The 57,671-nt window shown below is 34.2% G+C and carries 44 protein-coding genes, 3 tRNA genes and 1 rRNA gene (1 of these 48 running past the window's edge); 24 read left to right on the top strand and 24 right to left on the bottom strand.

All coding sequences use genetic code 11. From position 1 onward, the window contains the following. Nucleotides 1-30, bottom strand: partial view of a hypothetical protein gene (locus GWR14_RS02830; RefSeq protein WP_163407537.1) — the start only. It extends 153 nt beyond the left edge of the window; the window shows 30 of its 183 coding nt (coding positions 1-30); it begins with the start codon at nt 28-30; the stop codon falls past the left edge of the window. Nucleotides 31-87: 57 nt separating this feature from the next. Next, nucleotides 88-246: a hypothetical protein gene (locus tag GWR14_RS23705; protein ID WP_187356521.1), complete on the bottom strand. Its 159-nt coding sequence runs from the start codon at nt 244-246 to the stop codon at nt 88-90. A gap of 367 nt (nt 247-613) precedes the next feature. Between GWR14_RS23705 and GWR14_RS02825 the strand changes: the two genes are divergently transcribed. Genes GWR14_RS02825 through GWR14_RS02815 form a run of 3 tightly spaced genes read left to right on the top strand, consistent with a single transcriptional unit; the run spans nt 614 to nt 2,902 of the window. Next, nucleotides 614-1,708, top strand: coding sequence for a hypothetical protein (locus GWR14_RS02825; protein WP_163407536.1), 1,095 nt, complete (start codon nt 614-616; stop codon nt 1,706-1,708). After that, nucleotides 1,698-2,447 (top strand): helix-turn-helix transcriptional regulator, encoded by a 750-nt coding sequence (locus tag GWR14_RS02820; RefSeq protein ID WP_163407534.1) that lies wholly within the window; start codon nt 1,698-1,700, stop codon nt 2,445-2,447. Before GWR14_RS02825 ends, GWR14_RS02820 begins: the two co-directional genes overlap by 11 nt. Nucleotides 2,448-2,491: 44 nt before the next feature. Next, nucleotides 2,492-2,902 (top strand): VOC family protein, encoded by a 411-nt coding sequence (locus GWR14_RS02815; protein ID WP_163407533.1) that lies wholly within the window; start codon nt 2,492-2,494, stop codon nt 2,900-2,902. Nucleotides 2,903-3,010: 108 nt separating this feature from the next. On the opposite strand, the gene GWR14_RS02810 is transcribed toward GWR14_RS02815, so the two are convergent. Together GWR14_RS02810 and GWR14_RS24060 are read right to left on the bottom strand one after the other, a co-directional pair. After that, complete coding sequence (locus GWR14_RS02810) at nt 3,011-4,012, bottom strand: PorP/SprF family type IX secretion system membrane protein (RefSeq protein ID WP_163407531.1); 1,002 nt, start codon at nt 4,010-4,012, stop codon at nt 3,011-3,013. A gap of 17 nt (nt 4,013-4,029) precedes the next feature. Continuing rightward, nucleotides 4,030-8,397 (bottom strand): PKD domain-containing protein, encoded by a 4,368-nt coding sequence (locus tag GWR14_RS24060; RefSeq protein WP_163407529.1) that lies wholly within the window; start codon nt 8,395-8,397, stop codon nt 4,030-4,032. Between the two features lie 243 nt (nt 8,398-8,640). Between GWR14_RS24060 and GWR14_RS02800 the strand changes: the two genes are divergently transcribed. The 6 genes from GWR14_RS02800 (at nt 8,641) to GWR14_RS02775 (ending at nt 18,349) form a co-directional block, all read left to right on the top strand. Further along, the gene (locus tag GWR14_RS02800) at nt 8,641-10,572 is read left to right on the top strand and encodes a tetratricopeptide repeat-containing sensor histidine kinase (protein WP_163407528.1); all 1,932 of its coding nucleotides are present in this window, start codon (nt 8,641-8,643) and stop codon (nt 10,570-10,572) included. 12 nt (nt 10,573-10,584) lie between these two features. Continuing rightward, nucleotides 10,585-11,346 (top strand): LytR/AlgR family response regulator transcription factor, encoded by a 762-nt coding sequence (locus GWR14_RS02795; RefSeq protein WP_163407526.1) that lies wholly within the window; start codon nt 10,585-10,587, stop codon nt 11,344-11,346. 46 nt (nt 11,347-11,392) lie between these two features. Next, on the top strand, nt 11,393-15,379 hold the full coding sequence (locus GWR14_RS02790; protein ID WP_163407525.1) for a T9SS type A sorting domain-containing protein: 3,987 nt from the start codon (nt 11,393-11,395) through the stop codon (nt 15,377-15,379). Nucleotides 15,380-15,633: 254 nt separating this feature from the next. Continuing rightward, complete coding sequence (locus GWR14_RS02785) at nt 15,634-16,260, top strand: hypothetical protein (protein WP_163407523.1); 627 nt, start codon at nt 15,634-15,636, stop codon at nt 16,258-16,260. 118 nt (nt 16,261-16,378) lie between these two features. Beyond that, the gene (locus GWR14_RS02780; protein ID WP_163407521.1) at nt 16,379-16,831 is read left to right on the top strand and encodes an alpha-protein kinase family protein; all 453 of its coding nucleotides are present in this window, start codon (nt 16,379-16,381) and stop codon (nt 16,829-16,831) included. A gap of 75 nt (nt 16,832-16,906) precedes the next feature. Beyond that, complete coding sequence (locus GWR14_RS02775) at nt 16,907-18,349, top strand: Dyp-type peroxidase (protein WP_163407520.1); 1,443 nt, start codon at nt 16,907-16,909, stop codon at nt 18,347-18,349. Between the two features lie 231 nt (nt 18,350-18,580). On the opposite strand, the gene GWR14_RS02770 is transcribed toward GWR14_RS02775, so the two are convergent. The 5 genes from GWR14_RS02770 to GWR14_RS02750 all read right to left on the bottom strand — a co-directional run bounded on the left by GWR14_RS02770 (nt 18,581) and on the right by GWR14_RS02750 (nt 20,480). Beyond that, nucleotides 18,581-19,318 carry a hypothetical protein gene (locus GWR14_RS02770; RefSeq protein ID WP_163407519.1) on the bottom strand — a complete coding sequence of 246 codons (738 nt, stop codon included), beginning with the start codon at nt 19,316-19,318 and terminating at the stop codon, nt 18,581-18,583. A gap of 37 nt (nt 19,319-19,355) precedes the next feature. Next, nucleotides 19,356-19,913, bottom strand: coding sequence for a suppressor of fused domain protein (locus GWR14_RS02765; protein WP_163407518.1), 558 nt, complete (start codon nt 19,911-19,913; stop codon nt 19,356-19,358). 255 nt (nt 19,914-20,168) lie between these two features. Beyond that, nucleotides 20,169-20,251 (bottom strand) — tRNA-Leu (locus GWR14_RS02760). Between the two features lie 43 nt (nt 20,252-20,294). Further along, a tRNA-Lys gene (locus tag GWR14_RS02755) sits at nt 20,295-20,367 on the bottom strand. A 40-nt stretch (nt 20,368-20,407) separates the two neighbouring features. Further along, nucleotides 20,408-20,480, bottom strand: a tRNA-Lys gene (locus tag GWR14_RS02750). 126 nt (nt 20,481-20,606) lie between these two features. On the opposite strand from GWR14_RS02750, the gene GWR14_RS02745 reads away from it, so the two are divergent. Continuing rightward, entirely contained in the window at nt 20,607-21,125 is a 519-nt protein-coding gene (locus tag GWR14_RS02745; RefSeq protein ID WP_163407516.1) for a shikimate kinase, read from the top strand. Here the strand turns inward: GWR14_RS02745 and GWR14_RS02740 are convergent. Continuing rightward, complete coding sequence (locus GWR14_RS02740; protein ID WP_163407513.1) at nt 21,117-21,617, bottom strand: phosphoribosyltransferase domain-containing protein; 501 nt, start codon at nt 21,615-21,617, stop codon at nt 21,117-21,119. The genes GWR14_RS02745 and GWR14_RS02740 overlap by 9 nt on opposite strands. 187 nt (nt 21,618-21,804) lie before the next feature. Continuing rightward, entirely contained in the window at nt 21,805-22,194 is a 390-nt protein-coding gene (locus GWR14_RS02735; RefSeq protein ID WP_163407511.1) for an RNA-binding S4 domain-containing protein, read from the bottom strand. Between the two features lie 79 nt (nt 22,195-22,273). Here GWR14_RS02735 and GWR14_RS02730 point away from each other — a divergent pair, with 79 nt between their 5' ends. Further along, entirely contained in the window at nt 22,274-23,407 is a 1,134-nt protein-coding gene (locus GWR14_RS02730; protein WP_163407509.1) for an FKBP-type peptidyl-prolyl cis-trans isomerase, read from the top strand. A 152-nt stretch (nt 23,408-23,559) separates the two neighbouring features. Next, complete coding sequence (locus tag GWR14_RS02725) at nt 23,560-24,498, top strand: hypothetical protein (protein WP_163407507.1); 939 nt, start codon at nt 23,560-23,562, stop codon at nt 24,496-24,498. Between the two features lie 65 nt (nt 24,499-24,563). Here GWR14_RS02725 and GWR14_RS02720 read toward each other — a convergent pair whose 3' ends face one another. Together GWR14_RS02720 and GWR14_RS02715 are read right to left on the bottom strand one after the other, a co-directional pair. Beyond that, the gene (locus GWR14_RS02720) at nt 24,564-25,517 is read right to left on the bottom strand and encodes a transketolase family protein (protein ID WP_163407506.1); all 954 of its coding nucleotides are present in this window, start codon (nt 25,515-25,517) and stop codon (nt 24,564-24,566) included. Between the two features lie 73 nt (nt 25,518-25,590). Then, a complete protein-coding gene (locus tag GWR14_RS02715; protein WP_163407504.1) occupies nt 25,591-26,445 on the bottom strand; it encodes a transketolase in 855 nt (284 codons plus the stop codon). Nucleotides 26,446-26,874: 429 nt separating this feature from the next. Between GWR14_RS02715 and tgt the strand changes: the two genes are divergently transcribed. From tgt to dnaB, 5 genes are all read left to right on the top strand, one after another. Further along, nucleotides 26,875-28,005, top strand: coding sequence for a tRNA guanosine(34) transglycosylase Tgt (tgt, locus tag GWR14_RS02710; protein WP_163407502.1), 1,131 nt, complete (start codon nt 26,875-26,877; stop codon nt 28,003-28,005). Between the two features lie 98 nt (nt 28,006-28,103). Further along, the gene (locus tag GWR14_RS02705) at nt 28,104-29,192 is read left to right on the top strand and encodes an LptF/LptG family permease (protein WP_163407500.1); all 1,089 of its coding nucleotides are present in this window, start codon (nt 28,104-28,106) and stop codon (nt 29,190-29,192) included. Beyond that, a complete protein-coding gene (locus GWR14_RS02700) occupies nt 29,179-30,060 on the top strand; it encodes a DMT family transporter (RefSeq protein ID WP_163407498.1) in 882 nt (293 codons plus the stop codon). The genes GWR14_RS02705 and GWR14_RS02700 overlap by 14 nt, the downstream gene beginning before the upstream one ends. 120 nt (nt 30,061-30,180) lie before the next feature. After that, a complete protein-coding gene (locus GWR14_RS02695; protein WP_163407497.1) occupies nt 30,181-31,134 on the top strand; it encodes an acetyl-CoA carboxylase carboxyltransferase subunit alpha in 954 nt (317 codons plus the stop codon). Between the two features lie 141 nt (nt 31,135-31,275). Then, nucleotides 31,276-32,820 (top strand): replicative DNA helicase, encoded by a 1,545-nt coding sequence (dnaB, locus tag GWR14_RS02690; protein WP_163407495.1) that lies wholly within the window; start codon nt 31,276-31,278, stop codon nt 32,818-32,820. 94 nt (nt 32,821-32,914) lie between these two features. Here the strand turns inward: dnaB and GWR14_RS02685 are convergent, their stop codons facing one another. Genes GWR14_RS02685 through GWR14_RS02665 form a run of 5 tightly spaced genes read right to left on the bottom strand, consistent with a single transcriptional unit; the run spans nt 32,915 to nt 40,037 of the window. Further along, entirely contained in the window at nt 32,915-36,724 is a 3,810-nt protein-coding gene (locus tag GWR14_RS02685) for a T9SS type A sorting domain-containing protein (protein WP_163407494.1), read from the bottom strand. Between the two features lie 37 nt (nt 36,725-36,761). Continuing rightward, the gene (locus GWR14_RS02680; protein WP_163407492.1) at nt 36,762-37,688 is read right to left on the bottom strand and encodes a methionyl-tRNA formyltransferase; all 927 of its coding nucleotides are present in this window, start codon (nt 37,686-37,688) and stop codon (nt 36,762-36,764) included. A gap of 2 nt (nt 37,689-37,690) precedes the next feature. Then, complete coding sequence (locus tag GWR14_RS02675; RefSeq protein ID WP_246236267.1) at nt 37,691-38,872, bottom strand: ABC transporter substrate-binding protein; 1,182 nt, start codon at nt 38,870-38,872, stop codon at nt 37,691-37,693. 28 nt (nt 38,873-38,900) lie between these two features. Further along, complete coding sequence (locus tag GWR14_RS02670) at nt 38,901-39,458, bottom strand: phage tail protein (RefSeq protein WP_163407490.1); 558 nt, start codon at nt 39,456-39,458, stop codon at nt 38,901-38,903. A gap of 21 nt (nt 39,459-39,479) precedes the next feature. After that, complete coding sequence (locus GWR14_RS02665; RefSeq protein WP_163407487.1) at nt 39,480-40,037, bottom strand: phage tail protein; 558 nt, start codon at nt 40,035-40,037, stop codon at nt 39,480-39,482. A 573-nt stretch (nt 40,038-40,610) separates the two neighbouring features. Between GWR14_RS02665 and GWR14_RS02660 the strand changes: the two genes are divergently transcribed. The 5 genes from GWR14_RS02660 (at nt 40,611) to GWR14_RS02640 (ending at nt 44,949) form a co-directional block, all read left to right on the top strand. Continuing rightward, nucleotides 40,611-40,976, top strand: a complete 366-nt coding sequence (locus tag GWR14_RS02660; RefSeq protein ID WP_163407485.1) for a hypothetical protein — start codon at nt 40,611-40,613, stop codon at nt 40,974-40,976. A gap of 2 nt (nt 40,977-40,978) precedes the next feature. Beyond that, the gene (locus tag GWR14_RS02655; RefSeq protein ID WP_163407484.1) at nt 40,979-41,605 is read left to right on the top strand and encodes a hypothetical protein; all 627 of its coding nucleotides are present in this window, start codon (nt 40,979-40,981) and stop codon (nt 41,603-41,605) included. Nucleotides 41,606-41,781: 176 nt separating this feature from the next. Next, nucleotides 41,782-42,573: a sensor histidine kinase gene (locus tag GWR14_RS02650; RefSeq protein ID WP_163407482.1), complete on the top strand. Its 792-nt coding sequence runs from the start codon at nt 41,782-41,784 to the stop codon at nt 42,571-42,573. A 112-nt stretch (nt 42,574-42,685) separates the two neighbouring features. Then, the gene (locus GWR14_RS02645; protein WP_163407481.1) at nt 42,686-43,354 is read left to right on the top strand and encodes a response regulator transcription factor; all 669 of its coding nucleotides are present in this window, start codon (nt 42,686-42,688) and stop codon (nt 43,352-43,354) included. Nucleotides 43,355-43,689: 335 nt separating this feature from the next. Further along, on the top strand, nt 43,690-44,949 hold the full coding sequence (locus GWR14_RS02640; protein WP_163407479.1) for an asparagine synthetase B: 1,260 nt from the start codon (nt 43,690-43,692) through the stop codon (nt 44,947-44,949). 80 nt (nt 44,950-45,029) lie between these two features. On the opposite strand, the gene GWR14_RS02635 is transcribed toward GWR14_RS02640, so the two are convergent. From GWR14_RS02635 to thrS, 6 genes are all read right to left on the bottom strand, one after another. Beyond that, a complete protein-coding gene (locus GWR14_RS02635; protein ID WP_163407477.1) occupies nt 45,030-45,464 on the bottom strand; it encodes a carboxymuconolactone decarboxylase family protein in 435 nt (144 codons plus the stop codon). Between the two features lie 78 nt (nt 45,465-45,542). Then, entirely contained in the window at nt 45,543-46,115 is a 573-nt protein-coding gene (locus GWR14_RS02630) for a Crp/Fnr family transcriptional regulator (protein ID WP_163407475.1), read from the bottom strand. Nucleotides 46,116-46,240: 125 nt separating this feature from the next. Next, nucleotides 46,241-46,585 (bottom strand): 50S ribosomal protein L20, encoded by a 345-nt coding sequence (rplT, locus tag GWR14_RS02625; RefSeq protein ID WP_008464948.1) that lies wholly within the window; start codon nt 46,583-46,585, stop codon nt 46,241-46,243. Between the two features lie 101 nt (nt 46,586-46,686). Further along, nucleotides 46,687-46,884: a 50S ribosomal protein L35 gene (gene rpmI / locus GWR14_RS02620; protein ID WP_007810722.1), complete on the bottom strand. Its 198-nt coding sequence runs from the start codon at nt 46,882-46,884 to the stop codon at nt 46,687-46,689. 101 nt (nt 46,885-46,985) lie between these two features. After that, nucleotides 46,986-47,537: a translation initiation factor IF-3 gene (infC, locus tag GWR14_RS02615; RefSeq protein WP_163408044.1), complete on the bottom strand. Its 552-nt coding sequence runs from the start codon at nt 47,535-47,537 to the stop codon at nt 46,986-46,988. A 22-nt stretch (nt 47,538-47,559) separates the two neighbouring features. Continuing rightward, complete coding sequence (gene thrS, locus GWR14_RS02610) at nt 47,560-49,506, bottom strand: threonine--tRNA ligase (RefSeq protein WP_163407473.1); 1,947 nt, start codon at nt 49,504-49,506, stop codon at nt 47,560-47,562. Between the two features lie 274 nt (nt 49,507-49,780). Between thrS and GWR14_RS02605 the strand changes: the two genes are divergently transcribed. Together GWR14_RS02605 and GWR14_RS02600 are read left to right on the top strand one after the other, a co-directional pair. Then, nucleotides 49,781-56,668: a S8 family serine peptidase gene (locus GWR14_RS02605; protein ID WP_163407471.1), complete on the top strand. Its 6,888-nt coding sequence runs from the start codon at nt 49,781-49,783 to the stop codon at nt 56,666-56,668. A 933-nt stretch (nt 56,669-57,601) separates the two neighbouring features. Next, nucleotides 57,602-57,671: ribosomal RNA gene (locus GWR14_RS02600) — 16S ribosomal RNA — on the top strand; the annotation flags it as partial.

Here is a 57,671-nt window from a genome sequence, read left to right as displayed (position 1 = left end):
AAACGCTCCCAATAAAAATAAATTTTTCATGTTTTTTGGATTTAAAAATTATACACTGAAAATAATAATTAATTTTCATGCACACCATTATTTTGTAGGAGGTGGCGGAACTTTTATTGGCAAGTCTCCAGGGCCGTCTGCATATGTAGGTGTGTCTTTAGCCTCAGTTTCATATTCATCAGCTGTACAAGAAAATAATGTAGTTGTCAATAGCGCAAACGCTCCCAGTAAAAAAATCTTTTTCATTTTATTAATTTTTTTAAGATTAGAAATGGGTATTGCTGTCCGGATTCTGTCCAGATCTTGTTTGGCAATACCTAATTTTGGTTGGGAAGTGAAGTGCGCAGAACAGTAAAATTTTATTTATACTTCCCGGATAAAGTCCGTCTTACGGTTTTCCGCACTTTTAATTGAACTAGTTTTGTACTTTTGTTTTAACCTGCAGATCAAAGTATTAACTCGTTTTGTTGAAGCAAAGTAACAACCATTGTAAACCTGAATTGATACGGAATTCCCGGACGTCCTGAAAAGTCGATTTAAATCCGATAAAGGTTTGAGATGTCCGGAAAAATCCGATGATGTCCTGAAAAAAATAGTATAAAAAGTGATGCCTATGTATAACAATACTTTAAATGAAGATGATTATAAAGAAGCAGTTAGAAGTAAATTTGAAAAAGAAAAAGATGGGATTTATTCTAATTATTTGAATAATCCGTCTCAAGCTAACCTGAGAGATTTGTGTTGGAAGATTTTTAAATCAAATGAAAACACAGATGATTTAAATGCATATAGTGATTTTTTTAAATTTAAATTTGATTCAAATAATGAAGATACTTCAACTACTTATACCGATAAGTTTAAAAAAGTTGGAAGATTTTTTAAAGGAGAAACGAAACCAGCAAAAATTGATACTATAAATTTTGCTGCAGTTTTAGTTGATTTTGAATTTAGACCTTTTGGGAAGTTTAAAAAGCATTATACCAATGATCAGAAAAATGCAGAAGAGGAAAATGATTTGAAGGATGAAATAGAAACAGTTCAAGAGTCTGAAATTGAAAGCGAAGTTAAAAAAGAAGATTCGATTCAAAGAGAAAAATTAAATGAGGAGGAGAATTCATGGAAGAAAGAAAATTTAGACAAAACGGCGCTATTCAATGAAGAAGACAAATTAATCGGAGATAATAGAATTCCTAAAGAAGAAGGTGTTTTAAAAGAATTTGAAACAACACAAGTTCTTAAACCAGTAGAATTATTTTTAGGTTTTAAAGATGAGTCAAAAGAAAGGAACGGTGAGATAAAATGGAATAAATGGTTTGGAATAGGAATACTTTCTTTTCTGGGTCTTTTAGTTTATTATTACTTTGCACAAAAGAACGAATGCATGCAATGGTCGGGCGATCATTATGAAGAAGTAAGCTGTGATTTAAAAATTCAGGGAATAGGAACCTACAATGTTGTCAAACCCTTTGATGAAAGAATAATTAATCTTAGAAAAATTCAGGTGTGTGATACCACTACTTTTTTTAAAAACGGAGAAGCAATTATTTGGTATGCAAAAATAGGAGATAGTGTAGAGTTCTTTAATACACATGGTATGCATCCCGAACAGAATAAAAAGTCATTAAAGCCCGTAACACAGTATATTATTGATAAGTATGTCAAAGACAGATCTTGTAAACTAACAGATAAAAAAATAAATGATTTATAAAGAATTTCAGCCGGATATAGCTTTAAATGATTTTGTTAAGAACTATTGGTGGTTCGATAATTCGACAGATGAGAAACTTGACTTTACAATTCTGCCTGACGGCTGTTTTGATCTGATTGTGTCATTTAACAATCATAAGCAGGAAGAAATTTCATTAACAGGTTTGTGGACAAAACAAGTAGAAATATCCATTGACCCCAATATCTGGCTTTTTGGAATTCGTTTTAAGCTATTGGCAGCCGATTATATTGTCCAGCAAAGTATTGCATCATTTTGTGATAGTGAAGAAATAAAAGAAAGCAGTTTTTGGGAATTAGATAAAACTTCATTTGAAGATTTAGAAAGTGTAACAGATAAACTGAATAAAAGGATGCTTTCGATTTTGGATAGTCAAAAAGAAGTTGACAATAGAAAGCAAAAGCTTTTCTCCTTGTTGTATCAAACAAATGGAGAACTAACAGTTGAAAATTATTCAAAACAGGTCTTTTGGACAAGCCGGCAAATTAACCGCTATTTTAAAGGCCGATTTGGTGTTTCTCTAAAATCATATTGTAAGATTTTAAAATGTTACGCTTCGTATACACATATTAAGAATGGGAAGGTTTATCCCGAACATAATTATTTTGACCAGTCCCATTTTATAAAAGACCTGAAAAAAGTAACAGGAAACAATCCAACGGAATTATTTGAAAATAAAAACGACCGATTTTTACAATTGGCAACGATAATCGAAAAGTAGTTTTGCATTTATAATTAAATATTAAATTAATAAAAAACAGCAAAATGAAATTTAACAACATTAGACTTTTAGTAAATGATTTTGATAAGTGTTTTACTTTTTACAACGATATCCTTGGATTAGAATGTACGTGGGGAAAATCGGGAGATAATTTTGCCAGTTTTAATATTGGTATTTCCTCAGGACTTGCATTATTTAAAGCAGAATTAATGAACCTTGCTATCAATGAAAAAGTGGAAAAAAATGAAACTTTTCAGGACAAAATGGCTATCATCATAGAAGTAGACAGTGTTGATACGACTTATAATTTATTACAAAGTAGAGGGGTGAAGTTTTTAACCGAGCCAAAAGACATGACAGCATGGGGGATTAGAGTGGTACATTTTAGAGATCCTGAGCATAATTTAATCGAATTGTTCTCAGAATTGTCAAAAGAAAACGGGACAATAGTTTAATTGAAGAAGAAAAGACTTTTTCCGGAAAATAAACGACTCATAATAAAAAACTCTCAGATTTTCATTCTGAGAGTTTTTGTTCAAATAGATTAGCTAATGTACTTTGATTTAGTTATCTCCATAATTTGGGCATCCAAAACACTTACGAGCCAAATCAAACTGATACGTCAATGAAAGTTCATAAACACCTCCTGTTCTTCCTATTTTGGTTGTATTCAGATCATATGAAAGTCCTAATCGTAAATGTTCGTATTGCAATCCGGTAAAAAAGTTAACAGAAGTTAGCAATTCATTATTCATTCCGTTTTTAGCAGGATTGGTAACGAAGGTTGTTCCAAAAAACATTTTTTCGAATAAAATGGAAGCCCCTAAATCAAATCGGTTGTAGCGTCCCTGCTGCATGTAATTTGATGTAAAAAACATTTTGGTTTCATACGGAAAAAACAATACATCAATATAATCTGCAACGAGAAACTCATATCCACTGCTTAGCGAGAAAAATGTGTTTAAAGGCAGGTTCCCATTTGCACTCAGAGCAATATTTGGTCTGTTGAGGTGCTTCATCGAAAGGCCAATCCAAAGATCATCGGTATTAAAAACCATACCGGCAGATACATCAAAAAAAGTAACCTTGTCATTGGCCAGTAAAGGATCAATCGAACTTCCATTATTTGGTCCGTTTATGTTAATCTGGTCTTCCAGCAATAAATTGCCAAAAGCAAATGATTTTAAACCAAATCCTGCTTCGATACCCGGCCTGAATGTCCAGGTGTCATTTATCCTTACCCTGTAGGCATAATTGGCATTGATTTGTGTGTAATTATATTTGGAAGCATTTTCTCTTTGGTTTAAAATATTTAAGCCAATTCCGCTATTAAGTTTATCGCTCCAGGTATTTACAAATGCATAATCTGTATCGACGCTTAAATCTAATTCAGGCCATTGCTCACGATGAATGATTCCGGCATAAGTAGTTTCCATAAAACCGGTAAAACCTGGGTTTAAGGTTTCGGGAACTAAAAAATATTGTGTAAAAATTGGATCCTGTGCTCTTGTTTTGGTATAAAAACAACATGTTATCAGTATAACAACTAGTAATTTTAATCTCATTTTTAAATCTGTTGCTTTTATTTAATTAATGTTAATGATCCTTTTTCGGTTATGGTATGGTTATAGAAAGTTTTGGCCGTTATTCTATAATAGTAGTTTCCGTTTTCAGCATCCAGATCTTTAATTTTTCCTCGCCATCCATGAATGTTTACGCCGGTTTCTGTATAAATGATACCTCCCCATGTGTCATAAATATCTAGAGTCACATTGTTCAGTCCCTGAAATACAGGTGCAAATGAATCGTTGATACCGTCATTATTCGGTGTAAAAGCGTTTGGCATAACCAGTTTGTATCCTTTTTCAACTAGTATTGTAGCCTCATAAGAATATTGGCATCCAAAAGGATAATTAACGACTTGTTTTATAGTATAACTACCTTCTCTGGTATAAATGTGTTCCGGATTTGTATCTGTAGAAAAATTGCCGTCTCCAAAATCCCATGATGTGCTTATAAAATCTCCGGTGGCTAAATTTGTAAATTTAACAGGGTCATAAATAGCATACAGGTCGAACATCTCTTTTCCGTAAGAACTGGTAGAAAAGTTTGCTACGCCTAACACAGGTTTATTGACATTATGATTTACATCAGCTGTACAGCCAAAACTATCGGTCACGGTAAAAATGATTAATCCTTTATTATCGGTTTTCATTATTTCACCATTAGCACCGGAAACAACTCCGTCTGACCATTTTAAAGTATATGGAGGAATTCCTCCTTTAACATGTCCTACGAATGTCTGATCTACAAATCTGGTATCGCAATTAAAATCCGTTAAAACTTCGATTGTAGGTGTAAGCTGTTCAAATCGGATAATTTTAAAGGTATCTGATTTTTTACAGCCTCTTGAATCTGTTACTGTAACAGTATAGTTATCGGGGGTAAGCTGGCTCAAATCTTCAGTTCGTGCGCCATTAGACCAAACATAAGTATAAGGAGCAGTACCGCCTGTTACGATAAGGTCTATAACACCCGTATTTGCTTTAACACAATCAAGTGGGTTTGACACATCTCCTCTTATTTCTAATTCAAGGGGATCAACAACGATATATTCTGCCTCTATTACACATAGTTTGGCATCGGTGATTTTTACTTTATAACTTCCCGGACCAAGATTGTTTCTTTCAATTCCGGCTGTAGAGCCGTCGCTCCATTCCAGTTTAAGCGGTGCCTGTCCACCCTCAAGATTAAGGCGGATGTGGGCGTCATTTGCTCCATGACACGAAATATTTTGAAAATCAGGATTGATTCTAAAAACCGGGGCATTGTTAACTGTTATCGGAAATACTTTCGGACAGCCTAACGCATCAGTAATGGTAATTGAATAGTTTCCTGCTGACAAATTAGATTGTTCCATTCCTGTTCCTAAATTGCTCCATTTTATAATATACGGATCGCCGGTTGCAAAAGGAACACCGCCTGTTATATTATTAATTTTGATTACACCATCTCTAACGCTGTAACAGGTTAAATGTGTAACATCATAGTTTAATTTTATTTCAGGGTTTTGAAGTATTTCAACCTTCAGTTGTACAGCACATCCGGAATTATCGGTAACGGTTAAATTATATGTACCGGCATAAAGGTTCTTTAAATTCTGGAGATTACTCCTAAAACCGTTTGGTCCTGTCCAACTGTAACGATGAGCAGGTCTTCCTCCTGATGAACTTACATTGATTTCACCGGTATTATATCCGTAGCATAAAACATCCACTTGGCTTTCCCATTTTACTTCCAGTAATGGTGGTTCGATAATGGTATAGGTTCCGGTAAGAATGTTACAATTGTTAGCTTCTGTAACGGTTACGGCATAAACTCCCGGTCCCAGATTACTTAAGCTTCCTGAATTAACCGGATAAGGATTTCCGTCTTTTGTCCATACAAAATTATAAGGTTGTGTTCCTCCCGTGGTTGATAGATTGATGGATCCGTTATTTAGTCCAAAACAAGTTATATCATTTTTGCCTGGGAAAAATTGAAATAATCCCGGTTCAGGAACATAATAACTTTTCACAAAAGGACAATTTCCATTATCAATAACCCTTAAATTGTAATAACCTGATTTTAAATTAGAAAGATCTTCACTTGTACTTGTAAAATTATTAGGGCCAGTCCATGAGAATTGGTATGGATTTCCGGTTGTAAAAGGAATACCACCGGTTACATTTATAGAAATAGAACCGTCGCCAGATCCAAAACAAGTAGCACCTTTAATACTATCTACTACATTTATCAAAGGGTCTACCGTAACCGTAACGGTAAAATCAGGACCAGGACACTGAGTAGATATTGGTGATACCGTATAGGTTACCGTTGCAGGGCTGGCTGTATTATTTATTAATGTCTGACCAATACTTGTTCTTGGGCTCGATTGTGCACTTGCACCACTTATGGCACCCGGCGGAGAAACTACCGGAGCAGACCATACATAAGTAGTTCCTGATGGCACATTATCTGTTGTTCCGTTACTGACAGGCGTAATCTGAAAAGAATTTCCACTACATATTTTTGCTGTTTTAGGAGTTATAACAGGTGAAAGAACCATGTCTACAGAGAAGTTTCGGGATACTTCTGTTGTACCACAGCTATTAGTAACTCTAAAAGTAGCAACATAATTACCGGTTGTAGTATAATTAATGGCTCCAGGGTTAAGTGATGTAGAAGTTGAAGGTGTTCCTCCGGGAAAACTCCATGAATAACTTATTTCTGAAGACGGAGAACACGTTTCTTCTACTAGGCCTTCAGGGTAAATTGTTGCCGATTTACAAAAATCTGAGATTGGCTTTAGAGAAATAACAGGTCTCTTTTTTACCTGAATTTGCTGTGAATTATAATTATAAATTCCACAAGAATTAATTGTTCTTAATCGAACAGTGTAAACTCCCGGAGTTGTAAAATTAAAAGCCGGATCCTTAGAGGAAGAATTTGTTCCGTTTGCAAAATTCCAGGATCCTCTTCCTGATCCTGGAGATGTTTCTTTACCGCAAAAAGCTTCATAATAATTCGTAACTTCCCAATAAAAACTTGAGACGCCACAGCTTAAGTTTGTATCGGTAGTATTGGTTATCTGAACTGTTTCTGAAGCACAGGCATTACCAAAGGTAAATTGTGGTTGTAACACAGGTTCAACACATATATATTGTGCAGCAGGAGTAATTCCGACACCACATGGTGTTGTTGCATTCAATGTAACCTTATATCTTCCTGGTGTTGCATACGCATGATAGGGATTAACTTCTCTCGAAGTTGTTCCATCTCCAAAATCCCAGGTATAAACATTTTGAGTACTACAACCATTAGTGTAGCCTGCGTACGTTGAATTGCTAAAATAAACAGATGAATTTACACATGCAACAGACGGAACGCTAAAATTGATTACCGGTACATCTAAAATAATAATGGGGCCAGCAGTAAGATAGGTACTTCCGCAGGAGGTTGTAATGGTTAAAGTAACAGTATTTCCTGATGGACAGTTGGCTCTTGTAAACTTATGAGGAATAGGAAAATTTTGTGAAGCCTGAGGATTTAGACTGTTGTAATATACAGAGCTTTCCAGTTGAGCCTGAGTATAATTTTGAGTTGAGCCGTCACCATAGTCAACCAAATATCTGGTATCTGAAGGGTTAAGCGCCCATGATCCAATTGCAAAATCCATAGGGTCAACCGGCACACATAAATTGGTTGTGTTTCCCGGAGCGATAAGAGCACCAATTGGGTTATTCGAGTTTTTGACTACATACGTTACAGAATTGTTGCAGCTATTACTTCCAATTCCGGTTATGACCATATTGAAAGAACCTAATTTTTGATATTGATGTGTTTTTGGAAAACTAACATTCGTTTCTGAAGTACCATCTCCCCAGTCAACATTATAGGATGTTATACAAGAAACAGAAGTTGAATTATTTCCAACATTAATAGTATATTTTGGATTTGAATTATTGTCCCCGCATCTTTCAAAAGGTTTATTAGATCCCGGAGCATTAAGGTCTGTAAACTTTAAATCGGGTTTCTGTTTTACAGAAATAGGTTTTGTAATCGAACCTGTCTGACCAGTAGCGTCAGTAACGGTTAATTTTACACTAAAATTTTGAGTTCCGCAGCCAACCGCAGTAAAAACATGACTTGGGTTAATGTCAGTAGAAGTTTTTCCGTCTCCAAACTCCCATTTATAAGAAAAAGGAGCGCTCCCATTTACAATTGCGCTAAATGTGACCGGAGTTCCGGAACAGGCACCATCATTAGTAAAAGTAAAATCTACACTGGGAGCTATAAAATTGCTGTAGTTTTTATTAATGGGAATATTTCTGTTATTACTGCCAAAACTATAAACTGAAGTGGTGATTATTATGATAAAAAGTATGTGTAAGAAGTAAAGTTTCCTCATGTAGTATAATTCGTTTATTTTCGGCAGTAAAAGTATATGTTTTTTCTGAATCAAAAGAAAAATAGTACTAATAATCTTTTAATAAAACTCAAAAGGAATGATAGGATATTTCAAGGGATGTTTTGTAACGTTTGCAATAATTCGAAATGATCAAATAATAACCAGAAAGAGCTGAATAATAATTAGCATTATGATACTAAAAAACATATTATACATTTGTAAGACAACAGCCAAAACATAAAAGTGAATCGTAAATTTTATAAAATATTTGTCTTTTTCGCCTTTCATATTTGCGGAACATTCTATGCGCAGAATGTTCAGATAGATAGTTTAAAAAGGGTAGTGGAGAAAATTAAAACAGATAGCTTAAAAGTTGATCAGTATAATAAAATAGCAGACTTATATAAAGAAATTGATCCTGATTTGACTTTTTTTTATACCCGAAAAGCAATTGCTATCAGTTTGAAAAAGGAATATCATTTTGGACTTGCAACAGCTTATGTAAACAAGGGAAATGCTTCTATCATTCTTGGTAATTATGAGGATGCCCTGAAATTCTTTAAAAGAGCACAATCAGAATTTGAAACTGCTTTACAAAAAGAAACTGGCAAAAAAAGGATAAAGAGTGGTCTGGCACGGTCTTATGCGAGTTCAGGCGTTGTATACTCAGAGCAAGGGGATCATACATCATCATTAAAAAACTATGAAAAAGCATTAAAAATTTATCAGGAGATTAAAGAACAAACGGGCGTTTCAAAAACACTGAACAATATTGGAATTCTTTATAAATCACAACAAAAATATCCTAAAGCATTACAATACCTTAAAGAAGCCCACAAGATACAAACCGTTTTGGATGAACAAAATGCTCCTATGACATTGACCAATATTGGGGTTATTTATTTTGAAACCGGTGAATATCATAATGCAATTCAGTATTACCGGAAAGCTCAAAAAGGATTTGAAAAAAACGAAAACAAACGCGGTTCTGCATTACTCAATAATTATTTAGGGGATTATTATAAAGCACAGAAGAATTTTATTCTGGCGGATGAATATTATCAGAAATCATTGGTTTTGTATGAAGAAATTCAGAATAAATTCGGAGCTTCTCTTGCTTTGTACAACATTGGATTGTTGTTGCAGGAGCAGAAAAAATACAAAGAGGCTATAAGCTTTGCAACTAAATCATTAGACTATGCTCAGGAAATTGGTGTTCTGGATCAAACGTATCATTCGGAAGAATTGTTAAGCGAATTGTATCAATCCTTAAAACAGCCTGAGGCAGCATTGGTTCATTATAAAAAATCCATTATTGCCCGTGACAGTATCAGCAATCAGGAAACAAGCCAAAAGTTTGCAATGGCCGAAATGAATTATGAATATCAAAAAAAAGAGGCCTTACTTTCTGAAAAGCATAAAAGAGAATTTCAACTGGTGGTATTCTCTGTCCTGGGAGGAATTTTGCTGATTGTTTTAGGCTGGGTCATTTATAACCGAATGCAGATAAAACGTCAGCTCACACTTAAAAAAGAGTTAGCAGAATACGAACAGAAAGCACTGCATCTGCAAATGAACCCTCATTTTGTATTCAACTGCCTGAGCTCAATTTCGAGTTTTATTGTGCAGAACGGAACCGATTCAGCACTGAAATATTTGTCGAAATTTTCAAAATTGATGCGCCTTACACTTGAATATTCTAAAGGTTCGCTTATTCCGATAGACAAAGAAATCGAAAGCCTTCAGAATTATCTTGAACTGGAACAGCTTCGTTTTGATAATAAATTTGAATTCGAAATCAATTCAAGTGAAAACGTCGAATTTAACGTGGGACTTCCTCCTTTATTGATTCAGCCTTTTGTAGAAAATGCGATTCTTCATGGCTTGGTTCCCAAAGAAGGAAAGGGGAAAATAAATGTTGATTTTGATGTACAAAATGAACAGCTGATCTGTACCATTACCGATGACGGAATTGGTTTGTCTGAATCGAAACTGCTCAAAGAAAATTCGGTTACCGCCCATCGTTCTATGGCATTGAGCATTACGAAGAAACGTTTGAAAATTATGGAATCCATAACTTCTAAATCGGCTAAAATTGAGATTCTGGAGTTGAATACAGACTCCCAAACGGGTACCAAAGCAATTTTATATTTGCCAGTTCAATATATATCATAATACCACAAGCCAATGATAACAGCATTACTAATTGACGATGACAAGCATTTAAGAACAGGTTTAAAAGCACTTTTAGAGCGTTATACCAATGATATCTTTATTATTGGCGAAGCCGAAAGTGTCAAAACAGGCATAGCTGCCATTGAAAAACTAAAACCACAGGTTATTTTTCTTGATATTCATCTGACTGACGGAACAGGTTTTGATATTTTGGAAAACCTTTCAAAAGTAAACGGAAAAATAAAGGCACATGTTGTTTTTATTACGGCTCATGAACAATATGCGTTAAAAGCATTTAAGTTTAGTGCTCTCGATTTTATTCTGAAACCTGTAGATCCTGAAGAATTGCAGGATACAATGGTCAAAATAAAAGATGCTGTTGGCAAAAAGAATTCCTTTGAAAACATTGATTTACTGTTGGAAAACATTCGCAAAAAAGTAGATAATTTCAAACGTATCGCTTTATCTACAAGTGATGGTATTCATTTATTTGAAGTCGCAGATATTATTCGTTGTGAAGCTAAAGCCAATTATACCGAGTTTTTTATTAAAAATCACAAACCGGTCCTGATTTCAAAAACATTAAAAGAATATGAAGAACTGCTCGCAGAACATGGTTTTGAACGCATTCACCAATCGCATTTAATTAACCTTTCGTATTTGAAATCGTATATAAAATCAGATGGGGGCTATGTAATTATGGCCGATAACAGCAACATTCCAATTGCCCAAAGCAAAAAGGAAAAACTGCAGGAACTGATTAAATCCTTATAAGATATATCTCCAAACTATAAACTAATCCCAAACAAACCTTTTAATTATGCAAAGAAAAATACTTTTGTTTGTGCTCTTACTGACCACGATAGTAAAGGCACAAAACGTTGCTGTCCCCGATGCAAATTTCAAAGCCAAATTGCTGGAAGCTGATGTTACAAATTCCATAGCATTGAATGCCGCCGGAATTTCAATTAAAGTCGATGCCGATAACAACGGTGAAATTGATACCAATGAAGCCTTAGCAGTATATCAGCTGAAAGTTTCTAATTCAGGAATTCTTAATTTAACTGGAATTGCCAGTTTTACCAATCTTAAAAGTTTAGATTGTTCCAGTAATATCCTTTTAAATCTTGATGTTACAGCTTTAACCAATCTTACCCAGTTAAATTGTTCTGTCAATTATCTGACTACATTCAATGTTAGTACATTAACCAATCTTGTCAACCTTTTTATGGATCAAAACCAACTAACCAGTCTGGATGCAAGTGGTTTGAATAACCTTAAAACATTGTTTTGCAGCAATAATAAACTAATAAGCCTTAATGTAAATGGTGCAACCAGTGTTAAGACTTTATTTTGCAGCAACAATCAGCTTACAAGCCTTGATCTTGCAGGTTTAACCAGTCTTGAGTTATTACTCTGTGAAACTAATAAACTCGCCAATCTAAATGTAAGCGGATTAACAAATCTTAAATCATTGCTTTGCAGCTATAATAATTTGGCTAATCTGAACTTAAATGGTTTGACAAATTTGGATAAACTGGAATGTAATTACAATCTACTTACTAGTCTGGATGTTAGTGCTCTGACTAAACTTACTTATCTTTCCTGCTTTTACAATCAAATTACAAGTTTAGACTTAAGTAATACAACTCTTTTAACCGAATTAAGTTGCGGCGAAAATCATATTACAACTCTAAATCTGAATGGTTTAAGCAGTCTTAAAACTTTGGCTTGTTCGTATCTGCCTGATAATTTAGTTATTAACGGTTCTGATTTAACCGCTTTAAAAACGTTTCAATACACAGGTTCAAATTCAGTTTTAACTTTAAATGGTTTTCCTAATATTGAGAATCTTAATTTAAATTTAACTCCGGCAAACATCACACTAAATGTGTCGGGATTAAATGCTCTTACCAATATTTATATGTTTAATAACCAAACCACCAGTCTGACTGTAAACGGTTCGGGTACAACTCATATTAAATCCATCAATTGTTCCAATGGTTTATTGACAAGTTTAAATTTAAATGGTTTGAGCAATCTGGCTTCGTTAAATTGTAATAATAACAAACTGACAAGTCTGAATTTAACTAATTTGACGAATCTGACTTCATTGAATTTTGGTATAAATAAAATAAGCAATATCGACTTAAGCAGCGTACCTAATTTAAAGCATTTGGACTGTAATAATAACGTTTTGGGAAGTCTGGACATAAGTGGATTATCAAATCTGGAATATTTAGATTGTTCGAATCATATTTCGACAACCACCATAGGAAATCAAATTACTTCTTTAGCTGTTGGAGGATTAACAAAACTGAAATATTTAGATTGTTCCAATTATGGTTATAATGGCGTATTGGGCGCATTAGGAAACGTAATTACTTCTTTGTATGTGAATGATTTAGTGCTTCTGGAACAATTAAAATGTTCCAAAAACCGTCTTTCTGATTTGACTGTAAACGGACTGACAAATCTGACTACTTTAGATTGTTCTTATAATCTCCTGACAAGTTTAGATTTGATAGGATTGACACAATTGACAAATTTGAATTACGCTCACAATCAACTGTCGAATCTCAATATGATTGGTTTGATAAATATTAAAGAATTAGACTGTTCCTATAACACTATAAGTACATTGGATGTTTTAGGTATGTCTAACCTTACAACATTAAATTGCAGCTATAATGCGCTTACTACTTTAAATCTGAACGGACTAAGTCAGCTTACAAAATTACACTGTGGCAATAATTTACTCACAAGTCTGGATGTAAATACGTTTGCAAACCTGACTAACTTAAGCTGTAACAACAACAAACTGACTACGCTGAATGTAAATAATTTAACCAACCTGGATTATTTGCAATGTGGTGCTAATAAACTTTCAGGTCTGAATGTAAATAATCTGACCAAGCTTACAAGTTTGTATTGCAGCGGTAATGAGTTAACAAATCTGGATGTCAGCAATTTAAATTCATTATTATCCTTAGGATGCAGTGTTAATCAGCTTACAACTCTTGATCTTAGTGGTCTGACAAATCTTTTGGATATCGAATGCAGAAATAATCAATTAACGAATCTTGATATTAGTACTTTGTCAAATTTAAGATCTCTTGATTGCAGATATAACCAGATTACAAATCTTAATGTTGATAATTGTCCGGGACTTGGAACTGTATCCTGTACAAACAATCTAATCACAACACTTGATGTGAGTTCATTAAAAAATCTTTCAAATTTATATTGCGCTAATAATTTGCTTACGAATTTATTCATGAAAAATGGGCGTAGTGAAACTCTTGATTTTTCCGGAAATCCGGGCTTGGCTTACATTTGTGCCGATGATGCTCAAATGGCGTATGTGCAATCGCAACTAAATAGTATGGGAATGACAACCACTGTGGCTAATTCTTATTGCAGCTTCACTCCGGGAGGACAGCACAATACAGTTGTTGGAACGACAATATTTGATGGAAATAATAACGGCTGTAATCTTAACGATCCCTTGCATTCAAACATCAGGATAGACATAAACGACGGAACTATTACAGGTTCAGCTTTTACAAATACTGACGGAACTTCGACATTTTATACGCAGGCTGGAACGTATAATATATTTCCAAACATAGAAAATGCAGGAGCTTTCAATATTTCACCTGCATCAGCAACAATTAACTTTACAGATAACAACTATAATACAAATTACCAAAGCTTTTGTTTGTCTGCAAATGGAGTACATCCCGATGTAGAAATAGTAATCAGTCCAATAACTCCTGCAAGACCGGGATTTGATTCAGTATACAGAATTGTCTATAAAAACAAAGGAAATCAGGTGCTTTCAGGTAATATTACATTAGCTTTTGATGATTCAAAAATGGATTTGCTTTCGGCCTCACCCGTAGTTGATATCGAAACAACGAATAATTTAGAATGGGCTTATAATGGTCTGCTGCCTTTTGAAAGCCGTACAATCGATCTTGAATTCAATGTAAATAGTCCGGTAGAAACTCCGGCGGTAAATAATGGAGATATATTCAATTTTACAGTTGCTATAACACCCGTTGCCGGAGATGAATCACCTGCGGATAATAGTTTTACCTATCATCAAATCGTTGTAGGTTCATTTGATCCTAATGATATTACCTGCCTGGAAGGCGAAAGCGTTTCTCCAGCCGCAATTGGTGAATATTTACATTATATCGTCAATTTTGAAAATACCGGAACATATGAAGCTGAGAATATAGTAGTGAAAATTGCTGTTGATGAAAGTAAATACGATATTAGTTCTTTACAGCTGTTAAATTCTTCGCATTCTTCTCAGACGGTTATTCACGGAAATATTGTTGAATTTGTTTTTGCAAAAATCCATTTGGCTGCTTCTTCTACTTCCAAACAGAAAAACCCTGTAGGCGGACACGGAAATATTTTGTTTAAAATAAAAAGTGCAGATGATCTTCTGAATGGTGATTTCGTAGACAAAACGGCTAATATCTTTTTTGATTACAATGCACCAATTGAAACTAATAAAGCTGAAACTGTTTTTGAATCATTAGGAAATAAGGATTTTGAAGTCGATAAAAGTATTTCACTATATCCTAATCCAACTAAAGGCAACGTAAATGTCAACAGTGATACTATTATAAAATATATTGAACTGTTTGATGTTCAGGGAAGACTGCTTCAGACTTCAATTGAGAATGATACTACAGCTAAGTTTGATATTTCTAATAAACCAAACGGACTTTACTTTGTCAGAATCACTACTGAAAAAGGAAGTAAAGTAGAGAAATTAATTAAGGAATAGATTTAAGAAAATTAAAAAGATTCCTTTTTAAAATAAGCATTTTGCCATACTAAAGAAAGCCTTTCGAATAATCAATTCGGAAGGCTTTTTTGTTGATTTATGAATGTAAATGAATTTCTCATACCATTTATAAACTGCTTTATGACACTATAATCTATCCTTAAAACATTTAATTCTAAGCGTTCCTTTTTTAATATAATCTTGTATCCGAAAATATTTTAAAAACAATTCATGACTTCGAAAATGAATCTCCGATGATATACGACATAAAATTAAATTTTATCAACAAATCAACGGATACAAATAAGAATAACATAGTTATTTTCCATAAAAACTTTGCTGAAGATTTTGAAGGAAGTGCTGTTGCATGGAAAGTAATTAATGATTGTGGCAGATTAGATACAAATTCTTTTGTTTATCCTGCAGATTTGGAAGTTTCAGTGTCGGATTTCCGCGGAAACTCCACACCCAGAATATTTGCCGGTGAGCCACAAGTTTATGAGATGGTGAGAACTGCATCAGGAAATGTTTTGCAGGTATCGCCTAATCGTGCTGAAAAGTTTAGTCAATTTGAAGTTAGAAATAATTTAGGTCCAGGATCTGTAGATGTAAATTGTTATAAAGACGGAAAGCTTTTAATGAAAAAAAGAAACCTGTTGCCGGGACAGAAAGCCGTTTTTGGACTTCGTAGATTATTTTATATCGGAGTAATACCTCAAATAAAAGAAGGAGATGTAATGAGTCCGGCTGTTGTCTCACAGATAAAAGCGACAATTAATCTGTTTGCTCTTAAAAGTGCAGATATTGTTATGTCTGACGGAACATCCTGGGATAAACCTTCTGATTTTAGGTTTGAATTACAAAACATAAAAAGGTATTAATAAACGAGAAAGATATACATGATTTGAAATGTGTAAAAAAGAATAGAATCATCTGAAGTAATAACCCGCGAAGCTGAAAACGGGATCAAAGAGTAAGCAACCTTAAACTAAATTTACTATGCAAACTGTGAATCCATTAACGATGTATGTTCCTATTTACCAAACTGCCGATGCGCAGGCAATTGCCCAATCTGTTGCTGAAAATTTTAATAATGAACTGACTAAAGCAGCTTTAGATAAAATGGCAATTGTACATTATGCCCGAATTGCATGTGTGCCAAATTCAAACGGTGAAGGGATAGCTGGGGTTTTGGTAATAACAGAATTTGACGGTAATATGAATTCGTATTTGGAGGCATTTTATAAAAATTCACCAACTATCAAGACAGCATTTATTGGTCTTATCGGTCTATGGGCAAATAAACCGGAAGGTTTTCCAACTAATCCTGATGATATTACTTTTGATATTTTTTCAAATTTCATAAACGATCGTAATATTAGCCAGCCTAAAGAACTTTATTTCGCTTATCCGCAATCAGTAAAGCAGATTGTAGCAAAATTTTCTAAATAATAGAGTATAAGAGAAAGAATAATGACAGCTGAGTTATCTGACTCGGCTGTTTTTTTACTGCTAAAATATAACTTCATGATCTCTACACAATCTTTTCAAACAAATACGCCTGAATTACACGATATACAAGGACTTATTGTTAATGGTTACACGCATCCCTGTTCTGTACATATGCTTTTTAACTTCAATAAAGACTTGTCAAATTTACCATATATAAGAAGTTTTTTTAAGGATTTGCTTCCATACCTTCAGAGTGCCGAAGACTGGGGAGCCTTAAAGCCGAAAATGATGCTGAATATCGGTCTCACGGCCAGAGGAATTGCAATTGTAAAACCAGACCTTGATGTTCCAAATTCAAACTTCTCTTCAACGTTTAAAAAAGGTCCCTGGGATCCTAATAATGCACAGCAATCTTTAGGAGATTATGGTGATGGAGATCCGTCAGAATGGTGGAATAAACAATTTGCAAATGAAGATCTTCATTGTGTTGTGCATGCTTATGCAATGAATGCTATGGCTCAAAATAAACTGGTTGAAATTATAACCGAAGCAGCCAGTAAAACTAATGGAATGGTTACTGAATTAAAACCACTGGATCCATTAAAGTCAAATGCTGGCAGATTAGAGCAATATTTGTTAAGTCCTGCAGATTATATTCATTTTAACTATAGGGATTCAATTGATGAACCAAATCTAAATGATAATCCCGCTGGTAAAGACCAGCAGGATCTCAATAACTTTTTGATAGGATACAGCACTGCTGAAAATCCAATACCCGGACCTCTTTCGGGACCAGAAGCAAAATTTGCCAGAAATGGTTGTTATAATGCGTTTAGAATCCTTTATCAGGATGTTGAACTATTTGAAAGTTTTTTACAAGAACAGTCTAAGCTGATAGCTCCGCAGATTAAAAAAACTGAAGAAGATACGATTGAATGGCTTGCTGCTAAAATGTGCGGACGCTGGAGAAACGGCTCTCCATTAACACTTTCACCAGCTCAGCCTGAAGAAAGCACTTCAAAAAGTACAGATTTTGGATATTTGGCAAATGATGATATGAAAGGGCTAAAATGTCCGTTTTCTGCACATACCAGAGTGTCTAATCCAAGAGACGAAGGAGTTGATGTAGCAGGTTCAGATATTGTACCTCGTATAATAAGGAGAGGAATGGCTTATGGGGCACCTGTATCGGTTGATCCGAAAGCAGACCGTGGGTTAATAGGTTTATTTCTTTGTGGTGATCTGAGCAGCCAGTTTGAAACGTTATATGGATGGATTAATATGAATAATTTCAGTAATGTATTTGATCCGGCAGAAAATACTCCTCAGGATCCCTTAGTGGCTAACCGTATAAATCCATTGCCGGGTAATGTCGATCCGAATTTTACAATACCGATGAATTACGGGACAAATATAATTATTGAGGGGCCTTTACCGCAATTTGTGGTTACTCGCGGAACAGCTTATTTTTTGCTTCCTTCAATTTCAGCACTTACAGAAATTGCAACAGGTAGCTGAAATTTATAAATATGGTTAAGTTGAACTTTGAAGAAGATTCCGTAATTCATAAATAAAATAAAGCCTGAAATATGTCGGGATATTGTCGGGTTATACTTTTAATACAAACAAATAAACGCCTTATAAATAAGGCGTTTGTCTTTCAAAAAATGCATTTTTAGTGACCATGACGGTACAGAATTCGAATCGTTTGTTAGAAGATTTAAAGATTTTGGTTGGTACTTAAATGTTTTAGATTCTACTATTTTCTCGCTCATTTATTTCATCTATTGCACTTTCAATAAAATATTTTAAATCATTGCTTCTTGTTCTTTTAAATTCTGCCTTCAACGTTTCTAATGATTTTATTGTTCCAGTAGATCTAAGGGTTGCACAAATCATACATTTAGTATGCTGATCACTAGTCTTCAGTTTTAATATTAAAATCTCTTCTAAATCTTTATGCTCTGAGTTTTTTAAGGCATTAAGTGCATCAATCCTGTTCTGATAAGTTCCTGTTAGTAATAATTGTTTAAGATAATCAATATTGAGTGTGGCTGGTTTTCTTAATTCATTAAGTCTGCTTAAAACTGTTGTAATTACTTCTTCTTTGTCCGTTTTTTTTAGTTCTGAAATCAAAAAGTCAAAAAGTTCATAATCTTTACAGTTTACACATAAGCTGCTTAAACATCTTAAAACGTATTTTTTATATTGAAAAAAATCTTTGTCCTTAAGTAATTCGATAAGTTCTGGCTTTAAGGTTATATCACTTAATTCATCCGAAACCCTGTAAGCAAACCAACTAGAATAATCTTCACTTCCAAAAGATTGGTCTCGTTTCTGCTTTTTAATGATATTATTTGAAATAAAATTTTTGCTTCCCATTTCAATAATTAGAGTCTTTGCATCAGAAGACTTTAACTTAGAAATTAAGTTTTCTTTATCTTCTTTAACTTTTTCATCTAAACTTTTAAATAGTCCAAATAGCATAATTTTGTTTATATTTAAAATTTCTGATTATAATCTTTTAAACTAAGGATTTTCTTAATGGATTTAAATAATCCAGTTGTTTCTCTTCGAACAATTCTTCTAATGCCTCACAACCATGCTCAAATTTATAATCTCTTTCCATTTGTGTAATTGGAATAAGCCAATAGCAATGAATTACCTTTTCTTCAAATTGAAAAATTTCCAAATTCTCGCCATCAAGATAAGGTAACGAAATAAATGCATGGTCACAGATAGAATTTTCAAGCCAAGGTCTTCCAATATTAGAGGTATGATGAATATTAAAAGGTGTCAGTCTATGATGAGAGGCATGAACAGTCAATAATTCAACCAAAGAGCTATCTTGTCTGGGAGAATAAATAACTAACTCAATTAGATTATCATCTATTAAATCAGCTGACATTCCAACACTACAATATGTCCACATGTTGTGAACTTTATTTGGAGGAAATTCTAAAACGAAGAACTCAGGATGGGTTTTCCATGTAGGGCCTATTTCCCATTTAATTTTTTTTCCAACAATTCCAAAATAGGAATTATAGTGATGTGTTAAGTTTGTAGAATATTCTTTTTGCATTTACTTTTTATTGTGAAACAGAGTCAGTTTATGTCAAATCAATCTAGCATACTATTATTAGACAAAGTGAACTTAATAACTTTATCTTCAACATCCAAATAATAATGATGTTCTAGAAATTTGGAGACTTGTCGGAGTTCGAACCAAAATTTGCCGTAAACATTGATATTTCAAAAAATTAAAATTTTAGATAATAATTTTCAAACCATAAAAAAGCCTGCAAAATAATACTTTGCAGGCTTTCAAAATTTATAGTGACCATGGAGGGATTTGAACCCTCACGCCCTTACGAGCACCACCCCCTCAAGATGGCGAGTCTACCGTTTCTCCACATGGCCTAAAATAAAAAAGGTCAAGTAATTTAAATTACTCGACCTTTTGTGACCCGACTGGGGCTCGAACCCAGGACCCCATCATTAAAAGTGATGTGCTCTACCGACTGAGCTATCGAGTCATTGCTTTCAAGAAATTTAATTTGTTTATCACAAAATTTGTGACCCGACTGGGGCTCGAACCCAGGACCCCATCATTAAAAGTGATGTGCTCTACCGACTGAGCTATCGAGTCATTTAATTCCTTGAATGCGGGTGCAAATATAAGGAGTTTATTTTATTAATTGCAAGCAAATTTATTATAAATTTGTCTTTTTTTAATCAAATTTTACAACGCCTTAGTTTATAGGGTTTTATTACAATGAAAAAAATCGTCTTATTAGGTTATATGGGGTGCGGAAAGTCTACAATTGCCCAAAATTTGTCGAAAATTACCAATATTCCATTTTTAGATTTGGACAAATGCATCGAAAAAAGAGCAAATTTATCCATAAATGAAATTTTTGAACAGCAAGGGGAAGTCTATTTTCGAAAATTAGAACACGAAATGTTTGTAGAATTACTTCAGTCTTCAGAAAATAGTATAATTGGTTTAGGGGGAGGGACACCATGTTATGCCAATAATCATGAATTATTAAAAAGGGAAGATGTAGTTTCTATTTATTTAAAGGCGTCGATAGATACTTTATACAACAGATTAGTGCATAATAAAAGTAAACGTCCATTAATTGCTAACATGGACGAATACGAAATGAAAGAATTTATTGCGAAACACTTATTTGACAGAAGCTACTATTATAACTATGCCCAGCATAAGGTTTCTGTTGATGATAAATCAATTGAAGAAACAGTTCAGGATATTTTGGATGTTTTAGCTTAAGGACGCATAATTACCTCCGTTTTCATCAAAAATAACCTGTACATGTTCTAATAAGGATGTAGAAAGTGAAATTCCTTTAAAATCGGCTTTTACAGGGTATTTTTTATGATTTCTGTCAACTAGTACTGCTGTTTTGAATTTTTTAAGCGGTACGTCCAGAAAATGGCGTACAGCATATATTAATGTAGTTCCGGAGTTTAATACATCATCAACCAGTACAAGGCCTTTATTTGAATATTCAGAAGCAGGCAGTGAAGTCTGAATCGGTGTTTCAGGATTTTGTTTATCAACGATTACTTCGCAAAGAGTTACTTTTAAAGTTGAAATAGTATCTAAGGCTTTAGCTATTTTTTCGGCAAATACATATCCGTTAGTTGCTATTCCGGCAATCACAACTTCTTCTTCGTCTACAAAAGTTTCATAAATCTGATAAGCGATACGTTTTATTTTGTGTTCAATTTCCTGATTCGTTAAGATGATGTTTTTGCTCATGATTTATTTTTTTTGCTAATATAACTAATTTAAATTCCAATTTTTGAAATTCCAAATACCAATGTTTGGGGAATGAATTTGAAATTTTAAAATTACTATGTTATGGTGTCGGTTTTAGGTTTTATGAATTTAAACATTAGAATTTTATAGGCGTATGTTTTGGAATTTGGAATTTCTGAATTGGAATTTAATCCTCATCATCTTCCTCGTAAATTTCATCTCCATAATCATCAATATCCCTTCTGTCTTTTTTTGTCGGTCGTCCGGTTCCGCTTTTACGGTAATGTTCTTTGGAGAGTTTTAATAATTCTAAATGCGCGTAAGCTTCCGGAGGTGTTTCGTTTTTGCGATATATATCTACAAGTTTTGCTCCAACACGACTCTCAGGAATATCTAGTACAGTTATAATTTGTGTAATCTGATCTTTTCTGAATGTAATTCTGTCTGTAGGAAAAACTTCTTTAGAGGGTTTTGCTATTTGTCCATTTACAGTAATATGGTTCTTTTTGCAGGCTTCTGTAACCATATTTCGGGTCTTGTAATATCTTACACACCAGAGGTATTTATCTATTCGCATAATTTTTCTAAAATCAGAGTTAAATTCTTTACAAAAATAAATCAATATTGTATCTTGCGCACCTAAAAAAATCACAATAATGAATAAAATTAAATATTTTTTTGTTTTACTGATTGCCGCCGCAGCTATAGTTTCCTGTAATAAAAATGACGATGATGATGTGGTAACTGTTCCGTTAAGAGATTATTCAGAGCAAGCCAAGGCAGATAACGATTCGATTGAAAAATATCTAAAAACAAATTATATTGAAGAAGTTACTGCAGATTTTGATATAAAAATAAGCAAGATTCCAGCAGGAGGTACTCAGACTTCTATTTGGGATCAGACGGTTTATCCTTTGCAGTCAAGAAATGTTTATAATGATAATATTACATACAAAGTGTACTATTTGGTTTTAAATGAAGGAGTTGGGGAAGCACCATGTAATTTCGATAGGATTAATACTTCATATGTAGGGAATTTATTAGACGGAACCGTTTTTGATACTTCTTATAATTTGGGAAGACCTTTTAGTTTAGACGGTTTGGGTGCCAATGGAGTTTTTGTAGATGGTTGGAAGGAAATTTTTCCTAAGTTTAAGGCAGGTAAGGCTAATCCAGTAAATGCTGACGGTACTATTACATATAGTGATTTTGGAGCAGGAGTTATGTTTTTACCTTCAGGGCTGGCATATTATGCCGGAGGGTCTGGTACAATTCCTGCATATGCTCCTTTGGTTTTTAGTTTTAAATTATATGACATACAGAGATTAGATCATGATGGTGATGGTATTTTAGATATTGATGAAGATATTAATGGAGATGGTTATGTGTATGATTTTAGTAATAAGACTTTGTATACAAATCCGCCAGCTGAATTAATTGATGATACAGATGGAGATGGTCTTGCCGATTTTATTGATATTGATGATGATGGTGATGGGTATACAACACTTTTAGAAATTACAAAGCCTACTGCTGAGGTTGGAGGTGCTTTTGGGCCGAGTAAATATTATCCGTACGAGCCGTTTACAGTCGAGGATGATCCAACAACGCCAAATACAAATGAAGCATTGAATAGTGAGCCAAGAGGGATTCCTGCATTTGTTAAGACTGAAACGATAGATGGTGTAACAAGAAATGTATATGATTATACTACGCAAGGCAGACTTAAAATACATCTTGATAAGGCGCACAATACAACTAAAGTTACCACGGTAACTGCGAAAAAATAAAAGTTCACATTATACAATAAAAAAACCTCGAAATGTGAATTTCGAGGTTTTTTTATTGTATAATGTAAGAAAATACTTTTTTTATTTGTTTTCTCGTGTATTATGAAGGAAAAAGATTATATTTTTGCTTTAATAATCTTAAATGTATAAAAATGAAAAAATTACTTGCATTATTTATTCTGTTAGCTACAATGTCATGTAGCAATGAAGATCAGAATGAGTCTAATAATGCTCCAGTGTCAAATGTGTCTTCTTTGGTATTAGATGGAAAAATGTTATCTTTTAAAAATGATGAATCTTTTGTTAAAGAATATTCTGAGATATCAGAAATGAAAACCTCAAAAGATGTTCAAAATTGGATTTCAAACAAGAGGCTTGAATCGTTATTGAATAATTCAGATGATTCGAATGAAATGGAAGAAGATTTTTTGTCTGATACACGAATCATATATTCAGATGCATTAAGAGCAGTCTTAAATTATGATTCAAAAGTTAAAATAGGTGGGAAGATTATTTGGCTTAATGAACGTAATTTTTACTTGCTTTCAGAAGATGATGCAAGTAAGAGTTCGAAAGAGTTAAGTCTAATCAAAGGGAATTTTGAAATTTATGGGCAATTGTTGAATTATACAGGTTCTAAAAGTGCATTGACAAGTAGAGATGTGATTCCTAATGAAAATAGAACCAAAACTTTTATAAATGGTGAAGGGGAGTTTAATTTTCCAGGGGTTAGATTACGACATGTTTTAGATTTATTTAATGAGACCATTGTTGTTAATAATCAAATTCAGTCTAGCAAGATGTATTTAAGATGCGTAATGCAATATAGATCTTGTTCGACTTGGACATGTTCATGGAAAACAGATAATTCAAAGGAGAGGGATTATTCGTCTCAATATATAGCAAATGACGAAACGTGGAATACTCCTTATTTTAGTACTGATGCAGTTACAGGTAGTAAAACATTTTTATTGTCTACTTGGATTGGTTCATTTGTTCTTGCTAATCCATATCATAATTTTGTTATTTCAGGAAAAATTCAATTTCAAATGGCAGATGGTTGGCATGAAACTCCAATATCTTGGTATTGATTTAAATCATATAAAAAAACCTCGAAATGTGAATTTCGAGGTTTTTTTATGAATGAAAACTAAATTTATTTTCTTTTGATAACTCTTTCTACAGCTTCAACAATCGCCTGATTGTTTAGTTTGTATTTCTCCATTAATTGCTCAGGAGTTCCTGATTCACCGAAGCTGTCTTTTACAGCGACAAATTCCTGTGGAGCAGGAGTGTTTAAGGCTAATACTCTTGATACGCTTTCTCCTAGGCCACCAAGGTAATTGTGCTCTTCAGCTGTTACAATACATTTGGTTTTAGCTACTGATTTCAAAATAGCTTCTTCGTCCAAAGGTTTAATGGTGTGAATGTTGATTACCTCCGCAGAAATTCCTTTTGCTTCAAGAGCTTCAGCAGCAACAATTGCTTCCCAAACTAAATGGCCTGTTGCAATGATTGTTACATCGGTTCCTTCATTTAACATAATTGCTTTTCCAATCACGAATGGTTCGTCAGCAGGAGTAAAGTTAGGAACAACCGGACGTCCGAAACGTAAATAAGCAGGACCGTGGTGATCTGCAAGTGCTAATGTTGCAGCTTTGGTTTGGTTGTAATCACAAGTGTTGATTACAGTCATTCCTGGTAACATTTTCATTAATCCGATGTCTTCTAAGATTTGGTGAGTAGCACCATCTTCACCTAGAGTCAAACCAGCGTGAGAAGCACATATTTTTACGTTTTTATCAGAATAAGCAACAGACTGACGAATCTGATCGTAAACTCTTCCTGTAGAGAAGTTGGCGAAAGTTCCTGTAAAAGGAATTTTTCCTCCAATTGTTAAACCTGCAGCAATTCCGATCATATTAGCTTCTGCAATTCCAATCTGGAAAAAACGCTCTGGGTGATTCTTTTTGAATTCGTCAAATTTTAATGATCCAATCAAGTCAGCGCATAATGCTACGACTTTTTCGTTTTTTTGACCTAGTTCAGTCATTCCCGCACCAAAACCTGAACGGGTATCTTTACTTCCTGTATTTGTATATTTTTTCATTTTTGTTTTTTTGCTGTACGCAATAGGCGTTAGGCAATAAGTAAGGCTTACTGCTTAAGGCATAAAGCTTTATTTAATAATCTGAATTGCCTCCAGTGTTATAATTTTGTTCCAAAGCAGTTGCAAGCTGTGCATCATTTGGTGCTTTACCGTGCCAAGCATGGCTGTACATCATATAATCTACACCGTTACCCATTTCAGTATGAAGTAATACGCAAACCGGTTTTCCTTTTCCTGTTCTTGCTTTTGCTTCATTCATTCCTCCAATGATGGCTTCGATGTCGTTTCCTTTGGTAATTTCGATAACCTCCCAGTCAAAAGCTTCAAATTTAGCACGCAGGCTTCCCATTGCTAAAACTTCGTCAGTTGTTCCGTCAATTTGTTTTCCGTTAAGGTCAACAGTTGCGATAAGGTTGTCTACTTTTTTTGCAGAAGCATACATGATAGCTTCCCAGTTTTGACCTTCCTGTAATTCACCGTCACCGTGTAGTGTATAAATTAAGTGGTTGTCTCCATTTAATTTTTTAGCCTGTGCAGCACCAAGAGCGACAGACAAACCTTGTCCTAATGATCCGGAAGCCATACGAACTCCTGGTAATCCTTCGTGAGTTGTAGGGTGTCCTTGTAAACGAGAGTTTAATAATCTGAAAGTAGCAAGCTCAGAAATAGGGAAATAACCACTTCTTGCTAAAACGCTGTAAAATACAGGTGAGATGTGACCATTTGAAAGGAAGAAAAGATCTTCTCCGATTCCGTCCATATCAAAACCTTCTTTACGTTCCATAATGTTTTGGTATAATGCAACCAAAAATTCAGTACAACCTAATGAACCACCTGGGTGACCTGAGTTGACAGCATGTACCATTCTAAGAATATCTCTTCTTACCTGGATCGTTAAATCGCTTAATTGTTGTGTGTTAGGCTTCATTTTATATGTAAAAGTTAAACTGGTGCAAAAGTAATTTTTATTTTGCGGGCTGACAAATGATTTTCTGCTTTAGTTTACTGCAATTGTGAAATTCTGATGCTTTTTTTATTAATCTCAAAAAAAAATCCGGAAATGATTTAAATTTTTGAAAGCAGATATTTCTATTTGGATGTTTTTTATGAAAATTAAAATTTGAAAAGAGGTTGTCTCAAAATATAGTTAGCTCTTATTTTTTATAATTTGGAATACTATGAATAGCCCAACCGTTAGGGGATGTCCAGAATGATTTTGAAGTTCTAAATTCCAATTTTTAATATTTCATGTTTCAAGTTATTGAAAAACAGTATCTAATTTTCTAATTGACAAATTATCTAATTAATAAAAAATCTCTCAAATTAACCTATCTTTGCACCCTGAAAAAAGAAACAGATGAAGTTTGATTTATTACAAAAAGATCCGCAATCGAAAGCGAGAGCAGGAAGTATTACTACAGATCATGGGGTTATAGAAACTCCTATTTTTATGCCTGTTGGAACTGTAGCTTCTGTAAAAGGGGTGCATCAGCGTGAACTTAAAGAGGAAATTAATCCGGATATTATCCTTGGAAATACCTATCATTTATATTTGCGTCCACAGACTGAAATCCTTGAAAAAGCGGGGGGATTGCATAAATTCATGAATTGGGATCGTAATATTTTAACAGATTCTGGAGGATATCAGGTATATTCTCTTTCATCTAACAGAAAAATTAAGGAAGAAGGGGTGAAGTTCAAATCGCATATTGACGGTTCGTATCACTTTTTTACGCCGGAAAATGTAATGGAAATTCAGCGAACAATTGGGGCTGATATTATTATGGCTTTTGATGAGTGTACGCCATATCCTTGTGATTACAGATATGCTCAGAGATCGATGCATATGACGCATCGCTGGTTAGATCGTTGCATTAATCACTTAGAAAAAGTTCCTTATAAATATGGATATGAACAGACGTTTTTTCCAATTGTTCAGGGGAGTACGTATAAAGATTTACGTCGTCAGTCGGCAGAATATATTGCGAATTCCGGACAGCAGGGAAATGCAATTGGAGGATTATCAGTAGGGGAACCAGCGGAGGAAATGTATGCCATGACAGAAGTGGTTTGCGAAATTCTTCCGGAAGATAAACCTCGTTACTTAATGGGAGTTGGAACTCCTATAAATATATTAGAAAATATCGCACTAGGAATCGATATGTTTGACTGTGTAATGCCAACTCGTAACGCAAGAAACGGAATGTTGTTTACGGCAAATGGAACTATAAATATAAAAAACAAAAAGTGGGAAGCGGATTTTTCGCCAATTGACGAAATGGGTCATACTTTTGTAGATACAGAATATTCAAAAGCTTATTTGCGTCATTTGTTTGCTGCTAATGAATATTTAGGAAAACAAATTGCAACAATCCATAATCTTGGTTTTTATATGTGGCTGGTTCGTGAAGCCCGAAAACATATCATAGCTGGAGATTTCAGACCATGGAAAGAAATGATGGTTAAAAATATGAGTCAAAGACTTTAAAAAGTTTTTAAGTTTCAAGTTTCAGGTTTCAAGTTCTTTTTAGAATTGATTCTCAAAACTTGAAACCTGAAACAAAGAAAACTTGAAACAAATAATCTATGCTGACAATAATAGATAAGTATATTTTAAGAAGATATTTAGTCACTTTCTCAGTGATGATTCTTTTATTTATTCCAATCGGAATTGTAATTGACGTTTCTGAAAAGGTGAATAAAATGCTGGAAAATAAAATTCCTTTTACCCAAATAGCTATTTATTACTACAATTTTACAGTCTATTTTGCGAATTCCCTGTTTCCTATTTTTTTGTTTTTATCGGTAATCTGGTTTACTTCAAAACTGGCGAATAATACTGAAATTATTGCGATTCTAAGCTCCGGAATTTCATTTACGCGTTTTTTAAGACCTTATATTATTGGGGCTTCCATCGTTTCGGTTTTTGTGCTTCTGATGGGTTTTTTTATTGTTCCTGCAGCCAGCGAAGGGTTTAATAATTTCAGATATACCTATTTAAAAGGAAATGGTAAACAGCTGATGCGTGGTGAAAACACCAATGTTTACAGACAAGTCAATGATAACGATTTTATTTTTGTCAATAGTTTTAATGAAGAATCCAAAACCGCATTTAATTTCACACTTGAACATTTTGAAAAAGATAAACTGACTTATAAAATTACTGCAAGCAGAATTACTTGGGATCCTAAAAAGAAGAAGTATATTCTTTATGATTATACGAAAAGAACACTAGGTGAACTAAATGACATAATAGAGAAAAATCCTGAAAAGGAAATGAAATTTAAGTTTGAACTGGCCGATCTTACTCCGGTGGTTTACATTGCGGAAACACTTTCTCTGGGCGATTTAATTGATTTTATTGATAAAGAACGCAAAAGAGGATCCGGAAATATTAATACATATTTGGTGGTACTTTATAAAAAATACAGCGTTCCAGTTTCTGCTTTTATTCTGACTATTATTGCAGTGGCAGTTTCATCTATGAAGCGTCGTGGCGGAATGGGAGTTAATCTGGCAATAGGAATTGCAATAGCTTTCTCATTTGTGTTTTTTGATAAAATATTTGGTACTCTTGCCGAAAAATCCACTTTTTCACCTTTTTTAGCAGTCTGGTTCCCGAATATAGTTTTTGGGGCTTTGGCAATTTACTTATTACGCAATGCGAAACGATAATTTAAAAAGCTATTTAAATCTTCATTTAATAGTTTTTATATGGGGTTTTACAGCTATCCTGGGCGCTTTGATTACTATTGATGCCGAAAATCTGGTTTGGTACAGAATGCTTCTTGCCTTAATTTTTTTAGGAGCATTTATAGCTTATAAAAAACAGTCTTTTCAGGTTCCTATAAAAGAACTCTTTAAATTGATTTTTGTTGGTTTACTGATTGCACTGCATTGGATTTTCTTTTTTAAAGCCATCCATGTTTCAAATGTTTCAATTACACTTTCGATATTTTCATTGGGTGCTTTTTTTGCGTCATTGCTCGAACCACTTTTCTACGGAAGAAAAATATTATTTTATGAGGTTCTTTTCGGCTTGGTCATTATTGCTGGTCTTGCTTTGATATTGCAGGTCGAGATTAAATATCTTACAGGTGTTTATTACGCTTTGGCAGCTATAATTCTTGGTGTAGTGTTTACTTTGTTGAACGGAAAACTTATTTCGGATCACGAACCTTCAGTAATTACATTTTATGAGTTTGGCGCGGGAGTTTTCTTTATCACGATTTATTTTTTGTTTCAGGGAAAATTCACAGCAGATTTCTTTGTAATGTCTTTAAATAACTGGGTTTTATTATTGATTTTAGCTTCAATTTGTACGGCTTATGCATTTACAGCTTCGGTAAAAGTAATGCAGCGATTAACACCTTATACAGTAATGTTAACGACTAATTTAGAGCCTGTTTATGGAATCGTTCTGGCTTATTTTATCTTAGGAGGAAAAGAAAAAATGAGTGTTGAGTTTTATATCGGAGCAGTAATAATTATTATAACGGTTATTCTAAACGGTGTTTTCAAGCATTATCAGAAGAAGAAATAAATACTGTAATATTTTACTTATTTTTAGATTGCATTTTATACTTTAAATAACAATTAACTTCGCCAATGATATAATATTTTTATATTTGCGGTTCGATTTAAAAACAAAATTCAAAAATCCATGGAATATTTAGATTTTGAGCTTCCAATTAAAGAACTTGAAGAACAGCTGGAAAAGTGTGTTATTATTGGAAAAGAATCTGACGTTGATGTAACACCAACGTGTAAGGAAATCAACAAAAAATTAGAGGAAACAAAAAAAGAGATATATAAAAACCTTACGGCCTGGCAGCGTGTACAATTGTCAAGACATCCAAACAGACCTTATACTTTAGATTATATTAAAGCAATTTGCGGAGATACATTTTTAGAGCTTCATGGAGATCGTGGATTTAAAGATGATAAAGCAATGGTAGGTGGTCTTGGTAAAATAAACGGTCAGTCGTTTATGATTGTCGGTCAGCAAAAAGGTTTTAATACAAAAACACGGCAATACCGTAATTTTGGTATGGCAAATCCGGAAGGATACCGTAAAGCTTTGCGTTTAATGAAAATGGCTGAGAAATTCGGAATCCCGGTTTTAACTTTAGTAGATACTCCAGGTGCATACCCAGGACTTGAAGCTGAAGAAAGAGGACAAGGAGAAGCTATTGCGAGAAATATTTTCGAAATGGTTCGTTTGCAGGTGCCAATTATCACTATCATTGTGGGTGAAGGTGCTTCAGGAGGAGCTTTAGGAATAGGTGTTGGAGATAAAGTTTATATGTTAGAGAATACATGGTATTCTGTTATTTCTCCGGAATCTTGCTCTTCTATTTTATGGAAAAGCTGGGAGTACAAAGAGCGTGCTGCCGAAGCTTTAAAACTGACTTCTTCTGACATGAAAAAACAAAAATTGGTTGATGATGTAATTCCGGAACCACTTGGTGGAGCGCATTATGACAGAGAAACTACTTTTAAGACAGTAGCGGAATATATTACTAAAGGATATAATGAATTGAAAGACTTATCAACAGCCGACTTGATTGCCCAAAGAATGGACAAATACAGTAATATGGGCGAGTTTAAAGAGTAATTTCATAAGGTATGATTAAAAATCCGAAGCCCTGTGGTTTCGGATTTTTTTTTGGTTATGAACAAATCAAGATTATTTATAAACAATTATTAGTTATAACTAGATAGCCAGATTTTTTTTAAATTTTGCTACTTTCGCTATATGGAAAATTTCAAAAACTTAAACTCTGTTAAGGTCGATAAAACCACAATTATCAATTTAGAAAAAGGGAAGTTACCGCCGCAAGCTCTTGATTTAGAAGAAGCTGTGTTGGGTGCAATGATGATTGATAAAAAAGGGGTAGATGATGTAATTGATATTTTGCAGCCTGATGCTTTTTACAAAGACGCACACAAATATATTTTTGAAGCGATTTTGCAACTTTTTACAGAAACGCAACCAATAGATATCTTAACCGTTTCAACTCAGTTAAAGAAAAACGGAAAGTTGGATTTAGCGGGCGGAGATTTTTATTTGATTCAACTTACCCAGAAAATTGCTTCTTCTGCACATATCGAATTTCATTCGCGTATTATTCTTCAAAAGTTTATTCAAAGAAGTTTGATTAGAATTTCTTCAGAAATTATTGAAGAATCGTATGATGAAAGTGCAGACGTTTTTGATTTATTAGATAAAGCGGAATCTAAATTATATGAAGTAACACAAGGAAATATCAAGCGTAGTTCTGAAACGGCACAAAGTTTAGTTTTACAAGCTAAAAAGAAAATTGAAGAAATCTCTAAAAAAGAAGGATTAAGTGGTGTAGAAACTGGTTTTCATAATCTGGATAAGTTAACGTCTGGATGGCAGCCGAGTGATTTAATTATTATCGCAGCCAGACCAGCGATGGGAAAGACGGCATTTGTACTTTCAATGGCTAGAAATATTGCTATCCAATATGGGCACGCAGTAGCGTTATTCTCTCTGGAGATGGCATCTGTTCAGTTAATTACGAGGCTTATTTCTTCCGAAACAGGATTGTCATCAGAAAAATTGCGTACAGGTAAATTAGAGGCTCATGAATGGACAATGTTGAGTACTAAAGTGAAAGATTTAGAGAAAGCGCCTTTATTTATTGATGATACACCCTCGCTTTCTATTTTCGATTTAAGAGCAAAATGCCGTCGTTTAGCGTCGCAGCATGGTATTAAAATTATCATTATAGATTATTTACAGTTGATGACTGCAGGAGGAAATGCTAAAGGAGGAGGAAATCGAGAGCAGGAAATTTCTACAATTTCCCGAAACTTAAAAGCTTTGGCAAAAGAACTTAACGTTCCGGTTATTGCACTTTCTCAGCTGTCGCGTGCTGTAGAAACACGTGGTTCTAGTAAACGTCCTTTATTATCAGATCTTCGTGAATCTGGAGCAATTGAGCAGGATGCTGATATCGTTTCGTTTTTATACCGACCAGAATATTACAAAATTGAGGAATGGGATGATGAAGAAGCTTCGCCTACCGCTGGCCAGGCTGAAATTATGATAGCAAAACACCGTAATGGTGGTATTGAAAACATTCGTTTGAAATTTTTAGGCCACTTAGGAAAGTTTGATAATCTTGATGAATTTTCAGGTAGTTATGATGATTTGCCGTCAAAAATGAATCATGATGATAATCCGTTTATTACTAATAATCTTCCTTCAGCTAATGAAGCTTTCGGAAGTAATCTGAATGATGACGACGATGATAGTGATGTGCCATTTTAAGAGGTAGATTAATTTTAAATTGATATAAAAAGAAAGGGAAAAATTATTTGATTTTTCCCTTTCTGATTTTAAAGAATTTATAAAACCTTTTAGATTATCTTTTCAGAATTAATTTGTGAGTAGTTAATTTACTGCCTTTCTTTTCTGTAATGAAATAAACTCCATCAGCATTGCCTTCAAGATTAATTGTATTAATCGTATCAGATATCACTTTTGCAGTTTTAATAGTTTGTCCTAATTGATTTGTGATGATTAAATCACTATCATGGTCAGTTTGTATGTTTACAGTACCATTGTTAGGATTAGGATATATTACAAATTTAGATTTTTCTTCTAGATTAGGATTAGCTAAACTACTTACAAGTACGCATGGTGAGATAACACTGCAACTTCCTACAGTTACGACAACTGCATAAGAGCCGGTAGCCGTTGGAGTGAATGATTGCCCGTTTTCACCAATTAATATAGTGGCAGGACATTGGATCCATTGGTATGAAGCACCAGTTTGAGTTGCTGCAATAACACCAGATGTAAGAGTTGCTGTATTGTTAGGAACTGGAAGCTGCAGCGGAATTGTAACTGATGCTGAAGCAGCCGAAGTACAGCTTAAAGCATTTGTAGCTGTAAAAGTATAAGTAGTTCCTGCAGTTCCGGTAATGGCACCTAAAGCACCTACAGTTGCCCCCGCCGGAGTTGAAGTATAAGTAAGTAAAGCAGAATAGTTGGCGATCGAAGCCGTTCCGTTAGCCGAGCAAGTAGCAGCAGTTGTAGATACAGTCGGTACAGCCGGAGCAGCCAATTGCAGCGGAATTGTAACCGAAGCCGAAGCAGCCGAAGTACAGCTTAAGGCATTTGTAGCTGTAAAAGTATAAGCAGTTCCTGCAGTCCCAGTAATGGCACCTAATGCACCTACAGTTGCCCCCGCCGGAGTTGAAGTATAAGTAAGCAAAGCGGAATAGTTAGCGATCGAAGCCGTTCCGTTAGCCGAGCAAGTAGCAGCAGTTGTAGATACAGTCGGTACAGCCGGAGCCGCCAATTGTACAGGGATTGTAACTGATGCTGAAGCAGCCGAAGTACAGCTTAATGCATTTGTAGCCGTAAAAGTATAAGCTGTTCCTGCAGTTCCGGTAATAGCACCTAAAGCACCTACAGTTGCCCCTGCCGGAGTTGAAGTATAAGTCAGTAAAGCGGAATAGTTGGCAATGGAAGCCGTTCCGTTAGCCGAGCAAGTAGCAGCAGTTGTAGATACAGTCGGTACAGCCGGAGCAGCCAATTGCAGCGGAATTGTAACCGAAGCCGAAGCAGCCGAAGTACAGCTTAAGGCATTTGTAGCTGTAAAAGTATAAGCAGTTCCTGCAGTCCCAGTAATGGCACCTAATGCACCTACAGTTGCCCCCGCCGGAGTTGAAGTATAAGTAAGCAAAGCGGAATAGTTAGCGATCGAAGCCGTTCCGTTAGCCGAGCAAGTAGCAGCAGTTGTAGATACAGTCGGTACAGCCGGAGCAGCCAATTGTACAGGGATTGTAACCGATGCCGAAGCAGCCGAAGTACAGCTTAAGGCATTTGTAGCTGTAAAAGTATAAGCTGTTCCTGCAGTTCCTGTAATAGCACCCAACGCACCTACAGTTGCTCCTGCCGGAGTTGAAGTATAAGTCAGTAAAGCGGAATAGTTAGCGATCGAAGCCGTTCCGTTAGCCGAGCAAGTAGCAGCAGTTGTAGATACAGTCGGTACAGCCGGAGCCGCCAATTGTACAGGGATTGTAACTGATGCTGAAGCAGCCGAAGTACAGCTTAAAGCATTTGTAGCTGTAAAAGTATAAGCAGTTCCTGCAGTTCCTGTAATGGCACCCAACGCACCTACAGTTGCTCCTGCCGGAGTTGAAGTATAAGTCAGTAAAGCAGAATAGTTGGCAATGGAAGCCGTTCCGTTAGCCGAGCAAGTAGCAGCAGTTGTAGATACAGTCGGTACAGCCGGAGCAGCCAATTGTACAGGGATTGTAACTGATGCTGAAGCAGCCGAAGTACAGCTTAAAGCATTTGTAGCTGTAAAAGTATAAGCAGTTCCTGCAGTTCCTGTAATGGCACCCAACGCACCTACAGTTGCTCCTGCCGGAGTTGAAGTATAAGTCAGTAAAGCAGAATAGTTGGCAATGGAAGCCGTTCCGTTAGCCGAACAAGTAGCAGCAGTTGTAGATACAGTCGGAGTAGCCGGAGCAGCCAATTGCAGCGGAATTGTAACCGATGCTGAAGCAGCTGAAGTACAGCTTGAAGCATTTGTAGCCGTAAAAGTATAAGCAGTTCCTGCAGTTCCGGTAATGGCACCCAACGCACCTACAGTTGCCCCCGCCGGAGTTGAAGTATAAGTAAGCAAAGCGGAATAGTTGGCAATGGAAGCCGTTCCGTTAGCCGAGCAAGTAGCAGCTGTTGTTGATACAGTTGGAGTAGCCGGAGCAGCCAATTGCAGCGGAATTGTAACCGAAGCCGAAGCAGCCGAAGTACAGCTTAATGCATTTGTAGCTGTAAAAGTATAAGCAGTTCCTGCAGTTCCGGTAATGGCACCCAACGCACCTACAGTTGCCCCTGCCGGAGTTGAAGTATAAGTCAGTAAAGCGGAATAGTTGGCAATGGAAGCCGTTCCGTTAGCCGAGCAAGTAGCAGCAGTTGTAGATACAGTCGGAGTAGCCGGAGCAGCCAATTGCAGCGGAATTGTAACCGAAGCCGAAGCAGCCGAAGTACAGCTTAATGCATTTGTAGCTGTAAAAGTATAAGCAGTTCCTGCAGTTCCGGTAATGGCACCCAACGCACCTACAGTTGCCCCTGCCGGAGTTGAAGTATAAGTCAGTAAAGCAGAATAATTGGCAATGGAAGCCGTTCCGTTAGCCGAGCAAGTAGCAGCTGTTGTTGATACAGTTGGCACAGCCGGAGCAGCCAATTGCAGAGGAATTGTAACCGAAGCCGAAGCAGCCGAAGTACAACTTGGAGCATTTGTAGCCGTGAAAGTATAAGCAGTTCCTGCAGTTCCTGTAATAGCACCCAACGCACCTACAGTTGCCCCTGCCGGAGTTGAAGTATAAGTCAGTAAAGCGGAATAGTTAGCGATCGAAGCCGTTCCGTTAGCCGAGCAAGTAGCAGCAGTTGTTGATACAGTCGGTACAGCCGGAGGAACACATGCTGGTGCTTCTAATAATCTAAAATTGTCTATAGCAAATTCTTGAGTTCCAGTTGCATCAGCGCTTACACGGAAACGAAGATCCAATAAACTTCCAGTTCCGGTTATATTCCAGTCTATCTCTTGAAAAGTTCTTGATAAAACTGTCCCATCTCCAAATTTATTTCCATCAGTGTCAACTCTCAGACGTTTTTGTACATATCCACCTGTAGCAGATTGTTCAGCATATATTCCTCCCAATAATGTCCAGGCACCGCCATCAATTCTATATTCGACTTCTAAAAAGTCATACGTAGTTGGGAAATCTGTTATATTTTGCCAGTCATGTCCACTATTTGCAGCAAATAAACCTTTAAAGGATAACCCGGATTTTCCAACTATACTAATTCCAGTCCAGGTAATATTTTGGACTTTATCGGCTGCATTATTAGTTCCAGTACCAACTCTGTCTAAATCTTCTCCAGCCCAAAATTTTGTACCTTGTATGTTTTGATATGTAGTAGTTGTTTCAGGAGCGGAAGCAGCCTGTAACGCTATATTGGTACCATCTGTTCTTAAAAAGTAATAAGAATATGGAATTGATGGTCCACCTGTGTTATATGATGAAGTGCGGAGACCTGAACTTGGAGCCCCTAGATCCTCAAAGGTATCGCTCCAGAATTGCGTTTGAGCATTTCCTCCTGTCCAAAAGAGGGAGAGGAGCAATATAAAAATTAAAGTAAAGTTTTTTTTCATGATTACATAATTTTAATTAAATATTATTTGTGAAAAATTAATTGAGAATTCCTGTCATGACAGGGTTTAGTGTCATATATTGTGAAGCTGTTATTATACCATAATCTGTTTTAAGTATTTCAATTGCGATTTGTTTGTTATCTTCACAAGCTATATTCAGGGTATGGGTAAAAGAAACTATTGTTCCCGGTTGATTTTCATGAGGTTCATTTAATAAATAAGCAGAAATTATTTTAATTTGTTCTCCTAATAATGTTGCATCTGCACCATTATTCCATGGATTACAAGCATTTATTAATGAGATTATTTCTTCTGCAGTCATTCGTTTCCAATTAATATAAGTGTCCGACAAATCTGGTTTTTCATAATAATAAGATTGTGTTTCATCTTGAGGTTCGTTGGGGATGTTATTGGCAAACTGCAGCATATTTGCCATATTCAAGGCAACCTGCGCCATATGTTCACTTAATTTTACAGATAGTTTACCGTAAGTATCACCTGTTTCAATAGTAATAGGATCATTAAAAATGATATTTCCTTCATCAAATTTTGTGTTCATGAAATGCGCACAAATTGCAGTTTCGTTTTCCTGATTTTTAAGAACTTCAAAAATTGGCATTGGTCCACGATATTGTGGCAAAGGACCCGGATGAAAATTGATGAATTTATTTTGACCGTATGACAAAATACTTTCAGTAAGTAAAAATGGAAATGAGATGCAAAAGATATAGTCAGGTTGAATCGTGTCAATCCAGTTTCTCATTTCGGAAATACTTTTATTATCCGGAAAAGATTTAAAACCGAAATTGTTTTCTTCTGATTCTCTTTCAAGAGCATCAATAGTTGTGTAGTTTCCTTTACCAATCCCAATAGCACATATGAATTTTTCATATGCTAATAATTGAAGGGCTTTAAAAGCAAATTTACCACCACACAGTACTAATATTTTTTTTTGTGTTTCCATAATTAAATACAAGCATAGCTATTGTACCAGGCAGATGTTGAATTATTAAGATCTTGATTGATTAATTTTTCAAAATGTTCAGATACATTATTTGCAGTGCTTTCTATTTTTATTTCGCATTTTCCTTCATCATTAGAAATTAGAACTGCATTATAAAGAGGAGAAATGGAAGTATTTGTTTTTTGGTCAAAATAAATTTTACCTCTAGGGCTTTTGAATGTAAATGAATGTAATTCGGAGGCTATTTGTGCTGTAGTGTTTTTTTCTTGAATTAAGTCTAAAATTTTTATTGCAATTTCAGCACTTTCCCAGCTTAATAATGAAAATAAATTAGGTGTTCTTCCAGTAGAGGTAATAGCATCAATGAATATTTTATTTTCATTAGACTTTATTTTTTTTGACCATGCTGCAATACCTTTTATATTGTCTCCTGGATATTCTGTATCAGCGAGCATCATTTCTTCAAAACCAAATGGAGGTAAATAAATAGGAAGATTTTGTTCTTTAAATGATTTTTGGATACCTTCAAAATACCACTGTACAAAATCTCCACTGAACAAGCTTAATAACGCACAATCTGGAAATTGTTCCAAATGATTTTTAAGAGGTTCTATAGTAAAATCTTCAGACTTGTATCCAGTTGCGTGGTTGAAAAAAATTTCTCCTCCATTTTCTTCAAAACCCTTTGCGATACTATAGGTATGTAAATAACCACCATCATAATATCCGGTTACCATACCAGCTGATTTGTAGCCGTCATTTATCGCTTTTTTTGCTGCGAGAGAAGCCCCTAAGGAATTATGAAGCGAATGATAAAAAATATTAGGACATGTTGGCCATTCATGAGGTAAATTAGCTCCTGCATCTAAAACAATTAGCATTTTATTGGCAGCAAGAAAAAGAGGTCGCAGCAATTGAGCCATGCGATGTCCAATGTAAGCAATAACAACAGAAGCATTTTCTTCAAGTAAAAGTCTTTCGGCGCTACGATAACATTGTTGTTTATCTGCCCCAAAACCTATATTTTCCGAGATGATGCGAATATCACTTTTTCCTAAGTGGTTTAATCCCGAACGTAATCCTTCATAAAGATCAAAACCAATGGTTTGATAGTATGTTGATCTGGCTAATAAAATTCCTATTGTTTGCATATAGTATTGAATAATAAAAAAGGAAATTTTCATAATGAAAATTTCCTTTTAATAATTTAAATTAATTTCTACTTGGAAAAATTCCTTCTGTCGCAATGGAATAATTAATAGTCAAATAAGGATTCAGTATACTAAAAGGGGAATTCCCACCTGTTGCATCTGTTGTTCCACTGACAGTTGTTCCTCCAGTAAAAACATTTTGAGTAGCTCCGTTGCCTGAAAAAGACGGTGTTGTTGTTGTTGCAGGGAAATTACCTTCCGGTACGCTTTCATCTGCATTTGCTGATGAAGCTTGTATTTTTACACTAACATTATTTAGTGTATGAATGTGTTGTGGTAAGTTTGATAAAAGTAAAGTAGCAGTAGTGGCTCCGCTGGTTTCTCCTATCGTATAATTTGGAAGGCCACCTCCTTGTCCCTGACCGATAGGTACACGTCCTTGCAAATCAGGTAACCCGAATGTAGTTTGTCCGTTTCCTCCATAATTTGTTCCTAAGAGAGCAAATAAAGCTGTGTTTTGGGCAATACTGATAATTTGTCCCTGACAAGTTGCATAACCCCTGGGAGCAAAATTAAATCCTAATATTTTTATTTCTCCAATAAATGGTTCTGTAGACATAAGATGTTGCTTTAAGGTTGTTTAATTTCTACTTGGAAAAATTCCTTGAGTAGCTATTGAATAATTGATAACTAAATAAGGGTTCATAATTGATATAGGAAGACCTCCTCCTGTTGCATCTGTCGTTCCGCTGACAGTTGTTCCTCCAGTAAAAACATTTGGAGTAGCTCCATTACCTGAAAAAGACGGTGTTGTAGTTGTTGCAGGGAAATTACCTTCCGGTACGCTTTCATCTGCATTTGCTGATGAAGCTTGTAGTTTAACTACAACACTATTTAATGTATGAACGTGTGACGGAATATTGGATGTTAATAATGTTACATTAGTTGTACCCGCAAGCTGTCCCATAACATAAGAAGGAAGTCCAGGACCTTGTCCTTGTCCAATAGGCATACGGCCTTGTAAATTAGGAAGTCCAAATGTTACTTGTCCGTTTCCTCCGTACACGGTTCCGAGTAAAGAAAAAAGAGCAGTGTTTTGAGCAATTGATAAGAGTTGACCACTGCAGCTCATATAGCCTCTAGGTGGAAAGTCGAATCCAAAAATTTTAATTTCTCCGATAAATGGTTCTGTAGACATAGATTTTAGTTATATAGTTAAAAAATAATATTCAAGTGTTTTATGCCTTTTTATATTAGTTTGATTTCTAAATAATTGAATTTTAGGGCAATATATTTTGACTGAAATTAATTTCGATTAATCCCAAAACTAGATTATTGTTTGTTTTTTATACTAATAAATGGTATGAATGCCTTTTTTTGTGTTATGAAAAGTATATTACCATGTATCAAATTTTTCAATAAATAGTTAAGAGCTATTGCATTAATTATAAAGTTTGTTAATTATCAAATTCATTGCGCTTCTTGTAAGAATCAGGCGGAATTTTTACTGTTTAAATTAAATGATCTTATTTGGCATAAAAATGTTTTTTTAAATCAACAGTTAACAATCAAAGTTAAATCATAATAAAATTATAGATACACGTATTTATACCTGTTTTTAATTAAGTTGTTGTTTTTCAGTAGTTTTTATTAAAGTTTTAATGTGCTCTTTTTTCGGTTTAAATCTTAGATTTTTAAAATATTTTATTAGTTTAGCAGACAAATATTTTAAATAATCAATATTAACTTTAACCAAAAACAAATTAAAATTATGTCGGAAAAATTAAATTTTGGAAATGTTGAAATACCATTGTCAGAAGGTATTGAATGGACAAAAAAATACCGTGATTCAAAAGAAGTAGCCGGAGAAAAGATTACAGGATACCTAATTCCTCTTGATGCCTTGAAATTGGTTTTGGATCAGGATATCGATGCGGTTCGTGCTTATAAAGGAATTAATAATGCCGGAGAAGAAACACTAATATTTGTTGGAACAAAATTCGATTCTGAAACAGGAATTTACAAAGATGTTTTCAAAAGTGGAATAAATGCTGCTAAAAGTGAAGAAGCTTCAGCTGTTGTTTATGATACAAGTCGTCCTGTTCCTCCTTTTGGAGATCCTGAGACTCCACTATAATAATGATAGATTTCTTAATATATTTAGGTTATTTCATTTTATTGATTAACCTTATTTTATATAGCATTAGCTTTTTCTGGACAGAAAAGGCTAATGTTTTTTTTGTTGGTTATTTGGCTTTTACATCTTTTGTACAATTTGGTATGGAAGTGCTATATCATTTAAAAATGAATAATTTATTATTAGTCAATTTTTTTTTTATTGGGCAAATGATTTTGTTGGGTTTGTTTTATAAATCATTATTTAAAAGCAAAACTCAAAAAAGAATTGTGACTGTTACTATTACTTTGGCTTTGATAATTTTTGGTATACAATTTTATTTAGATTCTTCTCAATGGACTAAATTTAATTTACTTGAAATAACAATTACTTCGTTATTAATTGTTGGTTTTGCTCTTATCCATTTTTATAATATGCTTACAGAACCAAAAGAATACTATTATGTAACAATTGGTGTCATTATTTATTTGCTTGGTGCAACTGTCTTGTTGTTGATAGGAAATTTGTCACAAAATCTTAGTGATGATATTAAATATCTTAGCTGGACATTAAATGCTTTTTTGGTGGTAATATATTACTTTACTATCTTATTCGAATGGAAAATAAGTTTTAAAAAACAAAGCAGTTAAGATTTGAATAAAATATTTTTCTAAAGCAGAAAAATACATTCGTTTAAAAATCCTTATCAAAACTTCGTTTTTTGCTGAGGATTTTTTATTTGAATTATTTTATTGATATAATTCTAAATAGAATATCTTTGATGGTAGATTATATTCTATTATAACAGAAATACCACAAAGCTTATATGAATTTGAATTCAGTTCCTGAAAAAGAGATAGTAGCTATCATCTTGTACATATCCCTTTTTTTTATGATTGTGGCGGTTGCTTTAATTGTGTTTTTTTATTTTTCCAGAAAGAAAATTATTCAAAAGGAATTAGAAAAAAAAGATTTAATCTTAGCACATCAAAGGGATCAGTTATGTGCTGTTATTCTTGCACAGGAAGAAGAACGCAAACGTATTGCCCAGGATCTGCACGATGACATTAGTTCTAAATTGAATGTAGTATCCTTAAATAGTTATTTGCTTACTTCGGCTAATTTAACAATGAACGAAACGAAAGAAATCACTACTAATATTATTAATATTACCGCAAAAGCATTAGATAATTCAAGAAAAATTGCTCATAATTTATTACCACCGGTTTTTGATAAATTTGGGCTTCATGCTGGTGTAGAAGAGTTGTGCGAAGAATTTGAAAGTAGTAAATCTGTTAAGGTTTCTTATCAAAATAAAATTGATTTTGATGAAAAAGAGAAAGACAGGCATTTGCATATATTTAGGATCTTACAGGAATTAATGAATAATTCCCTAAGACACGGAAAATCATCTGAGATTTCTATTCGTTTTGAAAATGTTGACGGAATAAATACTTGTTTTTATAAGGATAATGGGATAGGTTTTGATTGTGAAGATTCTGAAAATCATAAGGGGCTTGGAATGAAAAACATTGATAGCAGAATATCTTTTTTGAATGGAACTATCAATATAAGTTCCTATCCAGGTAAAGGAATTGATGTTTTTTTTACTTTTTAACAAAATTACTTGTTTTATGATGTATTATTTTTGTAGTATGTGATAATTTTTTACTCTGCATGATATATTTTTGTAATTTCAATACCGTTAAAGAATTTAAAGCCTAAAAGAAATGGAAGGTTCTGTAATAAAAATAGCTTTGGTTGATGACGAAGTTTTATTTCGTAAAGGCATTTCTTTTTTGCTTCAACGAGAAGAAAATATTGAAATTCTTTTTGAGGCATCAAATGGCGATGAACTGATTTCAAATTTGAATGCAAATGAGATAAAACCTGATATCGTTATTATGGATTTGAAAATGCCTGTTTTAAATGGTGTTGAAGCGACCAAAATTATTCGAAAAATTTTCCCTGAAATTAAAATTATTGCCTTAACAAGTTATGAAACAAAATCATTCATAACAAATATGATTCAGGTTGGAGCAGTAGCTTATTTAATTAAAAACACAACTCCCAAAGACTTAATTACTACAATTAATGAAGTAGCCAAAAAAGGCTTTTTCTATAATGAGAATATTTTAAAAACAATACAGGATTCCATTCAGTCATCTAAAAACTCTAAAATTAGTTTAGAGTCAGGATTTTTGTCACCACGAGAAATCGAAATACTTCAACTTATCTGTAATCAAAAAACAACTGCAGAAATTGCCGAAGAATTATTTTTAAGTCCAAGAACTGTAGAAGGACACAGAAATAATTTGTTGCTTAAAACAGAATCCAGAAATATTGCCGGATTAGTTGTTTATGCTATTCAAAATGAAATTGCGGTTTTGACTCTTTAAATTTTAGCTAGTTAAAAACTGTATAGATAATACATAATAAGATATAATGGTTATGGCTAATAGACCAAGGGCTATTTTTTGTAAAACATTTAGTTGTTTTGTTTCTTTATTGTTATCGTTAACTTTCATTTTGTTAATTTTCAAATACTACTTTCGCTTGTTTTTTTTATTATTCAAATTTAACGAGAAGTGCTTTATTGTTTGTAAGTATTTATACCTGTTTTTGATTTAATAAGTAAAAAAAGTAATTAATTTTTGCAGTATAATGAAATCAAACTTTTGAGACGAGGTTTTAAATGTTTCCTTTTATATCTTTACACTAAATAGATTTTGAAATGAAACAAACCTTAGTATATATAATACTTTTTTTATTTACATTATCAGTAAAAGCATCTTTTATTCTCCTTCCGATGGATGAAACGAGCCAGCAGAATCATCTTAAAGCTTATGGTATAACCTATTGGTGTTTAAGCAGGGATTATAAAGCAAGTTGGTTGCTGAATTATCGTGGAGGGTCATTTTTATTGCCTGATGCAGATGAAATTCGTAAAGAGTGTAAGATTCGTGGAGTAAGTTTCGAAATTTTGTCTGATAGTGAAGAAACTTCAATTTTAGAGGAAATTTCAAGTCCTTCCCAAAACATGGAATCTGTTATTCTCGAAAAAGCTCCGAAAATAGCAGTTTATACGCCAAAAGGGAAACAACCATGGGATGATGCTGTTACACTAGTGCTTACGTATGCAGAAATTCCGTTTACCCCTATTTATGATGAAGAAGTTTTAAGTGATCAATTATTGCTTTATGATTGGTTGCATTTGCATCATGAGGATTTTACAGGACAGTATGGGAAATTTTATGCAGCTTACAAAAATACACCATGGTATATTGAACAAAAAAAAGATGCTGAAGCATTAGCCGTAAAATTAGGTTATGCAAAGGTTTCTCAGGAAAAAGGAGCTGTTGCAAAAAAAATTAGAGATTTCGTTATTGGAGGAGGTTTTATGTTTGCTATGTGTTCTGCTACTGATAGTTTTGATATTTCTTTGGCGGCTGATGGCGTAGATATTTGTGAAGCTATGTTTGATGGTGACGCAAGTGAATCAAATTATCAATCAAAATTAAATTATGGTAATTCTTTTGCATTTAAAGATTTTACACTTGAAAGAAGGCCGGAACAATATGAGTTTTCAGATATTGACATGACTACCAAGCGTAGAATTACTCCTGAAAAAGATTATTTCACTTTAATGGAATATTCAGCCAAATGGGATCCGATTCCGAGTATGTTATGTCAAAATCATACACAGTTGGTAAAAGGGTTTATGGGACAGACGACCTCTTTTGATGCTACTTTAATTAAATCAAATATTTTAATTATGGGTGTTTGTGAACTAAACGGAGAAGCTCGTTATATTCATGGCGAAAAAGGTAAAGGTATGTTTACTTTTTTTGGAGGACATGATCCTGAGGATTTTCAGCATCAGGTAGGTGATCCGCCAACAGTTTTAGATTTACATCCAAATTCTCCGGGTTACAGGCTGATTTTAAACAATGTTCTGTTTCCTGCAGCAAAAAAGAAAAAATTGAAAACATAATTTTTTATCCTTTTGGATATAAAATATAGAAAAGGGCTTTTACTATTTGTAAAAGCCCTTTTTAAATTGTTTTAATTAAGTCAGGAAGCTCTTAATCCTGTTGTGATTGCCATTCTGTTCCATGAGTTGATTGTAATAATGGTAAGAATAATTTCAGCCAGATATTTATTGTCAAACAGGCTGGCGGCATTTTGATAAACTTCATCAGAAACATGATTACTGATTAATGTTACTTGTTCTGTTAAAGCTAAAATTGCTTTTTCTTCTTCTGTAAATACATCTGCTTCTCGCCATGCACTGATTAAATAAATACGCTGTTCTGTTTCTCCTGATTTTCTCGCATCGGCCGTATGCATATTGATACAAAAAGCACAGCCATTTATTTGGGATGCGCGAATTTTAATTAATTCTTTATGAGTTGAAGTTAATGAAGTTGTAGAAATATATTTTTCTAAATTCATTAAGGCTTGGTAAGCTTCTGGAGCAACTTGCGGGATAACTATTCTTGAATTCATTTTATATGTTTTTAAAGTTCATTACAAAGGTCAGGCATGTATACTTTAAAAAACTTGAACTGCTTCAAGAAATTCAGATCAGACTTTACCTGCCCTGATTTTACTCATAAATTCAGCAGAAAAGTCTAAATAGGAGGCTAGCATGTATTGAGGAACACGCTGTACGAAATCTGGCTGTTGGTTTTTAAAATGGTTGTATCTTTCTTCGGCTGACATTGTAAATAAAAATTTGATTCTCATTTGAGCGGCTCCAAATGATTTTTGGGAAACAATTTTAAAGTATCTTTCCAGTTTAGGAATTTGGATTAAAAGAGATTCTAAGACATTTTTTTCTAATACTACGATTTCGCAGTTTTCAACAGTTTGTATATAAAAATGTGATGGGGTATTATTATGATAACTCAAATAATCAGTTATCCACCAATTTTCAATTGCGAATTGAAGTGTCTGTTCTGTTCCTTTTGGATTAATTATGTATTGTCTCGCACAGCCTTTTGTTACAAAATACATAGTGTTGCAGACTTGGCCTTCTTTCAGTAAATGTTCTTTCTTTTTTACTTTTGAAAGAGTAATGTTTGATTCAAGAATATTAATTTCCTCAGAATTTAATGTAATGAATTTTTGTATGTGATCTAAAAGAGCTGCATGCATATAGATGATTTCTGAGTATTCGGTTTAAAGATAAATAAGATTTGTTATAAAAAAGCAAAAACCCAATCGAATGATTGGGTTTTTTATGATAAGTAAGTAATCTTAAATTGAGTTTATAAAACGTTTTATTTTACTTTATTAAGAATAGCTTTGAAAGCTTCTGGGTGGTTCATAGCTAAATCTGCAAGAACTTTACGGTTCAACTCGATTCCGTTAGCTTTAACTTTACCCATGAATTGAGAATAAGACATTCCCTCTAATCTAGCTCCAGCGTTAATACGTTGAATCCATAATGAACGGAAGTTTCTTTTATTCTGTTTTCTGTCACGGTAAGCATAGCTCATTGCTTTCTCTACCGCGTTCTTAGCAACTGTCCAAACGTTTTTACGTCTACCAAAGAAACCTTTGGCTTGCTTCATTATTTTTTTTCTTCTTGCTCTTTTAGCAACTGAATTTACCGATCTTGGCATAATTTTAATGTGTTTTTGTAGCAGGCGTCCTGAATTGAATCAAAGGAACTTCAAAGCCATACTCCAAGGTTATATAAATAATTTTTTAACCTAAAGAATTATTAGATAATTCTTAATTGTTGTTTAATGCTTTTCATATCTGTAGAGTGAACTAGCGCTGAGTGAGTCAAAGCTAATTTACGTTTCTTAGATTTTTTAGTCAAGATGTGACTTTTAAAAGCATGCTTTCTTTTAATCTTTCCAGAGCCAGTAACTTTAAAACGTTTCTTAGCGCTAGATTTTGTTTTCATTTTAGGCATTTTTCCTAGTGTTTTAATTTATTCTTACTTACTTATATCTTTAGTCTCAAAGTTTAAAAGCCTTCTTTGGCTTTCGACTTTATGATCTTCAACTTTATGACTTATTTCTTTTTCTTCGGAGCAATGAACATAATCATTCTCTTTCCTTCCAAAACAGGCATAGCCTCAACTTTACCGTGTTCTTCTAAATCCTGAGCAAGACGTAACAATAAAATTTGTCCCTGATCTTTATAGATGATAGAACGACCTTTGAAGAAAACGAATGCTTTTAATTTTGATCCTTCTTTTAAGAATTTTTCAGCATTCTTTCTTTTAAATTCATAATCATGCTCGTCAGTTTGAGGACCAAATCGAATTTCCTTTACAACAACTTGCGAAGATTTAGCTTTTAAAGCTTTGTCTCTTTTCTTTTGTTCGTAAACAAACTTCTTGTAGTCCATAATTTTACAAACCGGCGGTTCAGCATTTGGCGATATTTCAACCAAATCCAACTCCAGCTGGTCAGCTAAACGTAATGCATCAGCGATTTTAAAAACCCCAGGTTCGATATTTTCACCTACAAGACGTACTTCAGGAACACGAATAAAATTATTTATTCTGTGTGCATCTTTTTTTTCTACTCGAGGTTGCTGAGAACCTCTGTTACTTTTTATTGCTATGGCTTTCTAATTTAAGTTAAACTGTAAATACTTTTAATGTCTTTTTTATTTCTTCGTCTACAATCGATACAAATTCATCGATTGAAACTGTGATATTACCTTTTCCTTCCTGACCGTGACGACGAATAGAAATTGTACCGTTTTTCTCTTCTTCTTCACCAACGATAAGCATAAACGGAATTTTCTGCATTTCTGCATCTCTAATTTTTTTACCGATTGTTTCGTTTCGGTTATCAATTAGGGCGCGAATTTCGTGATTTTCTAGCAAATCTAAAACTTTTTTAGCATAATTTTCGTATTTCTCGCTCAAAGACAAGATAATAGCTTGCTCAGGCATAAGCCAAAGAGGGAAATTTCCTGCTGTGTGTTCTAATAAAATAGCTATAAAACGCTCCATAGATCCAAAAGGAGCTCTGTGAATCATAACAGGACGATGTAATTCATTATCGGCACCTTTGTATGTCAATTCAAAACGCTCAGGCAAGTTATAATCTACTTGAATAGTTCCTAACTGCCATTGTCTTCCCAAAGCATCTTTTACCATGAAATCTAATTTCGGACCATAAAATGCTGCTTCACCATATTCTACAACAGTATTAAGACCTTTATCTTTTGCTGCATTGATAATTGCATTTTCTGCCTTTTCCCAGTTTTCATCAGTGCCAATATACTTTTCTCTGTCTTCCTGATCTCTTAATGAGATTTGGGCAGTAAAGTTTTCAAAACCTAAAGAACCAAATACGTATAATACAAGGTCAATTACTTTTTTAAACTCCTCATCTAATTGTTCCGGAGTACAGAAAATGTGAGCATCATCCTGAGTAAATCCCCTAACACGGGTTAATCCATGTAATTCTCCAGATTGCTCATATCTGTAAACAGTACCAAATTCAGCATAACGCTTAGGTAAATCTTTATATGACCAAGGTCTTACATTGTAAATCTCACAGTGGTGAGGGCAGTTCATAGGTTTCAATAAAAACTCTTCACCTTCAGCTGGAGTATGAATTGGTTGAAAGCTGTCTGCTCCATATTTTGCATAGTGACCAGAAGTTACATAAAGTTCTTTTTGTCCAATATGTGGGCTCACAACTTGCTCGTAACCTGCTTTCTTTTGTGCTCTCTTCAGGAATTGCTCCAAACGATCTCTTAAAGCAGCACCTTTTGGCAGCCATAAAGGTAAACCTTGACCCACTTTTTGAGAGAAAGCAAACAATTCAAGTTCTTTTCCTAATTTACGGTGATCACGACGTTTTGCTTCTTCAAGAAGTTCAAGATATTCAGTTAAGTCTTTTTGTTTTGGGAAAGAAGTTCCGTAAACACGCGTCAACTGCTTATTTTTTTCATCACCTCTCCAATAAGCACCGGCAACGCTCATGATTTTTACAGCTTTGATAATTCCAGTATTTGGAATATGTCCACCACGACATAAGTCAGTAAAAGTAGCGTGATCGCAAAATGTAATAGTTCCATCTTCAAGATTTGAAATCAATTCAGTCTTGTAAACATTATCTTTATACATTTCTAAAGCTTCAGCTTTAGTTACAGGACGCATTTTGAAATCGTATTTTCCTCTTGAGATTTCAAGAATGCGATCTTCGATCTTTTTAAAATCAGCTTCAGATATTTTCTGATCTTCAAAATCTACATCATAATAAAACCCATTAGCAATTGCAGGTCCTAGAGTTAATTTAATTCCAGGATACAATTCCTCAAGAGCTTGAGCCATTACGTGAGAAGTCGAATGCCAGAAAGCTTTTTTACCTTCAGCATCATTCCAGGTATATAAAATAAGATTACCGTCGGTAGTTAATGGAGTTTCGGTTTCAATAGTTGTACCATTAAAAGATGCAGAAATCACGTTTCTAGCAAAACCTTCGCTAATGTTTTTAGCGACCTCCATTGGAGTTACGCCTGAAGCGAACTCTCTAATTGACCCATCGGGTAAAGTAATCTTGATCATTGTTTATAATTTTGTGAATGCAAATATAACTTATTACTAAAATACATACAACTTGTTGGATGTAATTAAATTATTTTGATTTTTGTTATTATTTACTGATTTTATCTGGTCCTGAGATTGTAAGTTGTTAGTTAGTTTTGTTGTAAAACTTGATATTAACCATGTTTTGTTTTAATTTAATGTTTTTTTAATAAATTATTTACAAATGTAACATTTTGTAAGAATGATTTTGTAAGTTTACACTTTGTAACATTTTATTAAACAGGATATTATTATGAGAATAAAATTACTTAGCTTATTTATGTTATTAATGACTATTCCATTATGGTCACAAAAGATTTCTGATTCTGATTTTGTGATTTCAGTAAACGGAAATAAAATAGTAACGACATCAAATTTTAAACAACAGTTTAAAGAGAAAAAAAGCACAGGAAAGCAAATTCCTAAAGTAGAGTACACTTTGTTGCAATTTACCAAAATACCCACGGTCGATGAACAGCAAAAAATGAAATCAGCAGGAGTAACTTTACTGAGCTATTTATCAAATAATGCTTATTATGCTAAAATTTCTTCTGAATTTTATAATAATAGTACTGCTTTTGCTAATATAAGGACATCGATTACTGTTGATCCTAAATATAAATTAGATCCGCTAATTGTTGATAATGTCATTCCGGATTATGCCAAAGAAGGCAATGGAGTAAAAGTTGTTGTCAGCTACTTTAAAGGGGTTGATAATAAGACTATTGGAGATGATTTAGCAAGTTTGTTTATAAAAAGCGTCAGAAATGATGCGAATTTTAGCGAAATTCACTTGGAGGCAAGTATAGAAAAACTTGAAGAGGTTGCTAAATTTAACTGGGTACAGAATATTGAATTGGTGCCGCCTCCGGTAGAAAGCGATAACAAACCCGGTGTTTCATCACATAAAGCAAATATTCTTGGTTCAGTAATTCCAGGGTTAGGTTATGGCTTAACGGGAAAAGGTGTTAAGGTTGGTGTTTGGGATGGAAATCTTGAACAGCATAAAGACCATACAGGAAGAGTTGTAAACAGAGAGTATGAATCAAATTCTTCTCATGGTGATCATGTTTCAGGGACTATAGGCGGTGCAGGATTATTGGATCCAAAAGCAAAAGGAATGGCTCCTGAAGTGCAGATGTTTGGATGGAATTTTAATACACAGTCTAATGGTCTGTCTGTTCAGCAAGAAAGAGTAATTGCGGCAGTAAATGATGGAATTGAGTTAACTTCAAATTCTTACGGAGTAAATCTTACTTCCGGATATAATACAGGCAGATACAATACAGGTGATCGTGGTGATGATAACGTTACTGTAACTTATCCTTATTTACTAAACGTATATTCAAATGGAAATGCTCAGACGGCATATCCTGGAGGATTTAATACTTCAACTAAAAATTCAAAAAACTCATTACATGTTGCTGCTAATAATTCTAATGATTTAATTAGTAGTTATAGTAGTTTCGGACCAACAATTGATGGGCGTTTAGTTCCTCAGATTGCTGCAGTAGGTACAGATGTTTATTCATTAGATTACAGTAATTCGTATCAGGTAATGAGCGGAACCTCAATGGCAACTCCGGGAGTAACAGGGACATTGGCGTTATTGTATGAGAGGTATAAAAATACCTACGGAGAAAAACCATTGGCTTCTTTAATGAAAGCTTTGGTAACCAATACAGCTAAAGATGCTGGGAATCCGGGGCCAGATTACAAATATGGTTTTGGAAACTTAAACGGATTACGTGCGGTTAAAGTTTTAGATAAACAAATGTTCTATACTGCATCAGTTGCTAATGGTGTTTCTTATGAAAAAGATATCGTAGTTCCGGCAGGATTAGTGACATTAAAAGTGCTTCTTGCTTATACAGATATAGGTGGTACGCCAGGTGCAGCATCGGTTCAGGTAAATGATTTAGATATCAAAATCGTAAAAGATGGTGTAACAACCTTTCCATGGGTTTTAAATCCAACAGTTCCGAATGCGAATGCTGTGCGTGGAGTTGATAATGTAAATAATATCGAACAAGTAACATTAGATAATCCGGCTCCGGGGACATATAAAATTATTGTTACAGGAACGCGAGTTCCTCTTAATACGCAGCAATTTTCTGTAGTTTACGATTATGTGGTTCCTGAATTAATTTTAACATATCCGGTAGGAGGAGAAAAATTCAATACCGAAACAACAGAATATATTCGTTGGGATTATGAAGGAGAAGCAAAACCTTTTACTCTTGAATATTCAGTTGATGGAGGGGTAACTTATCAATTAATTGCAAAAGATATTCCATCAGCAGCAAGGAATTTTGCATGGAAAGTTCCGGCAGATATAGTTGCAAATGCAAAAATTAGAGTTATTGCAGGCTCAAAAGTAGACGTTTCTAAAGAAGTTTTTAATATCATCAAAGAACCGGAAAACTTAGTTATTGCTCCTTCGGCATGTGGTACATCATCTTATCAAATGGATTGGGATGCAATTCCGGGGTCTAAATATGAAGTATTAAAAATGAATGGATATAAGTTTGATGTTGTTGCAACAGTTACAAATCCAACTTATACTTTTCCAAATATTACGGCTGGAGACGATAACTGGTTTTCTGTCCGTGCTGTTGACATAGCTACTGGAATCGTTTCTGAAAGAGTAAGAGCAGTAAATGTAGAACCTGTTTCTCAACCACTTTTAAGTCCGCTAAATTTACCATTTATTGAGGATTTTAATTCAAGAAAAGCAGCTAATTATGTGTTTTCTAAAGGATCCACAGGACTTGTGAAATATGAATATATTAGTGCTGATTTTTTAGATGGAGCAAAAATGGCCGGATCAGGAACTCCATCAGCTTCTCCTTGGATATCAAGTACAACTGCAAATGCGTTTACAAACAATCCGGATTATATTAAAAAGGTATCTTTTTGTGATATAGATGCCACATCCCTTTCGGGAAAAGCATTGCGTCTGAAGTTCAATTTGCTTTGGAACAGTGTTGGAGCTGCAAATAAAAATTTCTTCAGACTTGTAATTAATGGAACTCCTGTAGCAAGTACTCAAAATGTTAGTGTTTATGGAGGTGCAGCTTTGTCTGGTGATACAGAATTACTTTATGATTTATCAGCTTATGCAGGAACTGTATTTAGTGTAGCTTTTGAATCAGTTATAGATAATGATTTTGTTGTAGTTAGTAGTGAAAATGTTTATAGTGCAGTTTATATTGATAACGTAAACATTTTCGAAGCTACTTCTAATGATCTTGAATTATTGGCATTAACTACTAATGCAGCATTTACTTCAACTGAAACCGTAAAGATAAAAGTTTACAATCATTCTCCGATTGCTGTAAGTAATATACCAGTCTCGTATAAAATTAATAATAGTACAGAAGTGGTAGAAACGATACCAGGACCTATTGCTCCTTTAAGTGAAGTGTCATATGATTTTGCTCAAAAAGCAGATTTCTCGACGGGAGGTGTTTATACAGTAATAGCAAATGTAAATTATGCTACAGATGCAGTGGCTGGTAATAATTCATTGAGCAAGCAGGTTTTTAATATTGGTTCAGATGTATTAATGGGATCAAGAGCGAGTATGACAACATGTTCTGCAGAATTTACAGATAGTGGTTCTCGTTATGGCAATTATGGTGATCAGCTTACTCAGACAATTACGTTTGTGCCGGCAACTGCGGGGAGTAGTATAAAAGTTGAATTTAGTGAGTTTGATTTAGAAACAGATTATGACTTTTTATATGTTTATAACGGACCGAATACTTCTTCTCCTTTATTAGGTACGTTTACAGGAAATGCATTGCCGTCTTCATTGACTTCTTCAGCAACAAATGGAGAATTAACTTTTAGATTTGTTTCTGATGAAATCGAAAATACACCAGGATGGATTGCAACAATTACGTGTGCTCCAAAATTAACCATTAATGATGTAAGTATTGCCTCTATAGTGGCTCCTGAAGTTTTAGGTAAAAAATCTAATGCTCATGATATTACAATAAGGGTTACGAATTTAGGACCTAATGTTTTAACAGATTATCCGGTCTTTTATCAGGTTAATGGTGGGGCAAAAGTGACAGAGCTTGTTCCGTCTATTGGAGCTTATGCTACAGTAAGTTATACGTTTACTGCTAAAGCGGATTTGTCAATTACTGATGCAACTTATACAATTAAAAGCGGCGTTGATATCGCAGATGATAATATAACTAATGATATTCGTGAAAAAAACGTTTATAATAAAAACGATCTGCCAACTCATACAAATACAAATGGATATGCTATTTCTAAATTTAAATGGAATGATGTTGTGAATTCTTCAGGAACTACAGCTTATTCTGATTTTAAATCAATAAAGATTCCGGTTTATGCAGGATTTACATATCAGCCAGAAGTTACAATAACAAAACCTGAGGCACCAATTAGTAGAGATCAAGTTACTTCTGTCGGAGTATTCACAATGATAGTTATTGATTTAAATGGCGATGGGAATTTAACAGATGAATTTTATGCAGGGACTTTTTGGGTAAATACATTACAAACATCTGCATCGCCTGCACTTCCTTCAACAACAAGTACGCATTATTTTAGAAATAATTTTACTCTTACAGGAGGTTTAACAATTCCGGCAGGTACAACAGCGGGAGAAAAACAAATGCGTGTAATCCATATGTTCCGTTCTCCTCAAGAATATTATAATGTAGTTTTAGGGCCAACATTCGATGGTTTGACCAGTTCAAGAGAAGATTTTGAGGTAGAAGAATATACAATTGATGTATTGCCTTATACACCTGCAAATGCAAGTGTAGAAAGAATTGCACTGCCAATTAAACCAGGAAAAGCTCCGGTTACAGTTACAGCTGCAATTCGTAATTTATCAAACACGGCAATTTCTAACTTCCCTGTTGCCTACAAAATAAATGGAGGTGCTGAAGTGGTTGAAACTGTTACCGCAACAATTGCTGCAGGTGCGTTGGCTAATTATACATTTTCAACAAAAGCGAATTTAAGTGTTCCGGCTGATTATACTTTAGAAGTGTATACAAAATTAGCAGGAGATACAGATCCGACTAATGATGCCAAAACTCTAAATATTTCTCATGTTGCTGATTATGTAACAAATGTTACGGGAACTTTTGATGGGATCAATGATTTTATAAAAACAGATACTTCGCCCGCTTTAAATCTTACTAATAATTATACTTTTGAAACTTGGGTGAAACAAAAAGGATCAACGGTATATGGAAGGCTTTTAGACAAAGGAACAGCTTTGGTCTTTATTCATAATGATAGTAATTTGTCTATATATAAAGAAAATAGTTTAGTGATTTCTATAACAACTGCAGCAGGATCGTATGTAATTAATACCAGTGCAAATTCTATCAAGCAAAACGTTTGGCATCATATTGCATATTCAGTAAGTGCAGCCAATGTTTATAAAGTTTATATAGACGGCGTAGAAGTTCCTTTTACAAGTACAGGTACGGCAGGTGCAGCAAGTAGTAATAGTGCATCAGCAATTTATATTGGTAATAATGCTGGTCTAGCACGTGGTCTGAATGGAAACATAGATGAGGTCCGTATCTGGTCGGGTGTTCGTAGCCAGGCAGCACTTATTGCAAATGCTACAACAAAATATGTTGGAAACGAACCAGGATTATTGGCTTATTATCCTTTTGCAGAAGGAAATAAGCAATTTGTTTTTGATCGTACTATTAGTGATAATACAGCTGTAGTAACAAATGCAGACACAGATGGCTTAGGGGAAGGTAAATTCTGGAATGTTCCGGTTCTGATGCAAAGTATCAATTTTGTAAATCAATTATCGTCATCTTATGATGCAATAACTAAAACATATACAGTAGTGTTAAATGATGGGGCAGATGCTACAAATGCAGTTGCAAATTTCTCTTTAGGAATGAAGAGTATTGCAACCATTAACGGTATTCAGCAAATAAGTGGTGTTTCAGGTAATGATTATACTAATCCGGTTACATTTACAGTGCTGGGAACAGGTTTTAATACAGGACTTATAGAAAACTATACAATTAAAATTATTACAGGTTTAAGTAATGAAAGTAAATTACTTTCGTATGATTTCAAAACCTCGTCAAATTCAAGTTTGGCTCAGGAAATTAATACTGATATCGTAGGTAATAATGTGACAAAGACAGTGTCTTTTGGTGTTGATGTTACAAATCTAATTGCAGATTTTGTAGTTTCACCTGGAGCAGAGCTTTATATAGACGGAATATTACAGGTAAATTCAAAAACCATTGCAGTAGATTATACAAATAGCTTTTTAGTTACTGTAATTTCAGAGAATAAACTTTCTGCAACTAATTATAATATTACTATCAATGCAAAAAATCCAGAAGCTAATATTATTGATTACGCAGTGCAAAATCAGATTGGTACAAGTATAATTGATCCGGTGGCTAAAAAAGTAACTGTTTATGTTAATAATAATGCAGATTTAAGTGAATTAATGCCAATTTTCCAATTATCAAATTTTGCTGTTTTACGAATTGGTACTTATCCTCAGAATAGTGGTGTATCGGTATTAAATTATGCTGCGCCGGTAGTTTACAATGTAATCGCGCAAGACGGGACAATAGAAAATTGGACTGTAACAATAGAGTATGCCAAACCAATCATAACATTATTGGGTAATGCAGTGGTTTCGTTAGATAAAGGTTGTGCATATACAGAAGCAGGAGTTGAGGCAAAAGATAACTTAAATACCAATATAACTACAGATGTGGTAGTAACAGGTGTTGTAGATGTGAATACTTCAGGAACGTATGTTTTAACTTATACAGTGAAAGATGCTATGGGGAATGAAGCATCAATAATACGTACAGTTAATGTTTCAACTACAGCATGTAGTTTAGGAATACCAACTAATACGATTCCAGGATTTGTAATTTATCCAAATCCGGTAACTAATGGAAAATTATATATAGAGACAGATCCTGTTACAGTTAAAAACATTAGAATTTCGGATATGTCAGGTAAAAAAGTGTTTTATTTAAAAACAGAAGGTAAAGAGTTGGATTTGTCAAGGCTTCCTTCCGGAGTATATATATTAAATGTAGAACAAGATGGTAAAACAGCTACGGAAAAACTTATTATTAAGTAATCTTAGTGTTTGATAAAACATTTCTATCTTAAACTATATAGATAGAAAAGTAAAGATAAAGACCCGACAGGTTTTAAAACCTGTCGGTTTTGTTTTTTTAGATGCATATTAATATAAGTATAGTTTAGATTGTATTTTGCATAATAATCAGGAGCTATTTCCCGCTATCCTCTGCAATCTTTTTGGGCCGAACCCCGGTCCCAAAAGGATTTTCGCTTCTATCGGGGCTATGGATTTGCGTTTTCAAAAGAATTTTTGAGCAGGAAAGGGTTTTAAAATCCTTAAAAATCCTCTAAAAAGCTTGGTAAAAGATAAAAACTCTTCAAAAAGGATAAAGAGAAAAGGGTAAAAACTGCCAAAAATCCGGTTCTATTCAGAAAAAACTTACTATAAATAGAAAAAACTCAAAATGTAAATAAGCTGTTATGAGTTAGTTAAGAAAAAGATTTAAAAAAAAGGAAAAAAACTCATTAAAAAAGCTTGCGAAAGCGAATAAAGGTTGTACTTTTGCACCCGCAACAGCGAAGGCGTTCATCGAAATACTGACAGGTAAGGCAATTAAAAAGGGAGTAAAATTTCTAAAAAAAAGATTGCGAAAAGCTTGTGAGATTTGAAAATGCTTTTTACATTTGCACCCCGCAAACGAAGCGAAGTTCATAGAAATACTGAGAGAAAAATAAGGAAAAAGAGGCGAAAAAAAGTTTCAAAATTTTTTAAATTTTTCTTGCAGGTTTTAAAAATTAGTTTTAGTTTTGCACCCGCTTTGAGAAACAAACGAAAGGCGAAAAAAATAAAGAGATTACGTTCGTAGACATATTGAATTGACAGCCGTTTTAACAGCGATGTTAGAACAGAAGGAATAAGAGTAATAGAATCGCGAGATTCAAATATAACCGACTAGAATAACGCATCGAATATACATTATAAAAATATACGATGAAGAGTTTGATCCTGGCTCAGGATGAACGCTAGCGGCAGGCTTAACACATGCAAGTCGAGGGGT

This window comes from Flavobacterium ajazii (assembly GCF_010614725.1).
Lineage (GTDB): Bacteria > Bacteroidota > Bacteroidia > Flavobacteriales > Flavobacteriaceae > Flavobacterium > Flavobacterium ajazii.
Note: the sequence above shows the minus strand (reverse complement) of the source record. Positions and strands in the feature narration are given on the sequence as shown.

Bases quoted from the DNA above. Each gene is read 5' to 3' on its own strand.
- GWR14_RS02735 (WP_163407511.1), bottom strand. From the start codon at position 22,194: ATGCGAATAGATAAATACCTCTGGTGTGTAAGATATTACAAGACCCGA.
- GWR14_RS02785 (WP_163407523.1), top strand. From the start codon at position 15,634: ATGATATACGACATAAAATTAAATTTTATCAACAAATCAACGGATACA.
- GWR14_RS02680 (WP_163407492.1), bottom strand. From the start codon at position 37,688: ATGGAAACACAAAAAAAAATATTAGTACTGTGTGGTGGTAAATTTGCT.
- GWR14_RS02650 (WP_163407482.1), top strand. From the start codon at position 41,782: ATGAATTTGAATTCAGTTCCTGAAAAAGAGATAGTAGCTATCATCTTG.
- GWR14_RS02765 (WP_163407518.1), bottom strand. From the start codon at position 19,913: ATGCAAAAAGAATATTCTACAAACTTAACACATCACTATAATTCCTAT.
- GWR14_RS02745 (WP_163407516.1), top strand. From the start codon at position 20,607: ATGAAAAAAATCGTCTTATTAGGTTATATGGGGTGCGGAAAGTCTACA.
- GWR14_RS02815 (WP_163407533.1), top strand. From the start codon at position 2,492: ATGAAATTTAACAACATTAGACTTTTAGTAAATGATTTTGATAAGTGT.
- GWR14_RS02780 (WP_163407521.1), top strand. From the start codon at position 16,379: ATGCAAACTGTGAATCCATTAACGATGTATGTTCCTATTTACCAAACT.
- GWR14_RS02605 (WP_163407471.1), top strand. From the start codon at position 49,781: ATGAGAATAAAATTACTTAGCTTATTTATGTTATTAATGACTATTCCA.
- GWR14_RS02655 (WP_163407484.1), top strand. From the start codon at position 40,979: ATGATAGATTTCTTAATATATTTAGGTTATTTCATTTTATTGATTAAC.
- GWR14_RS02630 (WP_163407475.1), bottom strand. From the start codon at position 46,115: ATGCATGCAGCTCTTTTAGATCACATACAAAAATTCATTACATTAAAT.
- rpmI (WP_007810722.1), bottom strand. From the start codon at position 46,884: ATGCCTAAAATGAAAACAAAATCTAGCGCTAAGAAACGTTTTAAAGTT.
- GWR14_RS02775 (WP_163407520.1), top strand. From the start codon at position 16,907: ATGATCTCTACACAATCTTTTCAAACAAATACGCCTGAATTACACGAT.
- GWR14_RS02725 (WP_163407507.1), top strand. From the start codon at position 23,560: ATGAAAAAATTACTTGCATTATTTATTCTGTTAGCTACAATGTCATGT.
- GWR14_RS02790 (WP_163407525.1), top strand. From the start codon at position 11,393: ATGCAAAGAAAAATACTTTTGTTTGTGCTCTTACTGACCACGATAGTA.
- rplT (WP_008464948.1), bottom strand. From the start codon at position 46,585: ATGCCAAGATCGGTAAATTCAGTTGCTAAAAGAGCAAGAAGAAAAAAA.
- GWR14_RS02720 (WP_163407506.1), bottom strand. From the start codon at position 25,517: ATGAAAAAATATACAAATACAGGAAGTAAAGATACCCGTTCAGGTTTT.
- GWR14_RS02770 (WP_163407519.1), bottom strand. From the start codon at position 19,318: ATGCTATTTGGACTATTTAAAAGTTTAGATGAAAAAGTTAAAGAAGAT.
- GWR14_RS02730 (WP_163407509.1), top strand. From the start codon at position 22,274: ATGAATAAAATTAAATATTTTTTTGTTTTACTGATTGCCGCCGCAGCT.
- tgt (WP_163407502.1), top strand. From the start codon at position 26,875: ATGAAGTTTGATTTATTACAAAAAGATCCGCAATCGAAAGCGAGAGCA.
- GWR14_RS02675 (WP_246236267.1), bottom strand. From the start codon at position 38,872: ATGAAAATTTCCTTTTTTATTATTCAATACTATATGCAAACAATAGGA.
- GWR14_RS02715 (WP_163407504.1), bottom strand. From the start codon at position 26,445: ATGAAGCCTAACACACAACAATTAAGCGATTTAACGATCCAGGTAAGA.
- GWR14_RS02660 (WP_163407485.1), top strand. From the start codon at position 40,611: ATGTCGGAAAAATTAAATTTTGGAAATGTTGAAATACCATTGTCAGAA.
- GWR14_RS02740 (WP_163407513.1), bottom strand. From the start codon at position 21,617: ATGAGCAAAAACATCATCTTAACGAATCAGGAAATTGAACACAAAATA.
- GWR14_RS02700 (WP_163407498.1), top strand. From the start codon at position 29,179: ATGCGAAACGATAATTTAAAAAGCTATTTAAATCTTCATTTAATAGTT.
- GWR14_RS02695 (WP_163407497.1), top strand. From the start codon at position 30,181: ATGGAATATTTAGATTTTGAGCTTCCAATTAAAGAACTTGAAGAACAG.
- GWR14_RS02825 (WP_163407536.1), top strand. From the start codon at position 614: ATGTATAACAATACTTTAAATGAAGATGATTATAAAGAAGCAGTTAGA.
- GWR14_RS02820 (WP_163407534.1), top strand. From the start codon at position 1,698: ATGATTTATAAAGAATTTCAGCCGGATATAGCTTTAAATGATTTTGTT.
- GWR14_RS02645 (WP_163407481.1), top strand. From the start codon at position 42,686: ATGGAAGGTTCTGTAATAAAAATAGCTTTGGTTGATGACGAAGTTTTA.
- GWR14_RS02635 (WP_163407477.1), bottom strand. From the start codon at position 45,464: ATGAATTCAAGAATAGTTATCCCGCAAGTTGCTCCAGAAGCTTACCAA.
- GWR14_RS02685 (WP_163407494.1), bottom strand. From the start codon at position 36,724: ATGAAAAAAAACTTTACTTTAATTTTTATATTGCTCCTCTCCCTCTTT.
- GWR14_RS02640 (WP_163407479.1), top strand. From the start codon at position 43,690: ATGAAACAAACCTTAGTATATATAATACTTTTTTTATTTACATTATCA.
- GWR14_RS02795 (WP_163407526.1), top strand. From the start codon at position 10,585: ATGATAACAGCATTACTAATTGACGATGACAAGCATTTAAGAACAGGT.
- GWR14_RS02705 (WP_163407500.1), top strand. From the start codon at position 28,104: ATGCTGACAATAATAGATAAGTATATTTTAAGAAGATATTTAGTCACT.
- GWR14_RS24060 (WP_163407529.1), bottom strand. From the start codon at position 8,397: ATGAGGAAACTTTACTTCTTACACATACTTTTTATCATAATAATCACC.
- thrS (WP_163407473.1), bottom strand. From the start codon at position 49,506: ATGATCAAGATTACTTTACCCGATGGGTCAATTAGAGAGTTCGCTTCA.
- GWR14_RS02665 (WP_163407487.1), bottom strand. From the start codon at position 40,037: ATGTCTACAGAACCATTTATCGGAGAAATTAAAATTTTTGGATTCGAC.
- dnaB (WP_163407495.1), top strand. From the start codon at position 31,276: ATGGAAAATTTCAAAAACTTAAACTCTGTTAAGGTCGATAAAACCACA.
- GWR14_RS02810 (WP_163407531.1), bottom strand. From the start codon at position 4,012: ATGAGATTAAAATTACTAGTTGTTATACTGATAACATGTTGTTTTTAT.
- GWR14_RS02670 (WP_163407490.1), bottom strand. From the start codon at position 39,458: ATGTCTACAGAACCATTTATTGGAGAAATAAAAATATTAGGATTTAAT.
- GWR14_RS23705 (WP_187356521.1), bottom strand. From the start codon at position 246: ATGAAAAAGATTTTTTTACTGGGAGCGTTTGCGCTATTGACAACTACA.